We start from the raw sequence: 56412 nt of genomic DNA, 5'->3' as shown, positions 1-56412 counted from the left end.
CGGTCGGATCCTTCGGCGCCGAGCGGCGCAGCACCGCCTTGACGCGCTCGACCAGCAGGCGCTGCGAGAACGGTTTGCGGATGAAGTCGTCGGCGCCCATCTTGAGGCCGAACAGCTCGTCGATCTCTTCGTCCTTGGAGGTCAGGAAGATCACCGGCAGATCGGATTTCTGCCGCAGCCGGCGCAACGTCTCCATGCCGTCCATGCGCGGCATCTTGATGTCGAGGATGGCAAGATCGGGCTGGGTGGTGCGGAAACCGTCGAGCGCGGAGGCGCCGTCGGTATAGGTCATGATGCGGTAGCCTTCGGCCTCCAGCGCGATCGAGACGGATGTGAGAATGTTGCGGTCGTCGTCGACCAAAGCGATTGTGGGCATGAGCCTCTGCTTTCTGCTTTCCGTTTGGGTCGTGGCTTGAAAACGGCGAGCAATCCACTGATGCGCCGCATACATGGGTGCCGATGTTGGCATTCGAACCTTGTCACCGAGCAATGCAAGCTAGGCTGAAGTGTGACCAAGTTCCACGAAACACGGCAGATTCGCCGCATCTCGACCCATAACCGGGCCCCGGTTTACCCGAAAAAAGGCCCTCCATGCAACCACCTGACCCGAGAAAGCCGATGCAACCGACCTCCGATTTCGACCCCGGAAAGCTCGCCAAATCGCTGCTGCGGCGGTCACGGCAGGGGGCCCTGGCGACATTGATGGCCGGCAGCGGCGATCCCTATTGTTCCCTGGTCAATCTGGCGAGCCATCCGGATGGCTCTCCGATCCTGCTGATCTCAGGATTGGCCGTGCACACCAGGAACATCCTGGCCGACAGCAGGGTGTCCCTGATGCTGGATGAGCGGGCGGCGGGCGATCCGCTGGAAGGTGCCCGAATCATGCTGTCCGGCCATGCCGAGCCGGCCGATGCGGACAAGGATCTGCTCCGGCGACGGTATCTCAATGCTCATCCCTCAGCGGAAGCCTTTGTTTCGTTTAAGGATTTTTCTTTCTTTCGGATCCGACCTACGGGAACCCATCTGGTCGCCGGCTTCGGCCGGATCGTCGATCTCAAGCCGGAGCAATTCCTGACGGACCTCACGGGGGCCGAGGACTTGCTGGCGGCGGAGCAGGGCGCGGTAGAGCACATGAATGCCCACCACCGCGAGGCCATGGGCCTCTATGCAACAAAACTGCTGGGCGCTGCCGCGGGCGACTGGCGCTGCACCGGCTGCGATCCGGAGGGCCTCGACATGCAGGACGGCCAGACCGCCTTGCGGCTGGACTTCCCGGAGCGGGTTACTGATGGCACCTTGCTGCGCAAGATGCTGGTTCGCCTCGTCGGCGAAGCGCGCACCAGGATGGACCAGAGCGCAAAAGGTTGAACGCTGCTGCCCATCGCCGCGACCCAAGACCATAATTGGTCAGAAGGCGGCGGCGAGAGCGTCATGGCAGAATGGAATAGACTGACGCTGGTTGCGGGTTTGACGCTCGCGATCACCGCATCGTTTGTCACGCCCAGCCTTGCCCAGACAAGCCTTGCTCAGAAAGGTCTCGCCGCGGAGGGCGAGCGGATCAACGCACTCATGAGCGCCGGCAGATATTCGGAAGCACTGCCGTTGGCGCAAGGCATGGTCGCGAGCCTGGAGAAGAGCGACACCGGTCGCGACCTCGCCGCCGCGCTGAACAACCTCGGCCAGGTTCATGCCGGTCAGGGCCACGACGATCTGGCGGAGCCGCTCTACAAGCGCGCCATCATGCTGATGGAAAAGTCGCTCGGTCTCGAAACCCCGTTGATTGGAGCCGAACTGAGCAATCTCGCCGCGCTTTACCAGCGGCAGAGCCGCTACGCCGAGGCCGAGCCGCTGTTCAGGCGAGCGCTCGCCGTTCGCGAGAAGGGGCTGTCGCGCGAGCATCCCGATGTCGGGCAGTCGCTCAATAATCTCGCCACGCTCTATGTGAAGCAGCAGCACTATGCAGACGCCGAACCGTTGTTTCAGCGGGCGCTCGCGATCTATCAGAAGGCCGGCGGCCCCGAGCATCCGGCGGTGGCGACGGTCCTGAACAATCTCGGCCAGGTCTATCGCGATCTCAACCGCGATGCCGACGCGGAAGCGCCGATCAAGCGCTCGCTCGCGATCCGCGAGAAGGTGCTGGGACCGGATCATCCCGACGTCGCCCGCTCGCTGAACAATCTCGCAGGCCTCTACGAGCACCAGCAGCGCTACGGCGACGCCGAGCCGCTCTATCGCCGCGCGCTGCTCATCCGCGAACGCGCGCTTGGGCCTGATCATCCCGAGGTCATGACCTCGACCAGCAATCTCGCTTATTTCCTCTACGTGGCCGGGCGCACCGCGGACGCATTGCCGTTCGCGGAAAGGACGCTTCGGGGCGATCGCGCCCAGTTGCGCGTCGTGTTGCCGGTCCTGTTTGCCGCACGCCAACAAGATCTGCTGCCCGGCGACAAGGCGCTGGACGAGGCCCTCGCCGCGATCCAGCGCGGCACACAATCCTCCGCCGCATCCGCCGTGAACAAGCTCGCGGTTCGGCTTGCCGCCGGCAGCGACCGGCTCGCCGAGCTGGTTCGCCGGGACCAGGATCTTGCGGCTGAATCCGAGGCACTCGACAAGGCGATCGTCACCGCAGTGTCGAAGCAATCCGCGCAGCGCGATCTCGCAACCGAGCAGCGCAGCCGCGCGCGGATTGCAACGATTGCCAACGAGCGTGCGGGCTTGCAGAAGACGCTCGCGGTCGAGTTTCCCGACTACGCGTCGCTCTCCAATCCCCAGCCCTTGACGGCAAAGGACATCCAGCTGCTGCTATCAGCCGACGAAGCGATGGTGCTCTACTCCGTCGTCGACAAGCAGAGCTATGTCATCGCGATCACGCGCGAGGGCGTCGACTGGATGGCCATCCCACTCGGCGCGGATGCGCTGACGCAGAAGGTGACGGCATTCCGCAAGGGACTCGACGTCGGCAAGGCGCGCGATGCCTCCGGCAAATCCGGATTGTTCGATCTCGCGCTCGCCAACGAACTCCATGTCGCGCTGCTCGGTCCGGTCGATGCGTTGACAAAGGACAAGCGCAGCCTGCTGGTGGTGCCGTCGGCTGCGCTGACCGCATTACCGTTTCATCTGCTCGTCACCGAGAAGCCGCAGGCTGCGATCCCCGACACGCTCGAAGGCTATCGCAGCGCTGCCTGGCTGCTGCGGCGTCAGGCCGTCTCGGTGCTGCCGTCGGTGGTCAGTCTGAAATCGTTGCGGGCCTTTGCGCGTCGGGACCAAAGCGTGAAGCCGATGACCGGCTTCGGCGATCCCGTGTTCAATCCTGCACTGGAAGCGCCCGCCGAGCGGCGCGCCGCGAACGGCAAGGTCGCCGCGCGCAGCATCGCGACCATTGCCTATAGCGATTTCTGGCGCGGTGCCGGCGTCGATCGCGCGCGGCTTGCGCAGGCGTTGCCGCAACTGCCCGACACCGCCGACGAGTTGAACGCGGTGGCCAGGGATGTCGGCGCTGCCGAGGCCGATATTCATCTCGGCCGCGACGCCAGCGAGACGACGCTCAAGCGTGCAGCGCTTGCTCAATACGGCATCATCTACTTTGCCACCCACGGCCTCGTTGCCGGCGACATCAAGGGACTGGGTGAGCCCTCGCTCGCGCTCTCCATTCCCGATCAGCCGACAGAGCTCGACGACGGTCTCCTCACTGCAAGTGAAGTCGCTCAGCTCAAGCTCAATGCGGATTGGGTTGTGCTGTCGGCCTGCAATACCATTGCAGGCGACAAGCCGGGCGCCGAGGCTCTGTCGGGACTGGCGCGCTCGTTCTTCTACGCCGGTGCGCGCGCACTCCTGGTCTCGCATTGGGCCGTGGATTCGGAAGCTGCCACCCGCCTGACCACGATGACTTTCGAGCTGCTCAAAAACGAACCAAAAATGGGGCGTGCCGAAGCCTTGCGCCGCGCGATGTTAACCTACGTTGACGACACCTCGTCACCGCGCAACGCCTATCCTGCGATGTGGGGGCCCTTCGCGCTCATCGGCGAAGGCGCGGTAAGATAGGGTGGGCTTGGAATTTTCGCTGCGACTGTCTTCGGAATTGTGCGTCGCAACAACCTTGGGAAACGCCGAAGCGCGCATTTGGTTGCGCGATCATTGTCGATTTTTTGACGCACCTGCTCAGAGCTGACATGCGCGACGTTTGGCGCGGTCCTTGAATAAACCAAATCCTAAGGGATCAGCTTGGCAACGCCTGCGTTCATCAGTATTAGGTCGTTCCAACCGAGGCCGAACGGCCTGTAATCACGGTGACCGCGGCGGCGCCAAGCATGATCGCGCTGAGTGGGTTCTAGGAGGATTTTTCGTGCAAGAGACGGGCGTGCGCAACGGTGCCTTCGGCGCCGACAAATTCGGCTTAAAGAATCTCAAGCAGGTTCACTGGAACCTCGGTGCGCCGCAACTCTATCAATACTCGCTCTCCGCGGGCGAGGCGGTGCTGTCGGCCGATGGCGCGCTCTGCGCCGACACAGGCGAGTTCACCGGCCGCAGCCCCAAGGACAAATTCACGGTGCGTGATGCCACCACCGACAAGAAGATGTGGTGGGCCGGCAACCAGTCGATCACCGCAGAGCAGTTCGAGACGCTCTACCAGGACTTCCTCAAGCACGCCGAAGGCAAGTCGCTGTTCGCGCAGGACCTCTACGGCGGCGCCGATCCGGCATATCGCATCAAGACCCGCGTCTTCACCGAGCTCGCCTGGCATTCGCTGTTCATTCGCACGCTGCTGATCCGCCCCGAGGCGGTCGAGTTATCGAGCTTCACGCCAGAGCTCACCATCATCGACATGCCGAGCTTCCGCGCCGATCCGAAGCGCCATGGCTGCAAGTCGGAGAACGTCGTCGCGATCGATTTCGCCCGCAAGATCGTGCTGATCGGCGGGTCTTATTATGCCGGCGAGATGAAGAAGTCGGTCTTCACCACACTGAACTACTATTTGCCCGAGCGCGGCGTGATGCCGATGCATTGCTCGGCCAATGTCGGCGCCAAGGGCGACGCCGCGATCTTCTTCGGCCTGTCCGGCACCGGCAAGACCACGCTGTCAGCCGATCCGAACCGCACGCTGATCGGCGATGACGAGCACGGCTGGGGCCCGAACGGCGTCTTCAATTTCGAAGGCGGCTGCTATGCCAAGTGCATCAAGCTGTCGCAGGAAGCCGAGCCCGAGATCTATGCCGCCTCGACCCGCTTCGGCGCAGTGCTCGAGAATTGCGTGCTCGACGAAGACACCCGCGTGGTCGACTTCGACGACGGCTCAAAAACCGAGAACACGCGCTCGGCCTATCCGCTCGAATTCATCCCGAACGCCTCGCGCACCGGCCGCGCGCCGCAGCCGAAGAACGTGGTGATGCTCGCCGCCGACGCCTTCGGCGTGCTGCCGCCGATCGCCAAGCTCTCGCCGGCGCAGGCGATGTATCACTTCCTGTCGGGCTACACCGCCAAGGTCGCGGGCACCGAGCGCGGTCTTGGCAACGAGCCGCAGCCGGAATTCTCGACCTGCTTCGGTTCGCCCTTCCTGCCGCTCGACCCCAGCGTCTACGGCAACATGCTGCGCGACCTGATCGCCCAGCACAATGTCGACTGCTGGCTGGTCAACACGGGGTGGACCGGCGGCAAATACGGCACGGGCTCGCGCATGCCGATCAAGGTGACGCGCGCGCTGCTCACCGCTGCGCTCGACGGCTCGCTTCGCAACGTCCAATTCCGCACCGACAAATATTTCGGCTTCGCGGTCCCGACCGCGCTGCCGGGCGTGCCGAGCGAGATCCTCAATCCGGTCAACACCTGGAAGGACAAGGACGAGTTCGACAAGACCGCCCGCGCGCTGGTCGGGATGTTCCAGAAGAACTTTGCGAAGTTCGAAGCCCAGGTCGACGCCGAAGTCCGCGCCGCAGCGCCGGACGTGAAGCTCGCGGCGGAGTAAGATCGCCGCGCTTGAAATCGAAAAGGGCGGCCGCGAGGCCGCCCATTTTTATCTTTCCTTCTCCCCTTGCGGGAGAAGGTGGCGCGAAGCGCCGGATGAGGGGTTCTCTCCGCGCGTTCAACCGCAAGAGAAGCGCTCGCGGAGAGAACCCTTCACCCGTCTCGTCGCTTCGCGACGAGCCACCCTCTCCCGCAAGGGGAGAGGGGAAGCAGCTACGCTTTGAAATACGCGATCTGCGTACTCGTCGCGAGCAGCCTTCCGTTCGGCGACCACAGCTCGGCGTTCTGGTCGGCGTAGCTCTTGTGCATGATTTTTGAATCTGCGGTCGCCAGCACGCGCGTGATGTCCTCGGCCGCGAGCTCTTCGCTGTCGGTGTGGAAATACGTCGTTAGCGACACCGTGCCGAACGGCACCAGCTCGCGCCGCGCGTGGAAGATGCGGCCGAAGAAGGCGTCCGACATCGACATCAGCGACGGCATGTCGAGCTTGCGCCGCTCGCGATCACTGATCCAGAGCTTTGAGTAAGTGCTGGCGAGCTCGGCCCGCGGCGGGCCGATCCGCATCTCGCCCTCGACGAAGCGGAATTCATACTGGTTGGCCCAGGACGCCGCGATCTTCGGGAACGGCATCGTCTGTTCGAACGGCTTTGCATCGGGATATTGCGCCACCCTGTGCTCCCAGGACGGCCGGCGTTCGGCGAATACGGCGGTGGCGAGCGTTGCGACCTCGCCGCCGCCTTGCGACAGTTCGACGCTCCAGTGCTGGCTGGAGCGGTTGGCCTTCACCAGCCGCACGTCGAGATCGAACGGTCCCTTCGCGATCGGCGCGCAGTAATTCACGGTGAGCGCCAGCGGATCGCCGGCACGTTCCGGATGCTCGATCAGCGCACGCAAAATGGTCGCAGCAGTGGCGCCGCCGAACGGGCCGACAAAGGCCCAATAGTCGTCGCTGGTGTGTCCCTGCCAGCTCGAGTCACCGGCGGTGACGCGGGTGGCGTCGTCGAAAGGGTGCGGGAGCTTGGCGTGCATCGTTTGATCCGGCGTTCAATGACGGACGTCATATCACGCCCGCCGCCGGCTTGTGCAATTATCTCGCGGGTAACCGATTTCACGCAGCGGAAAATCAGCCCGCGACGTCGCGCAGGGTCGGCAGCAGCGGTGTGGTCGGATTCACCGGCACGTTCCAGATCTCCTCGGCGTATTCGCGGATGGTGCGGTCGGAGGAGAACCATGCCATGCGCGCGACGTTGAGGATCGAGGCGCGGGTCCAGGCCGGCGCCACCTGCCAACGCGCATCGACGCTGCGCTGCGCCTCGTAATAGGAATCGAAGTCCGCGCTGACCATGTAATGGTCGAGATAACGCAGCGCGTGCGCGATCGATTCGAAGCGGCCGGGATCGCCGGGCGAGAACTCGCCGGCGCCGATCGCGTTGATGGCGCGCTGGAGCTTTGGCGAATTGCGGATCACGTCGGAAGCGTCCAGCCCCTGCTTGCGCCGGATCATGACGTCGCCGGCTTCCATGCCGAAGATCGCGATGTTCTCCGCGCCGACATGGTCGCGGATCTCGATGTTGGCGCCGTCGAGCGTGCCGATGGTGAGGGCGCCGTTCAGCGACAGCTTCATGTTGCCGGTGCCGGAGGCTTCCATGCCGGCCGTCGAGATCTGCTCGGACAGGTCGGCTGCGGGAATGATCACCTCGGCAAGGCTGACATTGTAGTCGGGCAGGAAGACGACCTTGAGCTTGCCGCCGATCGCGGGATCGTTGTTGACGGCTTCCGCAACGTCGTTGATCAGCTTGATGATCAGCTTGGCGTAACGGTAGCTCGCCGCAGCCTTGCCCGCAAAGATCTTCACCCGCGGCACCCAATTGCCGTTGGGATCGTCCTTGATCGCCTGGTAGAGCGCGACGGTCTCGATGACGTTGAGGAGCTGGCGCTTGTATTCGTGGATGCGCTTGATCTGCACGTCGAACAGCGCGGTCGGATCGACCTTGATGCCGAGCCGCTCGCCGATCAGGCGCGCCAGCGCGGTCTTGTTGTGATGTTTGACGGCGCGGAACTTCTTCTGGAATTCGACGTCGCTGGCGCGGGCCTCGATCAGGCTGAGCTGCGTCGGATCGTCGAGCACGGCATCGCCGCAGGTCTCGCGCAACAGATCGGTCAGCTTCGGGTTCGCCAACATCAGCCAGCGGCGGAAGGTGATGCCGTTGGTCTTGTTGGTGATGCGGCCGGGATAGAGATGGTTGAGATCGTGGAACACGGTCTCTCGCATCAGGTCCGAATGCATCGCCGAGACGCCGTTGATGCGGTGCGAGCCGACGAAGGCGAGCTGGCCCATGCGCACGCGCCGCCCGCTCCGCTCGTCGATCAGCGAGACCGAGGCGCGGAAGTCGATGTCGCCGGGGGCGCGCGCCTCTGCGAGCGCGAGATGCTGCACGTTGATGCGGTAGATGATCTCGAGATGCCGCGGCAACAGCCGTTCGAACAGCTCGACCGGCCAGGTCTCCAGCGCTTCGGGCAGCAGCGTGTGGTTGGTGTAGGACAGCGTGGCGACCGTGATCTTCCAGGCCTCGTCCCAACGGAAATTGTGGTCGTCGATCAGGATCCGCATCAGCTCGGTGACGGCGAGGCTCGGATGGGTGTCGTTGAGCTGCACCGCGACCTTGCTCGACAGGCTGCGGAGTTGGCCGTCCGACGCAAGATGCCGCTTGATTAGGTCCTGCAGCGAAGCCGAGACGAAGAAATATTCCTGGCGCAGGCGCAGCTCGCGGCCCGCCGGGCTCTCGTCGTTCGGATAGAGGAATTTACAAATGGCTTCCGCGCGCGACTGCTCGGCGCTGGCGCTGACATAGTCGCCGGTGTTGAAGGCGTCGAGCTTCAACGGATCGGGCGAACGTGCCGACCACAGCCGCAGCGCGTTGACGTGCTGGCCGCGCCAGCCGACGATCGGCGTGTCATAGGCCATCGCCTGCACGGTCTCGGACGGATGCCAGATCGCGCGATCCCGGCCCTTGTCTTCGACGTGCTCGACACCGCCGCCGAAGCGAATGTCATAGATCACTTCGGGCCGCTGCAATTCCCAGGGGTTGCCGAAGCCGAGCCATTCGTCCGGGTATTCCTGCTGCCAGCCCTGATTGATGATCTGGCGGAACAGGCCGTAATCATAACGGATGCCGTAGCCGATCGCGGGGATCGACAGCGTCGCCATGCTTTCCATGAAGCAGGCGGCGAGACGGCCCAGGCCGCCGTTGCCGAGCGCCGCGTCCGGCTCGCATTTGCGCAGCTCAGGCAAGGAGACGCCGAGATCGCCGAGCGCGACCTCGAAGATCTTCAGCAGCCCCATATTGTTCAGCGCGTCGCTGAAGAGGCGGCCGATCAGGAATTCGAGCGAGAGATAGTAGACGCGCTTGCGTCCCGCATCGTAGCTGTGCTTCTCGGCCGTGAGCCAGCGATGCACGATGCGGTCGCGCAGCGCCAGCGCGGCGGCCTGGTACCAGTCGTGCTTGGTCGCCATGCCCGCATCCTTGCCGATGGCAAGGCGCAGCTTCGCCAGGATCGCGCCCTTGATCTCAGCCAGGGCGAGCTCGTCGATGGGCTGGTTGGCGGCGGGAAAATTGGGCTGGAACGATGAATCTTGCAAAGTCGTCACTTCCTGGTCGCGAGAACACTACTGACCCTACGCATCTTGCCTCTGTACCGGAACCATTGCTGGTGCGACCGTGCACTGCGCTGGCGTAAAATTATGCAAGGAACGGGCCGATTTGGGAACCCGGACGCATACGGGGAAACGTGGATTTGGTGCTAGAATGGCGGCCAATTCAGCCATCAGTGTGGAGGAGACATCCATGAAAGCTCTGATGAGACCTGTGATGCGACGGCTGATCGAAATCGCAGCGGCCACCTTCCTCGTCGTCTGCATCACCGCCTCCAGCGCCGCCTTGGCCGCCGGCAAGATGGGCCGCAGCGCCGACGGCCTGAGCTGCGCCGTCACGCTTCCGCAAAGCGCATCCCCCGCCGCCCGCTGCGCCGCCATCAAGCGCCAATGCGGCGGCAAGTTTTATGCGAGCGCGTGTGGGGATAAGCTGATATCGGCGGCGAATTGAGGAGGGCCTCGCGACAAAATTGGCGTCGTCCTGGCGAAAGCCAGGACCCATTACCCCGACTGTGTGATGAGGCCCGACCGGTCATTCCAATCGGGATTTTCTTCTTCGATCAGTTTGATCTTCCAATCCCGCTTCCAGAATTTGAGCTGCTTCTCGCGCGCGATCGCCTCCTGCGGAGTTGCGAAGGCTTCGACATGAACGAGGCCGAATATCTTGTATTTGTGCACGAACTTCGAGCCGCGACCCGAACGATGTAGCTCAAGCCGCGCGCGGATGTCATTGGTCACGCCGGTAGATCGTGCCGTGGTGGCGGCTTGCCAAGATGTAGACGTAGTAGCTGCTTGCGCTCATGGCCTCAGCTCGCAAGGGCAACGCTGACCGGGGTAATGGGTCCTGGCTTTCGCCAGGACGACGCTCTCCAACAATCGCGCCTAGCGTCAGAACAAATTAAGAACACTTTAGCAAGTCTTTGATATATCATTGTGATTCGGCGCGTTGCCGACACAATATCTAGCGTCCGCCAGACTTCGCGAGGACTACATGTCCACCATTGCCTTCGACCAGTTTGCCCTCACCAGGATCGCCGATTTCGCGCGCTCGCTGTCGCGGCTGCATCAGGCGGCGCGGCGCTACGCGGTCGATGACGACCAGTTCGACCGCGAGTTCAATGCGGTGTGCCAGTCGATCTGGGGCTACACCATCGACGACGTCAGCGACGATCTGTTTTCTGCCGAGGACCATCTGTTCCTCGACACGCTGGACGAAGCGCAAGCGCGCATCTTCGCCGCCGAGCAGGGTTATGACCTCGTCGACGATCAGGGCATGCTCACCGACTGGTGGGGGTTTTGCTGGATGATCCTGGCCGAGAAGCGCGGCCTGCTCACGGCAGACAACCGCGCCGCCGCGCGCGCGGCGATCGAGGAGAAATATCTGGCGGCGCCGAACGTGATCGGCGTGATCATCGGACGTTGACGGTCTCAACCCTCATCCTGAGGAGCTTGCGCAGCAAGCGTCTCGAAGGATGAAGGCCGAGCCGTAGCAGCCGGGCCTTCATGGTTCGAGACGCGCGTTCCGCGCTCCTCACCATGAGGATTTCAGTCCAGCCCCGCCCGCTTCGCTGGCTTTTGCGTTTTCGGCACCGTCACGTCGGGCAGCGTCTCGCGCACGATCTCCGTGGCGGGGCCATCCGCCGCCACCGTGTCGGCGCGCACCGGCGCCACCTTCATCTCGCCGAGCCGTGCGCGGACCTGCGCGGTGAGACCGGGATAGGAGGCGACCGGCGTGAAGTCCGCGGCCTGGTCGTTGCCGACGCGAATGCCGGTATAGGCGACGAGGCCGTCGCTGGTGGCGATCACGTCGCCGGGTTTTAGCGACGAATCCAGCGCCAGATCGACCGGAGCAAGTCCGACCGGCTCGCGGCCGTTGCAGGTGCAGTCGGCGCGCAGCGCCTTGCGATAGGCGAACGCGTTCTCGCTATCGGCGTAGCGCTCGCCGGTCTGCGACGCCGCGCCGTCGATCGAGGAGCCGAAATAGATCTTTGTCGCGCTCGCAGGACAGAAGGCCTGACACATCTGCGCGGGCGAGGTGAGACCGCGCATCAGCGGAAAATATTTGCCGTCGCAGCTGCGCACGCAGAACGCCGGTCCCGAGCCGCCGGCTGCGGCCGAACGTGTCGGCGGCACGTATTGCGGGCTCGCGGCATTCTGCTGGCCGGTGAAGGGATCGGCGTAAGAGCTCGCCTGCTGCGGCACCTCACGCTGGGGCCGTTGCTGCTGCTGCTGCTGCATTCCGCCGAAGAAGAAATCGAACAGGCCTTCGGCCGAAACCGGGGCCGGAGCTGCAAGCAGCGGTGCTGCCAGTGTCGCGGCTACGAGCATCGCGCGATTCCGGCGCGCATGGGACATGACTGTACGCAAACGCTTACTCCACCCGACGCTACCCAACCGGCCGGGACCATCAGGTCTCAGCACATGATTCACCATAGAGCGGGATGGTAAATGAGCGGTTGAGGGGGGAGCGGTGTCGCCGGACGGGGGTGGACCTCGTCATGGCCGGGCTTGTCCCGGCCATCCACGATCTCTGGTGCGGCAAAGACGTGGATGCCCGGGTACGACGGCGGAGAAAGTCTAGCCGCTCAAGCCTTCAAGAACTCCGACGCCTTGTACAGCGAGCGGAATGGCAGCCCGGCCGCGCCAAAAGTGTCGTCGGCGCCTTCCTCGCGGTCGACCATGGTCAGCACCAGCACCACCTCGGCGCCGGTCTCGCGCACCGCTTCCACTGCCTTCATCGCCGAGCCGCCGGTGGTGGTGACATCCTCGACTATCACGACGCGCTTGCCCTCCAGCGTCTCGCCCCTGGGCAGCCCCTCGATCGCGAGCTTGGCGCCGTGCTCCTTCGGCTTCTTGCGCACGAAGAACGCCGCGATCGGATGGCCCTTGATCCAGGAAATCTGCGCCAGCGCGCCGGCCAGCGGCACCGCGCCCATCTCGAGCCCGCCGATGAAATCGAGATTGTCGTCCTTCAGCGCCTCATAGGTCAGCTCGGCCAGCAGGGTCGCGCCCTCCGGGTCCAACATGGTCGGCTTGAGGTTGAAGTAGAAGTCGCTCTTGCGGCCCGACGCGAGCGTCACCTCGCCGCGGCCGAAGGAGCGCCGGCGGATGATCTCGAACAGGCGGGCGCGGGAGGCTGATTTAGACACGGCGGGCCCTCGGGAGCATTTTTGGAAGTGGCGGAATTTATCCGCGACGGCCCCGACATTCCAGAGGGGGCTTCCCCCGTCAACAGGGATCGGCCATCCCGGCCCGCCGGTTGTGGGGGTGCAACCTTCTGGAGTAGGTGGATGCCGGATATCTTGGGCAAGAAAACCGGCAAGAAGGCTGGGCAAGGACACGCGAAAATGACCATCGAGCTGCACACCTGGAATACGCCGAATGGCCGCAAGATCTCGGTCGCGCTGGAGGAGATGGGGCTGCCCTACAGGGTGATCCCGGTGAATATCAGCAAGGGCGAACAAATGGCGCCGCAGTTCCTGAAGCTCTCGCCCAACAACAAGATCCCCGCGATCCTCGATCCTGATGGCCCGGACGGCAAGCCCGTCAGCATCTTCGAGTCGGGCGCGATCCTGCTTTATCTCGGCGAGAAGACCGGCAAATTCCTGCCGAAATCGCTTTCAGGCCGCATCCCCGTCTATGAATGGCTGATGTGGCAGATGGGCGGTTTCGGGCCGATGCCGGGCCAGGTGCACCATTTCATCGCGCTCGAGAACGAGCAGGACCGCGCCTACGGCCTCAAGCGCTACATGGCGGAGACGCGACGGCTCTACGGCGTCCTCGATCGCCGGCTAGAGGCCCGCGATTTCGTCGCCGGCGAGCTCTCGGTTGCCGATTTTGCCATCCTGGGCTGGGCCTGGCGTCACCCTCGCCACAAGGTTGACCTGGCCGACTTCCCCCACGTGAAGCGCTGGTACGAGGCCCTGATGGCACGCCCGGCGGTGAAGCGGGGCATGGAGGCGAAGCTGGATTGAACTGACGGTGTCATCGCCCGCGAAGGCGGGCGATCCAGTATTCCAGAGGCGGTGGTGATTTACCGAGAGGCCGCGGCGTACTGGATGCCCCGCCTTCGCGGGGCATGACAGCGTTGCGCCTCACACCTTCCGCGCTTCCACCGCCATCCGCACCGCAAGCCCGGCCAGCACCGTGCCCATCAGCCAGCGCTGGACCAGCATCCAGCTTGGCCGGCTTGCGAGAAACAGCGCGATCGATCCGGCCGCGAGCGCGATCATCGCATTCACGCTGACACTGATCGCGATCTGGATCGCGCCGAGCACCACCGACTGCGCCAGCACGCTGCCGGCGGTGGGATCGATGAACTGCGGCAGCAGCGCGAGATAAAGCATCGCGATCTTCGGGTTGAGCAGATTGGTGACGAACCCCATTGCGAACAATTTGCGCGGGCTGTCGATCGCAAGCTGCTTCACCTGGAACGGCGAGCGACCGCCCGGCTTCACCGCCTGCCAGGCCAGCCACAACAGATAACCGGCGCCGGCAAAGCGCAGCGCGTCGTAGGCGAAGGGAACGGCGAGCAGCAGCGCCGTGATGCCGAACGCCGCGCACAGCATGTAGAACACGAAGCCGAGCGCCACGCCGCCGAGCGAAACGATGCCCACTGCCGGCCCTTGCGTGATCGAACGCGAGATCAGGTAGATCATGTTCGGCCCCGGCGTGAGCACGAGGCCGAGGCAGACGAGGGCGAAGCCGAGCAGGGCGGAGGTGTGGGGCATGGCTGAACCGGTGCGGGAGACGGCACGGTTCTAATATGGGTGGCGCGGTCGGGCCATCGCGCAATTGCACGGAGGACAATTCAACCCGACCGGCCGGTGGTGAACGCGAACCAGACCGCTATCGCGACCAGTGCCAGGGCGAACAAGCGCCGCACCACGTTGCGGTTGTTCGCGACGTCGATGGTCGATTGCAGCGAGCCCGCCAGCGCGACGATCGCCGCATGGATCAGCGTGGCGATTGTCACGTAGATGACGCTGAGCATCAGCGTCTGCCGGACCACGGAGCCGGCATCGGCGCGCACGAACTCCGGCAACACCGCCACGTAGAACATCGCGGCTTTCGGGTTGAGCAGGTTGGTGATCAGGCCGCGCCGGAACGCCGGCCACGGCCGCGCGTCGGCACCGACCGTCCTGCCCGGCGAAGCGTCCTCCTTGCCCGACCACGCGTCCCAGGCAAGCCACAGCAGATAGGCGACGCCACCCCATCGCAGCAGGCCATAAAGCCACGGCGAATGGTCGATCGCCGCGGCGAGGCCGAAGGCCGCGATCACGCCATAAGTCATCAGCCCGAGCGCGATGCCGGCCACCGCGGCAAAGCCCGTGCGCATGCCGCGCGAGAGCGACAGCGCGGCGAGATAGGTCATGTTGGGACCGGGCGTGATCTCGATGACGAGCGCCGTCAGCGCGAAGGCGAGCAGCGGGCTGAGATCACTCACGCAGTTCGCCTCTGGACTCGATCACGGTGACGGATCAGTGCGCCTCGTCCCAATTGTTCGCCGCGCGTGCATCGACATGCAAAGGCACCGAGAGCAGCACGGCCGGGAACGGCGCGTCCTGCATCACGTGCTGCACGACGGGGAGCGTGGCCTCGACCTCCGCGTCGGGCACCTCGAAGATCAATTCGTCATGCACCTGGAGCAGCATCTGCGCCGACAGCTTCTTCTCGGCCAGCGCGTCCTCCATCCGCGTCATGGCGCGGCGGATGATGTCGGCGGCGGTGCCCTGGAGCCGGGCGTTGATCGCGGCGCGCTCGTTGAAGGCGCGCACCGAGGCGTTCGAGGCCTTGATGTCGGGATAGTACATCTTCCGTCCGAACAGCGTGGTGACGTAGCCGTGGCTGCGGCAAAAGTCGCGCGTCTCGTCCATGTAGGCGCGGATGCCGGGGAAGCGCTCGAAGTACTTCTTGATGTAGGCGGAGGCTTCCTCGCGCGCGATGCCGAGCTGGTTGGCGAGGCCGAACGCCGAAATGCCGTAGATGATGCCGAAATTGATCGCCTTGGCGCGGCGCCGGATTTCGCTCGGCATGCCCTGGATCGGCACGCCGAACATTTCCGATGCCGTCATGGCGTGAATGTCGAGACCGTCGCGGAACGCCTGCTGCAGCACGGGAATGTCGGCGATCTCGGCGAGCAGCCGCAGCTCGATCTGCGAATAGTCGGCGGAGACCAGCTTGTGCCCTGGCGTTGCGATGAAGGCGCGGCGGATTTTTCTGCCGTCCTCAGTACGTACCGGAATGTTCTGCAAGTTCGGCTCGTTCGACGACAGCCGGCCCGTCGTGGTCGCGGCCAGCGCGTAGGTCGTGTGGACGCGGTGGGTCTGGGGATTGACGTAGGTCGGCAGCGCGTCGGTGTAGGTCGATTTCAGCTTCGAGACCTGGCGCCACTCCAGAATCTTCTTCGGGAGGTCGTGGCCCTGCTCGGCGAGCTCGTCGAGCACCTGCGCGGTGGTGGACCATGCGCCGGTCTTGGTCTTGGTGCCGCCGGACAGTCCCATCTTGCCGAACAGGATGTCGCCGATCTGCTTCGGGCTGCCGACATTGACGGGCTCGCCCGCGATCTGCTGGATCTCGGCCTCGACGCGCGCCGCGGTCTGGGCGAAATCGCCGGAGAGACGCGACAGCACCTGGCGGTCGATCGAGATGCCGCGCCGCTCCATGCGTGCGAGCACTGCGACCAACGGGCGTTCCAGCGTCTCGTAGACCGTGGTCATGTGCTCGGCGACAAGGCGCGGCTTCAGCACGCGCCAGACCCGCAAGGTCACGTCGGCGCCCTCCGCCGACAGCGACGCGGCCTTGTCGATCGGCACCTGGTCGAACGTGATCTTGCCCTTGCCGCTGCCGAGCAGCTCGTTCTCCTTGAGCATGGCGTGACCGAACCAGCGCTCGGACAGCTGCTCCAGCGCATGCGAGCCGCGACCGGCATCGAGCACGTACGAGATCAGCTGCGCATCGTCGGTGTTGCGCAGTGTGATGCCGTGCTGCGCCAGCATCACCGCGGTGAATTTGACGTCGAAGCCGATCTTGAGAATGCCTGACGATTCCAGCACCGGCCGCAACGCCTCGACCGCCTCGGCATGCTTGACCTGATCGGGCGCGAGGCCCGCGTCGAACAGGCCGGCGCCGCCGCCGGACTGCTTGTGCGCCAGCGGGACGTAGCAGGCTTCGTTCGGCGCCAGTGCGAGCGCGATACCGCAGAGATCGGCCTGCATCGGGTCGATCGAGTTTGCCCGGATCTCGACCGCGACATGGCCGGCATCATGGATGCGCGCGATGAAGGCGTTCAATTCCGCGAGGCTCTTGATCGCCTGGTACTTGCTGCGGTCAACCGGAAGCTTGCGCAAAGCCTCTTCGCGCGCCGCGGCGAGAGAGATCGGCGCGCCCTTCGGGCTCGCGGCCTTGTCCTCCTTGGTCGCCGATGCGTTGCGCTGGCCCGCCGGAACTTGCGGCGCGCCGGTTCCCGGGGCCGGCACGACGTCCGAAGGCGGCAGCGGCGAGAACACGCTGGCGCCGCTGGAATAGCCTGGATCGGCATCGACGTTGGTCGGATCGATCTGCGAGAACTCGGCGACGCGGCGCGTCAGCGTGGAAAATTCCATCGCCTTCAGGAACGCGATCAGCTTGCGCGCATCGGGCTCGTGGACGGCGAGATCGTCCAGCGGGACTTCGAGGTCGACGTTGTCGTCGAGCAATACGAGCTGCCGCGAGATGCGCGCCTTCTCCGCGTGCTCGATCAGGGCCTCGCGCCGCTTCGGCTGCTTGATTTCGGTGGCGCGGAACAGCAGCTGCTCGAGATCGCCATATTCGACGATCAGCTGCGCCGCGGTCTTGATGCCGATGCCGGGCACGCCCGGAACGTTGTCGGTGGAATCGCCGGCCAGTGCCTGCACTTCCACCACTTTCTCCGGCGGCACGCCAAACTTCTCGATCACCTCGGGGATGCCGATGCGGCGGTCCTTCATGGTGTCGTACATGGTGACGCAATCGGTGACGAGTTGCATCAGGTCCTTGTCGGAGGACACGATCGTCGCGCTGGCGCCGCGCTCGCAGGCTTGCCGCACATAGGTCGCAATCAGATCGTCGGCCTCGAAGCCGACCTGTTCCAGGCAAGGCAGGTCGAAGGCGCGTACCGCTTCGCGGATCAGCGAAAATTGCGGGATCAGATCGTCCGGCGCCGGCGCCCGGTGCGCCTTGTACTCAGGATAGATCTTGTTGCGGAAGGTGATTTCCGACTTGTCGAAGATGATCGCCAGATGCGTCGGCCGGTTGTCCTCGGGCATCTCGCGCAAAAGCTTCCACAGCATGTTGCAGAAGCCGAGCACGGCATTGACCTGCAAGCCGTCGGACTTGCGGTTCATCGGCGGCAGCGCGTGATAGGCGCGGAAGATGTAGCCGGAACCGTCGACCAGGAAGACATGGTCGCCCTTGCCGGCGGCCTTGGCGGCGACGGGCTTGGCAGCAGCTGTCGCGGCAGCGGGCTTCGTTTCGGCGGCCTTGGGCGCGGCCTTGGTGTCAGCTTGGGCGGTGGTCTTTGGGGAGCTCTTGGGCATGGCCGCAATGTATGAATTTTTGCGGGATTTGACAGCCTCGGGAGGTGGATTTTTGGCTTGCGGATGCCGCTATCCCCACTGTCGTTTCCCGCATCCCCCGCTGTCATTCCCCGCGAGGGCGGGGAATCGAGTACGCTGCGGCTTATCCGTATACGACTGCTGCCTCTGGAATACTGGATCCCCGCCTTCGCGGGGATGACAACAGAGCATCACTCCGCCGCCTGCAATCGCGCCTCTGTCTTCTTCGGCGCGATGCAGAACGCATCGGGCCGCTCGAACAGGAAATTGCCGCCAAGCCGCAGAGCGATCTGCCAGATCGCGAGCGAGCCGATCACGCCAACGATGGTCACGATCAGCGACACCGCACCGATGTCGGGAATGATGCCCGTGCGCAAGAGCAGCGTCCGTGTCGCCGCCATCGGCAGGAAGAAGGCGAGATAGATCACGATCGAATGCTCGCCGCAGAAGCGGAAGACATTCAGCCATTGCGCGCGCGCGAGCAGCGTGCCCATCGTGATGATGGCGCAGGCCCCGGCGAAGCCGAGCACGAGCGATACGATTTTCCATTCGCTGGCCCCGAGCGCAACGAGGCCGGCATTGACCAGCGCCCATGTCGCGAGCGCTGCCAGCGCCCATGCAGGATGATTGCGCGCGCGGTCCGACAGCGCGAACACGAAGGGCGCGAACAGATAGCCCGAATAGAAATAGACGAAACGCGCGCAGAACTCGTCGATCGCGGTCCAGCCGGTTGCGACACGTGCCGTCTCCAGTGCGGCCGCGATGAGCCAGATCGCGGGCGACGGGACTCGCCGTGTCAGTTTTGTGACGACGAAGAAGATCGGCAGGAGGTAGATGAACCATAGCGTGCCGAACGGCTCGACGAAGGATTCCAGATACAGCAAGCCGGCGTCGCGCCAGCTCGTTTCCGCCGCGAATGCGGGGGCCTTGAAGCCGAACTGGATTGTCACCCAGACGACATAGAAATAGGCGAAATGCACCACCTTGCGGTCGAGATAGGTTCGCCAGTCCCGGTCGATCACCAGTGGCAGGAACAGGCCCGAAATCAGGAAGAAATCCGGCATCCGGAACGGCTTTGCGAAGGCGACCAAAACATGCATGAAACCGGTCTCACCGGCAGCAAGCTCGACCCCGAGCACCGAATGCATCATCACGACCATGACGATGCAGATGCCTTTGGCGTAATCGACCCAATCGACACGCGCAGCAGCCGGGGCCTTGAGTCCCCCGCTCGCGGCGATTGTGCCTGATGGTGCCATGGTGTCTCTTTTTGAGGCGTGTTCCGCCAGGATCTGCGTGAACGCGGGGCAGTTTGCCGCCTTGCGGCTTACGATTTCTTTACCGGTACAAGTGCTGTGCCGTTTTTTGTACGCGGGCTGTTCCCTCACCCCGGGAAAATGCTAAACCGCCTTGGAATAGGGGTTTTGTTAACCAAGCCAAACAGGGTTTTTCATGCGCATTGCTATGATCGGCACGGGCTATGTGGGACTGGTGTCCGGGGCCTGCTTTGCGGATTTCGGTCACGACGTCATCTGCGTCGACAAGGACGAGAAGAAGATCGCGGCCCTTCATCGCGGCGAGATCCCGATCTACGAGCCCGGGCTTGACGAACTGGTCGCGACGAATGTGAAGGCCAAGCGGCTGGAGTTCACCACCGATTTGTCCAGGCCGGTCGCGGATGCCGATGCTGTCTTCATCGCGGTCGGCACGCCGTCGCGCCGCGGTGACGGCCACGCCGATCTGTCCTACGTTTATGCCGCCGCGAAAGAGATCGCGCAGTCGCTGTCCGGCTTCACCGTCGTCGTGACCAAATCGACTGTCCCGGTCGGCACCGGCGACGAGGTCGAGCGCATCATCCGCGAGACCAATCCCAAGGCCGACGTGGTCGTCGCCTCGAATCCCGAATTCCTGCGCGAGGGCGCGGCGATCCGCGACTTCAAATTCCCCGACCGCATCGTCGTCGGCACCTCCGACGAGCGCGGCCGCAAGGTGATGAGCGACATCTACCGTCCGCTGTCGCTGAATCAGGCGCCGCTGATGTTCACGGAACGCCGCACCGCCGAGATGATCAAATACGCCGCCAACGCGTTCCTCGCGACCAAGATCACCTTCATCAACGAGATCGCCGACCTCTCCGAAAAGGCCGGCGCCAACGTGCAGGAGGTCGCGCGCGGCATTGGCCTGGACAACCGCATCGGCACCAAATTCCTGCATGCCGGTCCGGGCTTCGGCGGCTCGTGCTTTCCGAAGGACACCAAGGCGCTGATCAAGATCGCGCAGGACTACGACGTGAGCCTTCGCATCGTCGAGTCCGTGCTGGCGGTCAACGAGAACCGCAAGCGCGCGATGGCGCGAAAAGTGAGCCAGGCGCTCGGCGGCTCGCTGCGCGGCAAGACCATCGCCGTGCTCGGCCTCACCTTCAAGCCCGACACCGACGATATGCGCGATGCGCCGTCGATCCCGCTGGTTACGGGCTTGATCGACATGGGCGCGAAGGTGAAGGCCTTCGATCCCGTCGGCATGGAGCAGGCAAAGAGTGAGCTGCCCAGCATCACTTATTGCGAGGACGCCTATTCTTGCGCGGAAGGCGCCGATGCGATCGTCATCGTCACCGAATGGGTTCAGTTCCGGGCGCTCGACCTCGACCGGCTGAAGGCAACCATGGCCCAGCCCGTCATCGTCGATCTGCGCAACATCTACCGTCCCGAGGAGATGGCTGCGGCCGGTTTCATCTATGAGAGCATTGGCCGGCCGCCGGTGCAGGGCTGATAGCCACATATGATTGTCATACCCCGCGAAGGCGGGGTATCCAGCAATCCGCGATCTTCGTAATAGCCGGGATCCGAGTTTACTGGATCACCCGCACCGGTGCGCAAGGGCGCACAAGGCGGGTGATGACGGAAGCGAGATATTTGCCCCGCAGTTTCGACACGCCCCTCCCGATCGATGCCGTGCTCGACGACCTCTCGCGCACGCTGGAGGCGCATAATGCCGCCGTGCTGGTGGCGCCCCCGGGCGCCGGCAAGACAACGCGCGTGCCCCTGGCGCTGCTCGATGCCCCCTGGGCCAAAGGCAAGAAGATCATCGTGCTGGAGCCGCGGCGCATCGCGGCGCGCGCCAGCGCCGACCGCATGGCCAAATCGCTCGGCGAGCGCGCTGGCGAGACTGTCGGCTATCGCGTCCGCTTCGGCTCGAAAATCTCGCGCGCGACCCGCATCGAGGTGGTGACGGAGGGCATCTTTACCCGCCAGATCCTCGACGATCCCGAGCTGTCGGGCATCGCCGCCGTCCTGTTCGACGAATTCCACGAGCGCTCGCTCGATGCCGACATGGGCCTCGCGCTGGCGCGCGATGCGCAAACCGGCCTGCGTGAGGATTTACGCATCCTCGTGATGTCGGCAACGCTCGATGGCGCCCGCGTGGCAAGATTGCTCGGCGAAGCGCCCGTCGTCGAAAGCGAGGGCCGCGCCTTTCCGGTCGAGACGCGCTATCTCGGCCGCAAGGCGGACGCGCCGGTGGAGCGGCAGATGGCGGATGCGATCGCCTCGGCGCTGCGGGCCGATGCCGGCTCGGTGCTGGCGTTCCTGCCGGGCGCCGCCGAAATCCGCCGCACCCAGAATTTCCTCGCCGAGCGCGTGCAGGACGCTTCGATCGAAATCGTGCCGCTGTTCGGCGCACTCGACGCCGCCGTGCAGGATCGTGCCATCTCGCCGGCGCCCAAGGGCACGCGCAAGGTGGTGCTGGCGACCTCGATCGCGGAAACCTCGCTCACCATCGAGGGCGTGCGCATCGTGGTCGATTCCGGCCTTGCCCGCGTGCCGCGCTACGAGCCCGACATCGGCCTGACCCGGCTCGAGACCGTGCGCGTCTCGCGCGCGGCGGCTGACCAGCGCCGCGGCCGCGCCGGCCGCACCGAGCCGGGCGTGTGCTACCGGCTCTGGGACGAACCTCAGACAGCCTCGCTCGCGCCCTACTCCCAGCCCGAGATCCTCAGCGCCGATCTGTCCTCGCTGGTGCTCGATCTCGCGCAATGGGGCGTCGCCGACCCCGCCGCGCTGTCGTTTCTCGACCCGCCGCCGCAGCCGGCCTGGAAGGAAGCAAAAAGCCTGCTCGCCGAGCTCAATGCGCTCGATGGCGATGGCCGCATCACCGCGGAGGGCAAGAGCCTGCGCGCGCTGGCGCTGCCGCCGCGGCTCGCCCGCATGATCGTGGATTCGCATCGTGCCGGCGAGGGCGAGGCCGCCGCAGAGATCGCCGCCATCATCACCGAGCGCGGGCTTGGCGGCGACAGCGTCGATCTCGAGCACCGGCGCGATCAGTTCCGCCGCGACCGTTCCCCGCGTGCCGCAAGCGCGCGCGACCTCGCGCGGCGCTGGGCCTCGCAGGTGGCGGCGTCGGAGAAGGCGGCGACCGGCGAAGACGGCCTCTCGACCGGCCTGATGCTCGCCTACGCCTTCCCGGATCGCGTTGCGCGCAACCGCGGCAATGGCAGCTTCGTGCTCGCCAACGGCCGGGGTGCTGCCGTGGATCAAACCTCCTCGCTCGCCCGTGCACCCTATATCGCGATCGGCGAGATGACCGGCACGGCGGCGAGCGGGCGCATTCTGCTCGCCGCGCAAATCTCGCAGGACGAGATCGAACGGCATTTCGCCGAGCACATCGAATCCGCCGAGGAGATATCGTTCGATCGCGGCGCGATGGCGTTGCGGGCGCGGCGCAAGCGCGCGCTGCACGCGATCACGCTCTCCGAGGCGACGCTTGCCGTATCGCCCTCGGAGGACACTGCGCGCATCTTCGCGGACGGGCTGATCGCCGCCGGCCTCGACCGGCTGCCCTGGTCGAAGGCAGCCAAACAATGGCGCGATCGCGTGATGTTTTTGCGCAAGGCCGAGGGCGACAGCTGGCCTGATCTCTCGGACGACGGATTGATCGCGCGGCGCGACGATTGGCTGGTGCCGGCGCTCTACGACAAGATCGCGCTGAAGGATATCTCCGCCGGCGAACTCTCCGACGCGCTGATGACATTGTTGCCGTGGGAGATGCGCGCGCGGCTCGACCGCGAGGCGCCGACGCATTTCGAGGCGCCGACCGGCAGCGTGCTCGCGATCGACTATGAAGCCGAGCAGGGGCCGACCATCGCGGTGCGGCTGCAGGAATTGTTCGGCCTCAACACCCATCCCTCGATCGCCGCCGGCAAGGTGCCGTTGGTGCTGGAGCTGCTGTCGCCGGCGCAGCGCCCGGTGCAGGTGACGCGCGATCTCCCCGGTTTCTGGCGCGGCAGCTACAGCGCCGTGCGCTCCGATTTGCGCGGCCGCTACCCGCGCCATCCCTGGCCGGAAGATCCGGCGAATGCGCTGCCGACCCGGCGGGTCAAGCCGCGCGGCACGTGAGGCGCAAGAAGACCCTCATGGCGAGGAGCGCGGAACGCGCGTCTCGAACCATGTAGGCCCGCCTTTCACCCGCGGCCATCCTTCGAGACGCCTGCTTCGCGGGCTCCTCAGGATGAGGATATGCCGTATCTGCGACACCGGCGCATTAACCGTCCGCTCATCCTTTTCGTCAAAATAGCACAGCTCTGGCCGCAGCGTCGCTCGCGGACAGGCCTGCCGCGTGGTGAAATCGAGGCTTCCGGCTCGGAACTGGTGTGATGCGTAACATAATGATCTTCGCGGCGATCATGATCGGCCTCGGCACCTTCATGGCGCAGATGGCGGACAGGATGAGCTCCGCCTCGGCGACGTCGGTGCCGCGCACGGTAGCAGTCGCGTCCATCGCGCCGGCCGGCGGCCGCAGCCTCAACATCCCTCGCGACGGCCGCGGCCACTTCCAGACTGAAGGCCGGATCGAAGGCCAGCGCATCGGCTTCATGGTCGACACCGGCGCCTCCGTGGTTGCGCTGAACGAGACCTCGGCCGCCCGCTTCGGCCTGCGCCCCTCGCGCAGCGATTACAACGCCACCGTCTCCACCGCCAACGGCACCATCAAGGCCGCGCGCACCCGCATCGCCATGCTCGATATCGGCGGCCTAATCGTGCGCGATGTCGATGCCATGGTGCTGCCCGACGAGGCGCTGTCCGAGAACCTGCTCGGCCTCTCCTTCCTCTCCCGCCTCAGGCGTTTTGAGTACGCCAACGGTCAGATGGTGCTGGAGCAGTAAGGGTCTCCCAAAGGCTCCAGCGACCACATATTTCAAGAAAATCTCTATTTTGACCGCTCTCGCGGCCAGATTTCCCCGTTACCAAACTGCCGCAATTATCATCCATAAGCTGCCATTCCCGCCTTCCGCTGCAGCCCGGCATTCGCTAAGGCTGCATCAAATCTGGCTCTTTTTCACGAGACCGTCTCCATGTTCCCCAAGCCGAAATCCGTGTTGCTGCCCAACACCTATGCCTTCGAATCCGAGCCGATGGTGAAGGCCACGGGCTTTCGCGAATACGACGCGCGCTGGCTGTTCCAGAAGGAAATCAACCTGATGGGAATCCAGGCGCTCGGCATGGGGCTGGGCGCGCTGATCGCGGAGCTCGGCGTCAGCCAGGAGATCGTCACGGGTCATGATTTCCGCGGCTATTCGGCCTCGATCAAATATGCGCTGATCTCCGGCCTGATGGCGGCAGGCTGCAAGGTGCACGACATCGGGCTCGCGGTGACGCCGATGGCCTATTTCGCGCAGTTCGACCTCGACGTGCCCTGCTGCGCCATGGTCACGGCCTCGCACAACGACAATGGCTGGACCGGCGTGAAGATGGGCGCCAACCGCCCGCTGACCTTCGGCCCCGACGAGATGACGCGGCTGAAGGAAATCGTGCTCGGTGCCGAGTTCAAGAACAAGGCTGGCGGCTCCTATCAATTCCATGAGAATTATCCGGCGCGCTACATCGCCGACCTCACCAGCCGTCCGAAGCTGAAGCGCAAGCTCAAGGTGGTCGCGGCCTGCGGCAACGGCACCGCGGGCGCGTTCGCGCCGCAGGTGCTGGAGGCGATCGGCTGCGAGGTGATCCCGCTCGACACCGAGCTCGACCACACCTTCCCGAAATACAATCCGAACCCCGAAGACATGGAGATGCTGCATGCGATCCGCGACGCGGTGCTGCAGCACAAGGCGGATGTGGGCCTCGGCTTCGACGGCGACGGCGATCGCTGCGGCGTCGTCGACAACACCGGCGAGGAGATCTTTGCCGACAAGGTCGGCGTGATGCTGGCGCGCGACATGTCCGCGATCCACAAGGACGCGCAGTTCATCGTCGACGTGAAGTCGACCGGCCTGTTCATCACCGATCCGGTGCTGCAGAAGCAGGGTGCAAAAACCACCTACTGGAAGACCGGGCATTCCTACATGAAGCGCCGCACCCATGAGACGGGTGCGCTCGCCGGCTTCGAGAAGTCCGGCCATTTCTTCTTCAACAAGCCCTATGGACGCGGCTACGACGACGGTCTCGTCTCGGCGCTCGCGATCTGCGACATGCTCGATCGTGCCCCCGGCAAGTCGATGGCCGATCTCAAGAACGCGCTGCCGAAGACCTGGTCGTCGCCGACGATGTCGCCGCATTGCGGCGACGAGGTGAAGTACGGCGTCATCGACAAGGTGGTGAAGCACTTCGAGGGCTTGCAGGCCAAGGGCGCCAAGATCGGCGACCAATCGATCCGCGATCTCGTCACCGTCAACGGCGTCCGCGTCACGGTGGAGGACGGCAGCTGGGGTCTGGTGCGGGCCTCCTCCAACAAGCCCGAGCTCGTCGTCGTGGTCGAGAGCCCGGTCTCCGAGCAGCGCATGCACGACATGTTCGAGATGGTGAACAGCGTGCTGCGCACCCATCCCGAAGTCGGCGAGTACAATCAGAAGATTTGAGGTGCGAGGCTAGCCTCACTTGCTGTCATGCCCCGGCTTGACCGGGGCATCCAGTACGCCGCGGCTCATCCGTACCCCATCGTCGTCTCTGGAATACTGGATCGCCCGGTCAAGCCGGCGATGACAGTTTGCGTGTGGTGAGCCTTAACCCGCCACCACAGCCGGGATCGGCAGCGCGGTGACTGACTTGATCTTCTCCATCGCGAAGCGCGAGGTGACGTTCTTCAGCGGCACGGCGCTGATCAGCTTCTTGTAGAACACGTCATAGGCCTGCATGTCGGCGACGACGACGCGCAGCATGTAGTCGACGTCGCCGGCCATGCGATAGAACTCCATCACCTCGGGCATGGCGCTGACGGCTTCGGCGAACTTCTTGAGCCAGGCGTCGGAATGGTCGGAGCTCTCGACCGACACGAACACCGAGATGCCGAGCCCGATCTTGTTCTGGTCGACCAGCGCCACCCGCTTGGTGATCACGCCGTCGGCTTCCAGGCGCTGGATGCGCTTCCAGCAGGGGGTCGAGGACAGGCCGACGCGGTCGCCGATCTCGGCGACGGAGAGGGAGGCATCATCCTGCAGCACCATCAGAATCTTGCGGTCGATGGCGTCGAGGCGGCGGCTGGTCTCGGGGAGCGGGACGGCGAGATCGGTCATTTGAAGAACTTTGTTCCATATCAAGGGTCGTTTTTCCTGATATAGAGAAAATCCTTCTATAGCAAGTCTATAATCTCGGCATCCGTCCGAGCGTCGTCCCGCGCGGCATGTTCAAAAGCTCTTCAACTTCAACGCGTTGCGGAGCGGCCAGGCCGCCGCCGTGACGGGTGCATTTCAGCGCCGCGGCGGCCGCGGCGAATTGCAGCGCCTGCCGCACGCCGCCGCCTTCGGCAAGGCGAAGCGTGAAGGCGCCATGGAAGACGTCGCCGGCGCCGAGCGTATCGACGGCCTGAACCGGAACCGCCGGCGTCTGCTCCAGTTCGCCGCTCTCGTTCAGCCAGATCGTGCCACGCGGGCCGCGGGTGGCAGCGAGGAAGGCGGGCGTGAGTCCGGCCAGGCGCTGCAACGCCTCGCCGTCGTCAGGGATGCCGGCTGTCTCCTGTACCTGTTCGCTGGCGAACAGCAGGTGCGAGGCGGCCGTGAGCAGTCCGTCCTGCAACGATATCGCGCGGTCGACGCCGACGATGACGGCAATGCCGCGCCGGCGTGCCTCAGTGCAGAGATCCGTGCAGAACGATGCGCAGCGGCTCTCGACGAGGACCGCCTGACAATCGGCGAGCAGCTTGTCGGCGTCGGGCAGCTCGACTGTCCACAGCGCCGGATCGCGATAGATCGTGAGCGTTCGCTCGCCCGTCGCATCAATGATGATGGCAGAGACGGGCGTGGTCGCATCAGGTATGCGCACGATATGGCTTGTGTCGATATTTTCGGATCTCATGCGCTCGAGAATGAAGCCGCTCGACGTCTCCTGCGCATCGCCCATGGGGCCGGCGAAGGAGACGCGGCCACCAAGCCGCGCGATGGCGATCGCGGCATTGAGCGCATTGCCGCCGCAGATCTCCGCAAGGTGCGTGGCGTTGGCCTTGCTGCCGCGCGCGGGCACTGCCTCGACACAAAAGGTCAGGTCGCGCACGGGAATGCCGATGCAGAGGATGCGCGGCGCGATGATAGAGTGCGCCATCGGCGGTCTCAGCTCTTGTCGTGCACCCAGCGGCCGAGCAAGTGATGGGCGATGGCGAACGGGTGCGGACCGGCGAGCCCGTCGGGATGGGTCCGCGTCAGCATCAGGGCGGCCTCCTCGCGCGTGAACCAGCGCGCATCCTCCAGCTCGGAATGATCGACGACGATGTCCTCGCTCACGGCCCGCGCGCTGCAGCCGATCATGAGCGACGACGGATAGGGCCAGGGCTGGGTCATGTAATACTGCACGTCGGTGCAGCGGATTCCGGATTCTTCGAGGATCTCGCGGCGTACCGCGTCCTCGATGGTTTCGGCGGCCTCGACGAAGCCGGCGAGGCACGAATACATGCCGGGCGGAAACTGCTTCTGGCGGCCGAGCAGGCACCTTTCGCCGGAGGCGACGTGCATGATCACGACGGGATCGGTGCGCGGGAAATGCTCGGCCTTGCAGCTCGGGCACTCCCGCTTCCAGCCGCCTTCCTTCATCGCGCTGCGCGTGCCGCAATTGGCGCAATAACCATGGCGCTGATGCCAGCTCACCATCGACTTCGCCATCGCGATCGCCGACAGCTCCTGCGGCGGCACCGCGCCCTGCATCGCCATGCCGCGCAGCTCACTGAGGGCGTAGTCTTCGCGCCCGATCAGCTTCTCGGACGCGGCCTGCGACAGGCCCATCCCGAACATCGCGGCGCCATCGCGCAAGCCTAAGAAGATCGTGCCGGGATTGGCGCCGCATTTCAACGCCTCGTCGATTCCGAGCAGCGCGCGCACCTTGTCGCCTTCGCGCTTCACCAGCAGCGAGTCGCGGTAGACCACATAGGCGCGCGAGGTCGGCTTCTGCTCCATCGCGAACAGCTTTTCGTCGTCGCGGCGCAGATGCGCGGCGCGGTCGAGAATGTTGGTGACGAAGGCCGGCTGCCCCAGCGGAAACGAGTCGAATGCTGACATCTATTGTTCTTTCAACCCAACCAGATCTTGCGGCGAAGCGCGCTGATGAAACTCTGCACCTCGGTGGCGTCGTGCGCCAAGGGCTGCATCACGCCCCAGACCGGCCGCGGCCAGGCGGCGTCACTGGTGCGGCGCGCGATGATGTGGACGTGAAGCTGGGGCACGAGGTTGCCCAGTGCCGCGATGTTGAGCTTGTCGCATTGGGTGATCTCCTTCAGCGCGCGCGAGACGCGGGAGATCTCGGTCATCAATTGCGCCTGCTGCACCTCGTCGAGGTCGATGATCTCGACCGTATCCGCGCGCCGCGGCACCAGCAGCAGCCAGGGATAATGCGCGTCCTTGATGACCAATACCTTGGACAGCGGCAAATCGCCGATGTCGATGGTGTCCTCTTTCAGGCGGGAGTGCAGCGACCAGGCGGGTTCGGGCATGAAGATTTCCGGATGGCCCGACGGGAATCGGGCATGGCGGGGCGGAACCCCTGAATATTTGCTCCGACCATACGACAGCGATTCCGATAGGGGAAGGATGGCGCTCCGCAGGGGCCGCATACGCGATCGTCGTCCTGGACAAGCGCAGCGCAGATCCAGGACCCATTACCACAGGATTGGGCTTGGCGAAGATTCGGGGTTTACCGACTTCGTGCCACAAACTTCTCCTTGGGGTAATGGGTCCTGGCTTTCGCCAGGACGACGGTGGGGGCGTGCTTTTACGCCTCCGCCAGCACCCGCGCATTGGCGCGGACCGAGGCTTCGCTGACGCGGATGCCGAGGCCCGGGCCGTCGGGCACCACGACGTGGCCGCCGCGATTGGCGACGCGCTCTTCCAGCACGTCCTCGGTCAGCACATGGTGCGGCATGTAGAATTCGCAACCGAGCGAGATTCCCGGCGTCGCCGCGATCAGCTGCGTGCCGGCGGCGAGCCCGATGCCGCCCTCCCACAGTGTGCCGCCGTAGCCGGGCAGGCCGGCGATGTCGGCGATCGCCATGATCGCCTGCGCCTCGAACAGGCCGCCGGCCTTCATCAGCTTGATCGAGACGGCATCAGCCGCCTCGCGGCGCACCACCTCCATCATGTCGCGGCGGTCGAAACAGCTTTCGTCGGCGAGCACGGGCGTCTCCAGCGCCGCGGTGAGCTGCGCCATCACGTCGAGATATTTGCGGGGTACCGGCTGTTCGATGAAGGTCGGCGCAAACTGCTCGACGTCGCGCAGGATCTTGACCGCGCCGAACGGCGCCAGCGCCTGGTTGTAATCGACGCGAAGATCGACCTTGTCGCCGAATTCTTTCCGGATCGCCGCAAGATGATCGAGATCCTCGCGATGCGACTTCACGCCGGTCTTGACCTTGTAGATGACGTTCCCGTCCGGAACCATCTTCCGCATGCGTTCGAGATCGGCAGTGAAATCCGGATCGGCGATGGAGAACGACAGCGGGATCGTGTCCCGCACGCGGCCGCCGAGCAGGTCAGCGACCGAAAGTCCCGAGGACTTGCCGACGATGTCGAGCAGCGCCATTTCGATCGCGACCTTGGCTTCGGCATGTCCGACCAAGGCACGATCGAGCTCGGCCATCAGCGCGCGGATGCGACGCACCGACTTGCCCATCACGATCGGCCGCAAATAGATGTCGAGCGCGGAGAAGGCTGCTTCCGGCGTTCCCGTGAACACTTCCCACGGTGCCGCCTCGCCCCAGCCGATCACGCCGTCGCTCGACGTCAGTTCGAGCAGCACGCGTTTCACCGTGCCCTTGACGTTGCCAACGCCCTGGAGGCGCGCCATCTTGATCGGGCTCTCGATCAGGAACAGCCTGAGACGTGCGACGGTCGCTTCGGTCATGTCAGGCCTCCATTGACGTGCCAGACCTGGCCGGTGACGTAGGATGCTTTCGGGGAGGCCAGAAAGGCGATGATCTCGGCCACTTCCTCCGGCCGCCCGCGGCGGTTCATCGGGATCAGTGCTTCGGTCGCCGCGATCTGCTCGGGTGACAGCCGGCTTTCGCTGGGCTTGTCCTTGATGATCAGGCCCGGCGCGACGGCGTTGACGGTGATGCCCTCCCCGGCGAGCTCGACTGCGGTGAGGCGCACCAGCGCTTCGAGCGCGGAGCGGCTCGCGGCCGTCGCTGCAAAGGGTGCGAACTCCGGCCGGATCGCGTGCGCCACGAACGACGACACTGCCACGATCCGCGCATCTCGTCCCGCACGCAGCAGCGGGAGCGCGGCGTCCACCAACCGCGTGAACGCCAGCGCCGATTCATCCATCGCCTTGCGGAACTGATCCGCCGGCGTACCGATGGCGCTGCCGCGGCGGGCATGGCCGCCGACCAGGATCAATCCGTCGAGCCGGCCGAAGGCGCTTTGCGTAGCGGCGAGGGCGTCGGTGACCGCGGCCTCCTCGGCGAGATCGCCGAGGCATTTTGCGACGATCGCACCTTGCGCTTCGGCTTCCGCGGCCGTGACGTCGAGACCCTCTGCGTTCGAGCGCGTGTGGAGCAGCAGCGCCGTGCCGGGCGTTGCGAGCAGTCTTGCGGTGGCGCGGCCGATGCCGCTGGCGGCGCCGGTGACGAGATAGACGCGGTTGATATCGGACATCACGATGCCGTTGTGGCCGGCGGCAATGCGCCGGTGCGGTGGAAATGGCTAAGGAAGGCGCGGGTCGCAGCTTCTCTTGGATTGTCGATCACCTGCCGCGCCGGGCCTTCCTCGATCACGACGCCGTCGCGCATGAAGATCAGACGGTCGGCGACTTCGCGGGCAAAGGCGATCTCGTGGGTCACGATCACCATGGTCATGCCCTCCGACGCCAGCTGCTGGATCACGGCGAGCACCTCGCCGACAAGCTCGGGATCGAGTGCGGAGGTGGCTTCGTCGAACAGCATCACGTCCGGCTCCATGGCAAGCGCCCGGGCAATCGCGACGCGCTGCTTCTGTCCGCCGGAGAGCGTTGCCGGATATTGGTCGGCCTTCTCTGCAAGGCCCACCTTGACGAGTTGCGCTCGTGCGAGTTTCTCGGCGTCCGCCCTGGCCATGCGCCGCACCGTGACCGGTCCCTCCATCACATTCTGGAGCGTCGTCATGTGCGGGAACAGGTTGAAATGCTGGAACACCATGCCGGTGGTGGCGCGGAATCCTGCCAGCGTCTTCACGTCGGGCAGCTTTGTGCCTTGTCCGAACGAAAAGCTCGTGTCGCCAACGCGGACGCTACCGCCGTCGGGCGTCACCAGGAGGTTGATGCAGCGGAGCAGCGTCGATTTGCCGGAGCCGGACGGGCCGATCAGCGCGACGACGCCGCCCTTGGGGACATCGAGGCTGATGTTCTTCAGGACTTCGTTGCTGCCAAAGCTCTTGCGCAGCGCCCGGATCTCGATCTTGGAAGAGGTGTCGCTCATTCGCCGACCGCCAGTCGCTTCTCGCCGCGCCGGACCATGATGGTGAGGGGAATCAGGATCGCCGCATAGGCAACCGCGACGGCGGTGTAGGTCTCCAGCGGACGGTAGCTGTCATGGGCGGCGACCTGGCTCTGATAGACCAGGTCGGGCACCGCCAGCACCGAGACCAGCGAGGTGTTCTTGAACTGGATGATCGACTGGTTCATCAGCGCCGGGATCATGCGCTTGATCGCCTGCGGCAGCACGATGCGCCGCATGCTCTGGCCTGGGGTCATGCCGAGCGCGGCGCCGGCTTCGGACTGGCCGCGATCGATCGAGATGATGCCGCCGCGGATGATCTCCGAATAGAACGAACCGCCATAGAGCGAGAGCGCCAGCGCCGAGGCCGTGATCGGCGTCATCTCGACGCCGGCCAGGATCGGCAGCGCGTAATAGAACCAGATCAGCTGCACCAGGATCGGCGTGCAGCGGAACGCCTCGATGAAGGTGAGCGCGAGAAGGCGCACCGCGCGAAAGCGCGACAGGGTCCCGAACGCGCCGAACAGGCCGAAGACGAGGCCGAGCACAACGATGACCAACGTGAAGCCAACGGTGACGCCGAGCCCGTTGAGAAAGAGCCAGCGATAGCTCCAGAGGATGCCGAAATCCCACTGATACATATTATCTTGGACCTCAGTCGCGCGCGAATTGAAGACAGTCGAGCCGCATGCTCGGTGCACCTCTCCCGCTTGCGGGAGAGGTCGGCGCGAAGCGACGGGTGAGGGTTCTATCCTCTTGGGGAGTCTCCCTAGAGGAGACACCCTCTCCCCAACCCTCTCCCGCAAGCGGGAGAGGGGGAGCACAGGCGCTCGGGGATCCAGCCCGATCCAAATTCAGCATACCTTACAACGACACGCCCGGCGGGATGTCCGCCTCGGTCACGCCCACCAGCTCCATATTGGTGATGATCGCGTTGCGGATGAAGCCGAGGCCCTTGTTGAAGTCGATCCAGGTGTTGACGTAGTCGCGCCAGGTCTTGTCGGTCTCGCGGCGGAAGCCGGCGTTCGACGTCGTCGCAAAGATCGGCGTCGGCAGCACGAACTGGCCGAGCGAGGGGTTCTTCTTCAATACCGTCAGCGACAGCATGGTGATCAGGCACTGCGCGTCGACGCGGCCGGTCTGCAGCGCGGCGGTGGCGTCATCGGCAGTCTTCAGCCGCGAGATCTGCGCCTTAGGCGTCAGGCGGCTGACGACCTGGTCGTGCGACGAGCCCTGGTCGACCGCGATCTTGACGTCGGGCGAGTTCAGCTCGGCCCAGCTCTTCGGCTTGAAGTCCTTCTTGCAGAGGATACCGAAGGCGTTGTTGAAGACCGGCACCGAGAAGTCGACCACCAGCGCACGCTTCGGAGTCGGGTTGAGGCCGAAGAAGATGTCGATCTTGTTGGACTGCAGGTCGAGCACCGAATTGCCCCAGGTGGTCTCGGTGATCTCGAGCTCGGCCTCCATGTCCTCGGCAAGCGCCTTGGCGATGTCGACGTAAAATCCCTTCCACTGGCCCGTCGAAAGATCCTTCATGTAATAGGGCGCGCCGCCGCCGACCGCGCCGATGCGCATCTTCTTGGTGCGGCGGATGCGGGCGAAGGTCGATTCATTGGAATCGGCGGTCTGCGCCACGGCCGGGGAGGCCAGCGTCGCCGCAGCCATCGCGCCAAGTCCGACAATCGATGCAACATCACGACGTGTAACCATTGGGATCAATCGCTTTTCTGTTGGAAGGGGTTCCGGCAGCGTTCTTACCAAGGCGCCTCCGGCAGTGAAAGCACAGCCTATCGGCTAGGCAGACCGGGAATTGCCCGGATGCTGGGCAAGCCACCACGAAGCCCAGCCTGTTCAAGCCGATACCCGCTTGCTTTCCGGTCCTTTTGGCCCCAAATAGGGACCGGGAGATTGGCGGTGGACGAGCCACTCGCCAACCGGGTCAGGTCCGGAAGGAAGCAGCCCTAACGAGGTCCGGATCGGGTCGCTCGTCAGTCTCCTACCTGTTTTTCCGAGCGAATTGCGCCGGCGGCTCGGGCCGCCAGCGCGCTCCTTTCCGCAAAGCCGGCCGAAAGACACTTCATTGCGGATCGACCGATGACCGACGCTGGCGCCCCTCCCAACCCTCACAGCGCCGGCCAGGCCAGCACGCCCTACCGGGTGCTGGCGCGGAAATACCGTCCTTCAAGCTTCGACGATCTGATCGGCCAGGAGGCCGTGGTCCGCACCGTCTCCAATGCGTTCGAGACCGGCCGCATTCCGCAGGCCTGGATTCTCACCGGCGTCCGCGGGGTCGGCAAGACCACCACCGCGCGCATCCTTGCCCGTGCGCTCAACTACGAGATGCCGGATGGCTCGGTGAAGGGCCCGACGGTCCAGATGCCGACGCTCGGCGTGCATTGTCAGGCGATCATGGAAAGCCGGCACATGGACGTGCTGGAGATGGACGCGGCCTCGCATACCGGCGTCGACGACGTTCGTCAGATCAATGACAGCGTCCGCTACGCGCCGGCCAGCGCCCGCTACAAGGTCTACATCATCGACGAAGTCCACATGCTGTCGACAGCGGCGTTCAACGCCTTCCTGAAGACGCTGGAGGAACCGCCGGAGCACGCCAAATTCGTGTTCGCCACGACGGAGATCCGCAAGGTTCCGGTGACCGTGCTGTCGCGCTGCCAGCGTTTTGACCTGCGCCGCGTCGAGGCCGACGTGCTGATGAAGCATCTCGCCAACATCGCGGCCAAGGAAAACGTCGAGATCGAGCCTGAAGCGCTCGGCATCATCGCGCGCGCCGCGGAAGGCTCGGTGCGCGATTCGCTCTCGCTGCTCGATCAGGCGATCGCGCATGCGGCGGGCACCGTGAAGGCCGATGCCGTCAGGCAGATGCTGGGGCTCGCCGACCGCACCCGTGTCATCGATCTTTTCGATTCTCTGGCGCGTGGCGACATCGCATCCGCGTTCAGGGAGTTCCGCGACCAATACGACGTCGGCGCCGATCCGATCGTCGTGCTCTCGGATCTCGCCGAATTCGTCAATTTCGTCACCCGCGTGAAGATCGTGCCGGCGACCGCCGACAACGTCGCCTATGGCGAGACCGAGCGTGTGCGCGCACGGGATTTCGCCTCGAAGATCTCGATGCGCGTGCTGTCGCGGATGTGGCAGATGCTGCTCAAGGGCATCACCGAGGTGCAGGCCGCGACGCGGCCCGCGGCTGCCGCCGAGATGGTGCTGGTGCGCATCGCCTATGTCGCCGACCTGCCGACGCCGGACGAAGCGATCAAGATGCTGGAGCAGAACGGCGGCGGTTCGCCGGTCGTGAGCGGCGGCGGTGCCACGCGCAGCGCGCCGGCCGGGCCGGTGGCGTCCGCGGCTCCAGTTCGCATTCCGACATCGTCGCCGTCCTCCTTCGGCGGCGGTGGTGCCCGTCCGCAGATGGCAACGCCCGCGCCGGATCCGCAAGCTGCCGCGCCCGTGTTGCGCGTCACGAGCTTCACCCAGCTCGTTGCGCTGGCCGGGCAGAAGCGCGACCTCCTGACCAAGGGCGCGCTCGAAGGCGACATGCGCCTCGTCCGTTTCGAGGAAGGCCGGCTGGAAGTCGCGCTCGAGCCCAACGCCTCCAAGACCATGATTTCCGATCTCGCGCGCAAATTCGAGCTCTGGACCGGACGCCGCTGGACCGTGATCGTCTCCAACGAGCCGGGCCAGCCCACGCTGCGCTCGGTGAACCAGGCGGCCAAGCAGGAACATGCGCGCACCGCCGAGGCCGATCCGCGCGTGCGCGAGGTGCTGTCGCGTTTTCCGGGTGCGAAGGTCGTCGAGGTCCGCAGGCTTGCCCCCGAGGCGCCGGAATCCGATATTAATGCCGACTATGGCAGTGACGATCCGCCCGACGGTTCCGACGGCGACGATCTCTAGAGCCGATTTTCAAGGACAGCACCGATGGTCGATATATTCGGCATGATGAAGCAGGCGCAGCAGCTGCAATCCAAGATGCAGGAGATGCAGGATCAGCTCGCCAACGTCGAGGTCGAGGGCATCTCCGGCGGCGGTCTCGTCGCTGTGCGCATGACCGCGAAGATGGACGTCAAGGGCGTCAAGATCGATCCTTCGCTGATGAAGGCGGAAGAGCGCGAAGTGCTCGAGGATCTGCTCGTCACCGCGTTCGGCGAGGCCCGCCGCAAGGCGGAAGCCGCTATGCAGGAGAAGATGCAGTCGCTCACCGGCGGGCTCGGCCTGCCGCCGGGGCTGTCGGGGCTGTTCGGCCAGTAGGATGGGCGCTGTTGCGGGTCCTGAAATCGAGCGGCTGGTCCAGCTTCTCGCGCGGCTGCCGGGCCTCGGCCCGCGCTCGGCGCGGCGCGCCGCGCTGCATCTGATCAAGAAGCGCGAAGCGCTGATGATGCCGCTGTCCTCGGCCATGCAGGTCGCGCTCGAGAAGGTCCAGGTCTGCAAGACCTGCGGCAACATCGACACGCAAAGTCCCTGTACGGTCTGCACCGATCCGAGGCGCGATCCCTCGATCATCGTCGTCGTCGCCGACGTTGCCGATCTCTGGGCGCTGGAGCGGGCCAATGCCACTCAAGGGCGCTATCACGTGCTGGGCGCGACATTGTCGCCGCTCGACGGCGTCGGTCCGCAGGACCTCACCATCGAAGCGCTGGTGGCGCGCGCGCATGAGGCGCAGGTGCACGAGGTCATCCTGGCGCTGAATGCCACGGTCGACGGCCAGACCACGGCCCATTACATCACCGACCTGCTTCAGGACGCCAACGTAAAAGTAACCCGGCTCGCCCATGGTGTGCCGGTCGGCGGCGAGCTTGATTATCTCGATGAAGGCACGCTATCGGCCGCGATGCGGCAGCGTACCCTGTTCTAGCCATCCAGACTCACGGAACGGACGACATGACGAAACTTTTCGCCACACGATGGGCTTTGGTCGCGACGATGGCGATGCTGGCGACGCCGGCCATCTCCGCGCAGCAGGACGATGGGGCTCCGCCGCCGTCGAAGCCCGGCAAGCCGATCAATGCCGGCGAGGTGCTGTCGGGCGAGCTGAACACGATGAAAGTGCGCGACGTCAAGAACGTCGGCAAGCGGGTTGCGATGTACCAGATCACCTCCGAGCCGCGCCGGCTGCCGCCGCCGAACGGGCTGTGCAACCTCGAGACCGGCCCCGAAACCTTCCAGCTCGTTCCCAGCGGCGACGCCCAGGCCGCGCAGTTGAAGACGTTCGCCGGCAAGGAGATCTCGGTCAAGGTCGACGAGATCGCCTGCGCCAGCGATCCCGGCCAGATGAGCGAGGCCGTGATCACGAAGTGGAGTTTGATCAAGAAGCAGTAGCGGGGTGGGCGCGCTACCCTCTCCGTTCGTCATTGCGAGGAGCTCTTGCGACGAAGCAATCCAGATCGTGTCCGCGGCGGCAGTCTGGATTGCTTCGCTTCGCTCGCAATGACGAGGAGAGAGGGCAGTGTCAAACCCTGACCGGCCCCAACGCATCGAAATGCCCGCGCTTCTGCAGCCAGGCCAGCAGCACCAGGCTCGGGATCGCCACCAGCATGCAGATCACGAAGAACAGCGGCCAGCCGGTGGTATCAGCCACGAAGCCGGCGCCTGACGAGAGATAGGTCCGCCCCACCGCGGCAAGCGCGGTGAGCAGCGCATATTGCGTCGCCGTGTGCAGCGGGTTCTGGCAGAGCGCCGAGAGATAGGCGACGAAGATCACCGTGCCGATGGCGCTGGTGAAGTTCTCACAAGTGATGGCGAAGGCGAGCGCCCATTGGCTGGTGCCGACGAAGGCGAGCCAGGAGAAGGAGAGGTTCGCGAGCGCCTGCACCACGCCGCCGATCCAGAGGCTGCTCGCGAGCGAATAGCGCCGGGCGACGAAGCCGCCGGCAAAGCCGCCGATCAGCGTCGCAGCGAGGCCCACACCCTTCACGATCGCGGCATAGTCGTTGCGGGAGAAGCCGAGGTCGATCACGAACGGCGCGGTCATCGTGCCGGAGAAGGCGTCGGTGAACTTGAACAGCACGACGAAGGCGAGTGCCGCAAGCGCGTCCTTGCGCGTCAGGAATTCCGAGAAGGCGCCGATCGCCGCGTGCAGCACGCGCGCGAACGCGGTTTGCGTCTGCGTCGCAGCTTCCGCCCGCACCGACTGCTCGGGTTCGGTCGCGATCAGCGCCGTGATCGTCCCGATCAGCACCATCGCCGCCATCACCACATAACCCCACATCCAGGCGGATGTGCGGGTGATGCCGGTGCTCTCGAAGCCCGACACAATGAACAGCGCGCCGGCGGTCGAGACCAGCATGCCGATGCGATAGGCCGCGACATAGGATGCCATGCCGGCGGCCTGCTCGCTTTCCGGCAGGCTCTCGACGCGGAAGGCATCGACCACGATGTCCTGCGTCGACGAGGCCGTCGCCACCAGCAATGCGCCGAGCGCGACATAGAACGGCGAGCGCGCGGGATCGGTCAGCGCCAGCAGCAGGATCGCGACGATCAGCAGCAATTGCGAGAACAGCAGCCAACCGCGTCGTCGCCCGAGCGCACGCGTGAACAGTGGCACATGCATCGCATCGACCAGCGGCGCCCACAGGAATTTCAGCGTGTAGGGCGTGCCGACCAGCGCAAACAGCCCGATGGTCTTGAGATCGACGCCCGACTCCCGCATCCACACCAACAGCGTCGAGCCCGACAGCGCCAGCGGCAGCCCGGACGAGAAGCCGAGGAACAGCACGATCAGCACCCGCCGTTGCAGGTAAACGGCAAGGCTGTCACGCCAGGAGGTGGGGGTCGTATCGGGCCTGGCGGGGGAGGTCGCGTCGGGTGCGGTCATGGGGTGGTGTTAGCAGATTCTGGCCGCCACAAGTGAGGTGTCGCTCCTGCCGGCCAAAGAGGAGGTGTCGTCGCCCGGCTTGACCGGGCGACCCAGTATTCCAGAGGCCGGCATTATGGGGGCCAGCAATCCCCGAATAGAGATCGTTCCAATCCGGATTGTCTTTCTCGATCAACGCGATCTTCCAATCGCGCTTCCACTTCTTCAGCCGCTTCTCCCGTTCGATCGCATTCTCGGGGTCGTCGATCTGCTCGAAGTAAACGAGCTTCACGACATCGTAGTCTTTCGTGAAGCTCTCGATCAGTTTCAACTTGTGCTCTGCCACCCGGCGGATGAGATCGTTCGTTACGCCAATATAAAGCGTGCCACCCATCTTGCTGGCGAGAATGTAGACGTAGTAGCAGCGAGCGCCCATCTGCCGCCTCTGGGATACTGGGTCGCCCGGTCAAGCCGGGCGGCGACAGCGAGATTGAGGCGGCAGGTTACCGCATCTCAGCGTAGAATCACTCCCCCGCCTGGAGCTTCCTCGGGAACAGCTCGGCAGCGCCGGTCGCCACCAGATGCGGGGCTTCGGGCGCATCGGTCTTGCTGAAATCGAGCTCTTCGATGCGCCCGGCGCGCTTCTCGATCTTGTCGGCGGAGATCAGGATCTGGCGGACGTCTTCGTTGGCGTCGGCAAAGTGTTTCTGCAATTTCAGCACGCGCTCGCGCAGGCGGCCGAGATCGTCGCCGAGCTTGATCACCTCGGTCTGGATCTGGTCGGCGGCATCGCGCATGCGCGCGTCCTTCATGATCTGCTGCATCACCTGGATCGCGAGCATCAAGAGCGACGGCGACACCAGCACGACGCGGGCGCGATACGCCTTCTGGATCACGTCGTCGAAACCGTCGTGAATTTCGGCGTAGACCGATTCCGACGGCACGAACATCAGCGCCATTTCCTGGGTCTCGCCGGCGACGAGATATTTTTCGGCGATGTCGCTGACGTGCTTCATCACGTCGCCGCGCAGCCGCTGCGTGGCGATCCGCTTTTCCTCATCGGTGCGCGCATCATGCAGCGCGGTCATCGCTTCCAGCGGAAATTTCGCGTCGATGCAGAGCGGCCGCTGGTCGGGCAGGAACACGACGCAGTCCGGACGCTTGCCGGTCGAGAGCGTGAACTGGAACTCGTAGGCGCCCTTCGGCAGACCGTCCTGGACGATCGCCTCCATTCGCGCCTGACCGAAGGCGCCGCGCGACTGCTTGTTGGCGAGCACGTCGCGCAGGGTCGTCACCTGCGTGGTGAGGTCGGTGAGGTTCTTGTGCGCGCTGTCGATGATGCCGAGCCGCTCGTGCAGCGCGCGCAGGCTCTCCATGGTGTTGCGGGTGGTGTGCTCCATGGATTGACCGACCCGGTGGGTCACCGAATCCAGCCGCTCGTTGACCGCGCGTGCCATGTCTGCCTGGCGGCCGGCCAGCGTCTGGGTCATGGCATCGACCCGCCCCGAAGCCTCGCTCTGGGCATGCAGCATCTGGCTGATGCGCTCCTCGAGTTCGTCGGCGCGGATCGCGTTGGCCATCGCGAGTTCCGCGCCGCGCCGCCCCGAGCGTGCAATCACCACGGCGATGACCGCCAGCAGGATGAGGACCAGCGCGCCGAAGCCGATCAGCGCGTCCACCGTGCGCACCGGCCAGTCGCCAGCCGTGAAAATGATCTCGTTCATGCCTGCCCTTCTAGCCGATTCGCACTGTGGCACGAACGAATAGCGAACATTTCGAGGTAATGCCCTGTTAATTTTGATGGTTAACGAAACCCGAAGTTTTATGGTTAGCGGAGGGTTAACGGGTTCCCGGCCGCATTGACCGCATCGAACGCGCGGCTTAAATCGCGGCCATGGCCCTCAGAGAAATCATCATCCTGCCCGACAAGCAGCTGCGTCTGGTCTCCAAGCCGATCGAGAAGGTCACGCCGGAGATCCGCAAGCTTGCCGACGACATGTTCGAGACCATGTACGACGCGCCCGGCATCGGGCTCGCGGCGATCCAGATCGCGCAGCCGTTGCGGCTGATCACCATGGACCTCGCCAAGCCCGACCAGGACGGCGAGACCAAGCCCGAGCCGCGCGTCTTCATCAATCCGGAAATCATCGCCTCCTCGGAGGACCTGTCGGTCTACGAGGAAGGCTGCCTGTCGATCCCCGAATATTACGAGGAGGTCGAGCGTCCCGCGAAGGTGCGGGTGCGCTACATCGATCTGGACGGCAAGGTGCATGAGGAGGACGCCGAAGGCCTCTACGCCACCTGCATCCAGCACGAGATCGACCATCTCAACGGCGTGCTGTTCGTCGACTATCTGTCGAAGCTCAAGCGCGACCGCGTGCTGAAGAAATTCGAGAAAGCCGCCAAGCGCGGCGAGTGAGTAAGGTTTAGTGCTGCCTCACACTCCCCTGCGCTCCCTCCCCCCTTGTGGGGGAGGGCGGGGGAGAGGGGTAGCCCAGACGGAAGTCTCTCCGTCATCTGAATCAGGTGCGTGCCGCGAAACCTCAAACCGAGAGAGCGCGTCGTGTGGCACCCCTCTCCCTAACCCTCCCCCACAAGGGGGGAGGGAACGTACCGAGTCCTTGTCATGCCCCTCCGCCTGATCTTCATGGGCACGCCCGATTTCTCCGTGCCGACGCTGCTCGAGCTCGTCGCGCACGGCCACGAGATCGCGGCCGTGTATACGCGCGCGCCGAAGCCCGGCGGACGGCGTGGCCTGCAATTGCAGCCGACCCCGGTGGAAGAGGCCGCGCGAAAGCTCGGCGTGCCCGTGCTGACGCCGAAGACGTTGAAGACGCCGGAGGCGCGGGAAGAATTCCGCGCCTTCGACGCCGATGCGGCCGTCGTCGTCGCCTATGGCATGATCCTGCCGCAGGCGATCCTCGATGCGCCAAAGCTCGGCTGCTACAATCTGCACGCTTCGCTGCTGCCACGCTGGCGCGGTGCTGCTCCCATCAATCGCGCGATCATGGCCGGCGATGCCGAGAGCGGCGTGATGGTGATGAAGATGGATGTTGGCCTCGACACCGGCGACGTCGCCATGGCGGAACGGCTCGCGATCACGGACAATATGACCGCGCTCGATCTGCACGATCGTCTGGCCCGGCTCGGTGCCGATCTGATGGTGCGCGCCATGGCCGCGCTCGACCGCGGCGGACTTCAGCTCAAGCAGCAGAGCGAGGATGGCGTCACCTACGCCGCCAAGATCGACAAGGCCGAAGCGCGGATCGACTGGACCAGGCCCGCGCGCGAGGTGCTGCGCCATATCCACGGCCTGTCGCCGTTTCCCGGCGCCTGGGCCGAGCTCACCGGCGTGAGCGAGAACGCGCGCGTAAAAATCCTGCGTTGCGAACTGGCGATAGGCGCGGGCGCACCCGGCGAGGTGCTCGACGATCACCTCACCATTGCCTGCGGCGAAGGCGCAATCCGCCTGATCGAGCTCCAGCGCGAAGGCAAGGCACGCATGCAGGCCGCGGATTTCCTGCGTGGCGTGCCGTTGAAGCCCGGCGCCAAATTCACCTGACGCTGTCATACCCCGCGAAGGCGGGGTATCCAGTACGCCGAGGCTTCTCGGTCGAACGGATAGGCTGCGGAGTACTGGATCGCCCGGTCGAGCCGGGCGATGACAGCGAAACTGGACAAGATGCCCCGCTACAAGCTCATCATCGAATATGACGGCGCGCCGTTCTTCGGCTGGCAGGTGCAGGAGACGCTGCCCTCGGTGCAGGGCGCGCTGGAAGCGGCGGTGAAGGCGATGACCGGCGCGGATGCACGCGTGCACGGCGCCGGGCGCACCGATGCCGGCGTGCATGCGCGCGGCCAGGTCGCGCATGTCGATATCGACAAGCAGTTTCCGCAGGGCCGTTTTCGCGACGGCTTGAATGCGCATTTGCGCCCGCATCCCATCGCCGTGCTCGAAGCCGATATCGTGCCGGAGACTTTCGAGGCGCGCTTCTCGGCCATCAAGCGCCACTATCGCTACCGCATCGTCAACACCCGCGCCAATCTCGCGCTCGATGCCGGCCACGCCTGGCGTGTGCCGCGCCGGCTCGATGCCGATGCGATGCATGCGGCGGCACAACGCCTGCTCGGCAAGCACGATTTCACCACCTTCCGCGACACCGAGTGCCAGGCCAGGTCGCCGGAGAAGACGCTCGATCAACTCGACGTGCTGCGCGACGGGCGCGAGATCACGATTCTCACCTCGGCGCGCTCGTTCCTGCACAGCCAGGTGCGCTCGATGGTGGGGTCGCTGATGTGGGTCGGCGAAGGCCGCTGGACCGCCGAAGATCTCTCCGCAGCGCTCGCTGCACGCAACCGCGCCGCCTGCGGCATCGTCGCCCCGCCGGACGGGCTGTATCTGATGCAGGTGGATTACTGATTGGGGTGAGGGCGCGCGCTCTCGCTACATCCACCACTGTCATGCCCCGGCTTGACCGGGGCATCCAGTACGCCGCGGCCTCTCGGCTCAGTCACTGCCGTCTCTGGAATACTGGATCGCCCGGTCAAGCCGGGCGATGACAGCGGAGTTTGGGCGGGCAGAAGAGCCTACCCAAAATACCGCGTCAAAATCCCGCGATACACCTTGGTCAGCTGCTCCAGGTCCCTGACCGGCACGCGCTCGTCGACCTGGTGCATGGTCTGGCCGACCAGGCCGAACTCGATCACCGGGCAATAGCTCGAGATGAAGCGCGCATCCGAGGTGCCGCCTGAGGTCGACAGCTCCGGCTTGCGGCCCGTCACTTCCTCGATCGCGGACACCGCGAGTTCGGTGAACGGGCCAGGCTTGGTCACGAACACGTTCGAGTTCGAGGGCTCCCAGACGATGCGGGCGCGGATCCGGTTGCCGCAGGCTTTGGTCAGCCGCGTCTCGACCAGCTCGCGCAGGCTCGCCTGGGTGTGATTGTCGTTGTAGCGGATGTTGAATTTTGCGCGGGCCTGGCCCGGGATGACGTTGTTGGCGGTGTTGCCGACGTCGACCGAGGTGAATTCGAGATTGGAGGCCTGGAACTGCGCGCTGCCATGGTCGAGCGGCTCATCCGAGATCGCCACGATCAGCCGCGAGATATCAGGCACCGGATTGGCGGCGCGGTGCGGATAAGCGACGTGGCCCTGCACGCCGTCGACATACAGCGTGCCGGATTGCGAGCCGCGGCGGCCGACCTTGATGGTGTCGCCGAGGGTCTCGACATTGGAGGGCTCGCCCAGCACGCAATGGTCGAATTTCTCGCCGCGCTCCGCCGCCCACTTCAGCAGCTTGATGGTACCGTTGATGGAGACGTCTTCCTCGTCGCCGGTGATCAGGAACGAGATCGAACCCGAGCCCGATTTTTGGCCGTCGCTGCGTGGCTTGCCGCCGTTCGCGGCGAGATGCTCCAGCACCGCGGCGACCGAGCAGGCGATGCCACCCTTCATGTCGACCGCGCCGCGGCCGTGCAGAAAGCCGTCCTTCACCTCGCCGGAGAATGCACCGACGCTCCAGGCGCTCTCGTCGCCCGGCGGCACCACGTCGGTGTGGCCGGCAAAGGTGATGTGCGGCCCGTCAGTGCCGATCCGCGCATAGAGATTGTCGACGTCGGCGGTGCCGGGCTCGCTGAAGGTGACGCGGTGGCATGTGAAGCCGGCCGCGTTGAGGACTTGTTCGAGCACGCCCAGCGCACCGGCATCGGCCGGAGTTACCGAGGGACAGCGGATGAGATCGCGGGCAATCGAGAGAGCATCGGTCATGCGCGCCCCAATCAATCCCGCAGCAGCTCGTTGATGCTGGTCTTGGAGCGCGTGCGCTCGTCGACGCGTTTGACGATGACGGCGCAGGCGGTGCTCGGGCCGATCTGGCCGTTCTTCATGGGCTTGCCGGGCAGCGCGCCGGGAACGACGACCGAATACTCAGGCACTTCGCCGATGAAGATCTCGCCAGTGTCGCGGTCGACGATCTTGGTCGAGGCACCCAGGAATACGCCCATCGACAGCACCGCGCCCTTGCGCACGATCACGCCTTCGGCGACCTCGGAGCGCGCGCCGATGAAGCAATCGTCCTCGATGATCACGGGCTCGGCCTGCAGCGGCTCGAGCACGCCGCCGATGCCGACGCCGCCGGAGATGTGCACGCGCTTGCCGATCTGCGCGCAGGAGCCGACCGTCGACCAGGTGTCGATCATGGTGGATTCATCGACATAGGCGCCGAGATTGACGAAAGACGGCATCAGCACGACGTTGCGGGCGATGAAGGCCGAGCGGCGCACGATGGCGCCGGGGACGGCGCGGAAACCGGCGTCGCGAAAACGGTTCTCACCCCAGCCGTCGAACTTCGAGGGCACCTTGTCCCACCAGGTCGCCTTGCCGGGGCCGCCGGGAATGGCGCCCATGTCGTTGAGGCGGAACGAGAGCAGCACCGCCTTCTTCAGCCATTGATTGACCTTCCACTTGCCGTCGGTGCCGCGCTCGGCAACGCGGGCCTCGCCCTTGTCCAGAATCTCCAGCGCGTGATCCACGGCCTCGCGGACCTCGCCCTTGGTCGAGGTCGAGACGCCGTCGCGCGCCTCGAAGGCGCCGTTGATGGTGGATTCGAGGGCGGACAGGGACATCGGGATTTCCTCAAAGGCGGGCGGGAATTTGCGGTGATTTGGAGCGCTTTTTCGGGATTTGGGAGGACGGAGTCAAGGCAAACTCAGTGTCGTCCTCCATCGTCGTCCTGGACAAGCGAACAACGTGAGCGCCGACCCAGGACCCATTACCCCTGGGAGGTGTTTGGCGAAGGCTGGTAGTTATCAGCTCGCGCCAAATTCCACCCCGGGATAATGGGTCCTGGCTTTCGCCAGGACGACAGCGGTTATTTGGGAGACAGCCTGCCCAAAAAACCCGCGAGATCATCCGTGACATGGTCGACATGGGCGGCATCACGGCCCGCCAATTCCCAGTCCTCGCGCACGACCTCTTTCGTCCCATCCGGTATCACCAGCACGGTGGTCATGCCGAGTTCGTGCGGGACGGTGAGGTTGCGGGCGAGGTCTTCGAACATCGCGGCGCGGGTCGGATCGACCGAATGGTCGGCGAGAAACTTGCGGTAGGTCTGCGGCGCCGGCTTCGGCTCGAAGTCGGCGGCGATGATGTCGAACACGCCGTCGAAATGCGTGGCAAAGCCGAGCCGCGCCAGCACCGCATCGACATGATCGACCGAACCGTTGGTCAGGATCAGCTTTCGTCCCGGCAGTTTTGCGATGGCCTCGCCCAGCGCCGGGTTCGGCTCTAGCGGAGAGTGGTCGATCTTGTGGACATAGGCGAGATAGTCGTCGGCGCGGACGCCATGCAGGGTCATCATGCCGCGCATGGTGGTGCCGAAGCGCTGGTAATAATCCTTCTGGATCTTGCGCGCTTCCACCGCTGTCAGATCGAGCCAATTGCAAACGAACTCGGTGATCCGCGCATCGACCTGTTGCCACAGATTGACGTGGTGCGGATAGAGCGTGTTGTCGAGGTCGAACACCCAGGTGTCGATATGGCCGAAGGCACGGGGGGATTTCATTTTCACTCTCTATCCGTTGACCGCGGCGGCGCCCCACCCTCAATCGTCGTCCTGGCGAAAGCCAGGACCCATACTCCGTGACCGATCATTGGGGCACGCTAGTCGTCGTTCTTCGCCAAACGCGATCCTGGGGTCATGGGTCCTGGCTTTCGCCAGGACGACAGCGGAGTGCATGGCACCGGTACGATCACAAAAGCAATCACGGCATCGCAAACCGCAGCGTCTTGCCGCCGCTCGACATGTCCACCGCGCCAAAACCCGTCGCCGCGAAGCCGCGCGCGCCGCAGTCGGTCTGCTCGTTGGTCTCGAACTTGGTCTCGCGCGTGCAAAGCTGCTTGTCGCCGCCCCAGTTCAGCGGCTTGTCCTTTAGCTTGACGATTCGGTTGTCGGCGTCGATGGCTTCCGCGAAGCTGAAGATCTGCTTCGGCTGGCCGCTCACATCGGGGTGCAGGCAGGTCTTGGGGTCGATGCGATACCAGCCGCGGCTGGTCACCGCCTTGCCGTCGTCGGTGGCAACCGCCGCCATTACCTTGTGCGTGGTGTCGTTGCACCAGGTGAGGCCGGTCGCAGACGGCGTCTGCACGGCATCGACCATGGTCTTGAAGAAGTTCGGCGACGACAGGATGTCGGACGACAATCCGCGGCTCTTCAGGAAAGCGGCCAGCGCGCCTTGCGTCTTCGGCCCGTCGACGCCGTCGATTGGCGCGGCGTCGTAGCCTGCGATCACCAAAAGCCGCTGGATGCCGGCGAGGCGAGCCTGCTCGTCGTCATATTCGGAGTCCTCGGCGAGATAGGCGACGAAATTGCCGTCCGCGCCTTGCGTCGGCGTGATCTGGGTGAAGGCGGCCTGGGTCTGGCCACTGCGGCACTGCCGCGCGGCCGCGATGACGAAATTGTCCTGCGCGACGCACAGCGTGTCGCTGCCGTTCTGCGGGATCGGGGAGGCGCCGTAGACGCCAAGCGCGCGGGCGTTGAGCAGGATGCGGTCGGCGGAGAGCGTGCCTTGCACCACCACGCGGCAGGTGGCGGGGTCGATCCTGAACCAGCCACGCGTCGCGGTCGCCGCCTTGTCGTCGATGCCGATCGCGGCCTCGACGACATAGGACATGCGGTTGCAGATTTTCAAGTCGGCGAACGCCGGTGCGGAGGAGAACACGAACGAGATGGCTGCGGCAGGGAGCGTCATCAAGAAACGGCTCAAGGTCGAGCGGCGATGCCGCCGAGTCCTCAACTCGTCATGCCCGGGCTTGTCCCGGGCATCCACGTTCTTGGCGCGGGACGAAAGGTCGTGGATGGCCGGGACATCTTCGCGAAGACGCGCTTCGCGCTGTTGCCCGGCCATGACGGCTTTCATGCGTGGCGCCTCTCGCATCACTTGTGGATCAGCGTGCCCGTGCCGGTGTTGGTGAAGAGCTCGAGCAGCACCGCGTGCTGCATCTTGCCGTCGATGATGACGACACCCTCCACGCCCTGTTCGAGCGCATAGATGCAGGTCTCGACCTTGGGGATCATGCCGCCGGAAATGGTGCCGTCGGCGATCAGCTTTCGTGCGTCCTTCACCGAGAGCTGCGGGATCAGCTTCTTGGATTTGTCGAGCACGCCCGGCACGTCGGTGAGCAGCAGCAGCCGCTTCGCTTTCAGCGCGCCGGCCACAGCGCCGGCGAAAGTGTCGGCGTTGACGTTCAGCGTCTGGCCCTCTTTCGAGGTCGCGAGCGGTGCCAGCACCGGGATCAGCTCGTAGCCGATCAGCTGGTTGAGCAGCGTGAGATCGACTTTCTCGGGATCGCCGACGAAGCCGAGATCGACCGCCTTCTCGATGTGCGAGTCCGGATCCATGATGGTGCGCGTCGTCTTGGACGCCTTCACCATATTGGCGTCCTTGCCTGATAGCCCCACGGCCTTGCCGCCGGCCTCGTTGATGTAGCCGACGATCTGCTTGTTGACGGAGCCGGCGAGCACCATCTCGACGATCTCGATGGTCGCGGCATCGGTGATGCGCAGGCCGGCTGCGAATTCCGAGACGATGCCGAGGCGCTTCAGCATGGTCGCGATCTGCGGGCCGCCGCCATGCACCACCACCGGATTGATCGCGGTCTGCTCGAGCAGCACGATGTCGCGGGCGAAATTCTTCGCGGTCTCCTCGTCGCCCATGGCATGGCCGCCATACTTGATGACGATGGTTTCCTCGTCATACTGCTGCATGTGCGGCAGCGCTTCGGACAGGATGCGGGCCTGGTCGAGCGGGGAGATTTCGGTCATGAGGCGGATCTCGCTGGCGGGATACTCGGGCCGCGTTCTATCCGATTGGCGGGCGGGGCGCAAAGTGGTCTTCGTCCCCCACACGCAGCCGCGTAGCCCGGATGGAGCGCAGCGTAATCCGGGAATCTACCCGCGCAAGCTCTCCCGGATTGCGCGGAGCCTGTCATCGGGCGGCGCTTCGCGCCGACCCGTTGGCTCCATCCGGGCTACGGACTGCGCTTCACCACCACCGCGGCGAGCGTCACCGCCAGCCAGCTCAAGATCATCACCGATCCACCGGTCGGCGCTGCATAGGGAAACAGCGAATGGCCGGCATATTGCCGCAACGTGAGGTCGCCCGCGAACAGCGCGGCGCCGGCTGCGAAGCCGGACGCGGCGATGATGCCAATTCCGTCGTGCAGAAGGCCGCGCCCGAGCAGGGCGACGGCCGCGAGTATGGCGGTTGCATGAAACAGCAGCATGGCACTTGCGGCGGCGAGCCGGCTCGCATCGCCGCCATGCGCGGAAGCCGCGGCCAGCGCGACGCCGGCGGCGCCCATCACGCCGGCAAGCCCGATCAGCAGGCGGAATGCCGTCATTACGAGGTTCGCTCTTCCAGCAACTTTGCGATCGCTGCGCGCAGCTCGGCCATGCCGGTCGCGCTCCGCGACGAGGTCGCGAGCACGTTGGGGAACGCCGCCGGACGCTTGGCGAGCGCGGCCTCGGTCTCGATGATGCGCGATTGGAGCTCGGTGGCCTTGATCTGGTCGGCCTTGGTCAGCACGATCTGGTAGCTGACCGCGGAGCGATCGAGTGTCTTCAGGACTTCGAGATCGACGTCCTTGAGGCCGTGCCGCGCGTCCACCAGCACGTAGACACGCGCGAGGCTGGCGCGTCCGAGCAGGAATTTGTGGATCAGCTCGGTCCAGGACGCGACCTGGCTCTTCGGCGCTTTGGCGTAGCCATAGCCGGGCATGTCGACGAGGCGCAGTTCACTTTTCCCGGGGACCTCGAAGAAGATCAGCTCCTGGGTGCGGCCCGGGGTATGCGAGGTGCGCGCGAGCGCGTTGCGCCCGGTCAGCGCGTTGATCAGGCTGGACTTGCCGACATTGGAGCGGCCGGCAAAGGCGATCTCCAGCCCCGCCATCGGCGGCAGCGTTTCAGTCGAGGGCGAGGCCCAGATGAACTGCCAGTCGCGCGTGAACAGCTTCCGCCCGACCTCGATCAGCTTCGCATCCTTGTCGTCATTCATGCGAAGGCTTTCTGTTTGTCCGCGTCATTGCGAGCGAAGCGAAGCAATCCAGAAATGCGTCCGCGGAGGGACTCTGGATTGCTTCGTCGCTCGCTCCTCGCAATGACGACCGCTACGTCGCCTTCTTCGCGAACGTTGCCTTGAGATTGTCGAACAGCTCCACCTTCACGCCGTTGCGGCGCATGATGAAGCTCTGCTGCAGCACCGAGAGCGTGTTGTTCCAGGCCCAGTAGATCACGAGGCCTGCCGGGAAGCCCGCCAGCATGAAGGTGAAGATCAGCGGCATCCAGTTGAAGATCATCTGCTGCGTCGGATCCGGCGGCGTCGGATTCAACTTCATCTGGAACCACATCGTGATGCCCATGATGATCGGCCAGATGCCGAGCGCGAGGTAGTGGCCGAACACCGGGATAGTGGTCGGATCGAACGGGATCAACCCGAACAGAGTGAACAGGTTGGTCGGGTCCGGCGCGGAAAGATCCTTGATCCAGCCGAAGAACGGCGCGTGCCGCATCTCGATGGTGACGAACAGCACCTTGTACAGCGAGAAGAACACCGGGATCTGGATCACCACGGGAAGACAGCCGGCGACCGGATTGATCTTCTCCTTGCGGTAGATCTCCATCATCTCCTGCTGCTGCTTCACCTTGTCGTCAGGGTAGCGCTCCTTCAGCGCCTGAAGCTGCGGTTGGACCGACTTCATCTTCGCCATCGAGGCGTAGGACTTGTTCGCCAGCGGGAAGAACAGGAGCTTCACGATCACGGTCACGAGCAGGATCGAGATGCCGAAATTGCCGAAGAAGCGGTAGAAGAAGTCGAGGCCGAGGAACATCGGCTTGGTGATGAAGTAGAACCAGCCCCAGTCGATCAACAGATCGAAATGGTTGAGGCCGAGTTCCTTGTTGTAGCCGCCATGGCCGGCGAGCGGGAAGTTGATGCCGACGACGCTGGCTTCCTTGGCGCCGGCGAACAGCCGCGCGTTCGCGGTCGCGGAGCCGCCGATCGCGACAGTGACGGGATCGAGCAAATAATCGGTCTGGTAGGTGTGGACGTTGCCGCTCGGGTTCGACGAGAAGCGCGCCTGAATTTGCGCACTGGTGTCCGGCAGCAGCGCCGAGGCCCAGTACTTGTCGGTCATGCCGAGCCAGCCATTGGTGGCCTTGAAGTTCACCGTCCGGGCTTCGTCGATTTTCTTGTAGGCGTATTCCTGCAAGCCATCGAGATAGCCGATCAGGCCTTCATGCAGGATGTAGTAGCCGGAGACCTGCGGCGTGCCGTGGCGCGAGATCAGCGCGAACGGATAGAGCGTGACCGGCGCGTTGCCGACATTGCTCACCTCGTCCTTGACGGTGAAGAGGTAGTGGTCGTCGACCGCGATGGTGCGGCGGAAGCTGAGGCCTTCGCCATTGTCCCATTTCAGCACCACCGGCGTGGTCGGCGTCAGGCTGCCGCTGCCGTCCTGCTTCCAGACGGTCTGCGCGTCCGGCAGTTTCGCCGTCACGCCCGTCGCCGGCACCCAGCCGAACTCGGCGTAATAGGGCTCCGCGGTACCCGAGGGCGAATACAGAATGATCGGCGGTGATTTCGGATCGACCGTTTCGCGGAATTGCACCAGCGCGACATCGTCGATGCGGCCGCCCTTGAGCGAGATGCTGCCGGCGATCCGCGGCGTCTCGATCTTCACGCGCGGGCTCGCTGCAATCGCGCTGTCACGGCTTTGGACCGGCTGGGCTTGCTGGTTCGCGCTCGGCGTCGCCGGCTGGGCCGTGCTGCCGGCCTGCGGCGTGGCGCCCGGCGTCGCGGAAGCCGTTGGCTGCGGCGTGCCCTTCTGCAGTTCGGCCTGCGCCTGTTGCTGGGCGCGCTGCTTCTCCATCGCCGGCATGTTGTAGAAATACTGCCAGGCGATCAGCACGAAGCCCGACAGAATGACGGCGAGGATGGTATTGCGGTTGTCGGTCATCATTCTCTCGTCATCAATCCGGTTTGCGGCTGGTCGCAGGAGCGGGGCCGGGCTTTGAGCCGTCGGTTGTTGGGCTGCTTTTTGAGCCGCGTCCCTTGCGCGTATGCCGTGCGGGCTTCGCGAACGCTATGCGCAGATCATCGAGCATGGTGGCGAAGTCGCGCGAGAGCGCGTCCCTTCGGCCGACCAGCACATAATCATGATGGGGCTGCATCGACACCGGATTGAGCCGCTTCACCAGTTCGCGAAGCCGGCGCCGGATGCGATTGCGCTCGGGAGCGTTGCCGTTCTTTTTGGTGACGGTGAAGCCGATCCGGACCGGGCCGCTGTCGTCTCGGCCAAGGTTTTGGCGGTCAAGGCTTCGGCGGTCAAGGCTTTGCAGGACGAACGCGGGACTACTCACCCGCGCGCCATTGGCAACGGCGAGGAAATCCGCTCGCTGCCTCAGCCGATCCATGATGAAATCCCAAAAAGGGGGTCCGGCTCAGGCGCTCAGACGCTTGCGGCCGCGGGCGCGGCGGGCGGCGAGCACCTTTCGGCCGCCGGCCGTGGCGAGACGGGCACGGAAGCCGTGACGGCGCTTGCGCACCAGTTTGCTGGGTTGATAAGTCCGCTTCACGGGTTTTTCTCCGCTGACCGGGCAATTTGCCTGTAGAATTGATGATAAAGTCCGGAAGATGCTGCCCAAAACGGGCCTTTTTCGGCCCCAAGAGAGCCGCTCCCGGCGGTCACACCGGGTCATCGCGGACAATTGGCCGGCTTATATGCGAGCGCCTTCTTTTCGTCAACGCCGCACAAGAGCTCAATTCGGGCGAATATCGCTGTCCGTGCGGGGTTTTTAACCCTTGAGGTAGCGACTCGCCAGATCTGCGCTTACATCCGACCTTGGCAGATTGACGATCTGTAATTTGACCGCGCTGGGGGCGGGCCGCATCTTGATACGCGCCAAAACCCTTCACCCGGCGATATCTTTCATCCGGTAAAGGCAGCGAGGGCGAATTTCGTGGCAGCGACAGACCTCCAGCCGATCCAGGATGGGGATCAGCGGGACCCGCCGGCGGCGCTGCCGCGCGGGACGCGCGGGCTTGGGCTGTCCGGCAAGCTGCTGCTGCTCACCGTTCCCCTGGTGATGATCGCGGCCATCCTGCTCTACGTGCCGGCCATCGCCAACTTCTGGGTCAACCGGCTCAACGACCGCGTCGCCGCGGCCAACACGGCGGCGCTGGTGCTCGATGCGGCGCCGCTCGGCATGGTCCCCGATTCGCTCTCGCGCGAGATCCTGAAGAGCATCAATGCGCGCGCCGTCGCCATCAAGATGGGCCAGCAGCGCCGTCTGCTCGCCAGCGACAATCTGCCCGCGGCGATCGAGCATGACATCGACCTGCGCGACATGACGGCGTGGGAGGCGATCACCGGCTCGTTCCGGATGATGCTGGAGACCGGCAACCAGGCCATCCGGATCGTCGGGCCCGGAGTCGGCAACGCCCAGTTCATGGAGATTGTCACCGACGAGCTGCCGCTGCGGCAGTCGATGTACCGCTTCTCCCGCAACGTCGTGGTGGTCGCGCTGATCATCGCGGTGCTGACCGCCGGCCTCGTCTATCTCGCCATGCATTATCTCTTCGTGCGCCCGATGCGGCGGCTGACTGCGAGCCTGGTCGGCTTCCACGAAAATCCCGAGAGTTCGGCGGGGATCATCGTGCCGAGCCAGCGCAGCGACGAGATCGGCGTTGCCGAGCGCGAATTGTCGGACATGCAGCGCGACCTGATGTCGATGCTGCACCAGAAGAGCCGGCTCGCCGCCCTCGGCCTCGCCGTCTCCAAGATCAATCACGATTTGCGCAATCTGCTGGCCTCGGCGCAGCTCCTGTCGGACCAGCTCGCCAGCGTGCCGGATCCGCGGGTGCAGCGCTTTGCGCCAAAACTCGTGCGCTCGCTCGAGCGCGCCATCGCCTTCTGCCAGTCGACCTTGTCTTACGGCCGCGCTCAGGAAGCCGCGCCCGACCGGCGCATGATCATGATCGAGCCTGTGGTGCTGGAGGTGCGCGAGACCGCCGGCCTTGCCTCCGACGCCTCGATCGCCTGGGTCGCCGCGATTGAGCGCGGGCTCGCGGTCGACGCCGATCCCGACCAGCTGTTTCGCGTGCTGCTCAACCTCGTCCGCAACGCCGCCCAGGCGCTGGAAAGCCATGCGTCCGCCGAGGGCGGCGCGCAGCAGATCCGGATCACGGGAAAACGCGAGGGCGCGGTCGCCATCATCGAGGTCTCCGACACCGGCCCTGGCGTGCCGCAGAAGACCCGCGATCACCTGTTCGAGGCGTTCCAGACCTCCGGCCGCCCCGGCGGCAGCGGCCTCGGCCTTGCCATCGCCGCCGAGCTGGTCCGCGCCCATGGCGGCGACATCCATCTGGTCGAAGGCACCATCGGCGCCACCTTCCGGATCGTCATCCCCGACCGCCCCGTGGAACTGCTCTCCGTCCGCAACGAGCGGGCGCGGGCGTAGGTCGGCCGGCGGCCGAGCGCGGAAACCGTCATGTCCCCTGCAAAATCTCCCCAATCCGGACCTTGCCAATTGGGGCAAGAGCGGTTAGTCAGAGCGCTCTTTCGCACCCCTCCGGCGTCGCCGGGGGCTGCCTGCGGGCCACGCCCGCACTGTCAGCGAAAAACGCGCCCGTAGCTCAGCTGGATAGAGCATCAGACTACGAATCTGAGGGTCGGACGTTCGAATCGTTCCGGGCGCGCCATTTCGGTACCGACTGTCGCCTGGTCACGCGGATCGAAGCCCCCTTCAGCGGCCCAGCGCAGCGGTCATTGCCCGGTTCGTTCACTCCCTCCGCTCACTGAGACCCAACTCTGTCCATAGCCACGCGAAATTGTAGCTGGCCATCGGATTATCTGGATCGGCGTGCTTCGCCGTCCGGTTCTCCATGAGCTTGAGCCACTCGACGACCTTCATCCGTCCGCCCTCCGTCTTCACCGCGGTCCGCGGCGTTTGCCCGTCGAGCGCGGGAACCGGTTGATCGAGCACGTCACGGTAATGCCGGTCCATGTAATCATGGACAATGGCGCGCTGCTGCTCCTCAGGGATATCGAGCTGATTTGGCATGGCAGACTCTCGCGACACCATGACCTGCTCGATCGATTCCGTCTTGACCGAGGGCTGGCGCAGGCGTCCGCCGAGCGCGTCGGACAGCAGTGCGCATCCGCGGCTGCAGCGCTGTTCGGAGTTGGTATTGAGCACCAACGTCTTGCTCTCCAGCCGTATATCGCCCAGCACGAGCCTGTCCTCGTCGGACCATGTTTCGAAGGTCAGCTGTTTCCGCGATGATCCGTCGTGCCCTGGTGCGGCGGCGGGCTTGGCTGCGCTTCTGTTTTCGCCAACCCAGCTCCATGACTTCGAGCTCGTGGCGCGAAACTCCGGACGTGCTTCCAACGCCGCTCGGATGTCACGCCCCGTGGCGCGGGCGGCGAGCGGGAAGCGCGCCTCGCACAGCATCACCTCGTCCCCTTCCGCGTTCCGCAAATCGGGAATTCTCGGTGACTGAATTCGGTCGATCGCGTCGACAAGCCAGAACGTGGTGAACATGGGCGTGATTGCGCGGAGCCTGTCGGTGGGAGAAAGATCCGAGAATCGGTCCTCGTCGAACTCGTATCCGTTCGCTTCCGCCAATTCTCGCTCTTCCTCGCTGCTCAGCGACTCCAGCTTCCGAACGGCCGCAACCAAGAGTTCCGATGTCTCGTGGTCGAATACCAGCAAGCCGCCACCGATCTGCGACCGCGAACCGACATCAACCACGCGCGCGGCAATGCGGTCCCATGGCTTGAGGCTTCGGGTCGCGCTCCGCTCGCTGACCAGGACCGGTTCGGTGTCGCGAAGCAGGTCGCGCGCCAGGAACGAAGTGTCGGGGACGATGTCGCTGACCTCATAGAGGCTCATCGTCGATTTCCGCAGCGCGGCCATGTAATTGCGAATCGATGCGGATTCTTTCCAGCCGCGGCGCTTGAGATAGTCATCCGTCGCGTTCTCGCCGTCGAATTCACGGGTCAGGAAGTCCTCGAAAGCGCAGGCCCACACGGTGCTCATGAACAGGTCTTCGCCGATGGTCGAAGCGATCTGCTCGATCTCGATGCCGGTTTCCTCGCAGGTGGGGACAAGGTGACCTTCAAGGACCCAGTCGAACCGATCGGCCCATCGATCGCGCGTAGACCACCTTATCAACCCTTCGAGCACGTGCTTGCTGGCCATGTTCCTGCTCGCACCCCGGAATTCCCGGTCGCCGCGTAAGCGCGGCCATGCCGGAGTTTAGCAGGCCCGCGCGACCTGTTCGATCCGGAACTGGATTTTTCGAAACGACGATCAACGAATTTCTTTGGCACCCGAACTGGCCCGGCGACGCAAGGGCCGCGTGCGCGCCGACGATGCCTGCTCGCACCGCTCACCGAAGCCGCTGCAGTTGATTGCACCGGTTCCAAGCCTACGCGTAACAAAGCCCGCTTTAGCGCCGCCCAACTTCCTGCGCCGCCGGATCCGAACCGAG

The 56412-nt window shown here is 64.7% G+C and carries 50 protein-coding genes, 1 tRNA gene, 1 other RNA gene and 2 pseudogenes (2 of these 54 only partly in view); 20 read left to right on the top strand and 34 right to left on the bottom strand.

The window, feature by feature from the left end; translation table 11 throughout:
- A protein-coding gene (locus ABIB80_RS01970) for a response regulator transcription factor (RefSeq protein WP_007597749.1) crosses the window boundary here: on the bottom strand, nt 1-376 show its 5' portion. Its footprint begins 326 nt before the window's first position; 376 of the gene's 702 nt are visible here — the first part of the coding sequence; the start codon lies at nt 374-376; the stop codon falls past the left edge of the window.
- A 242-nt stretch (nt 377-618) separates the two neighbouring features.
- Between ABIB80_RS01970 and ABIB80_RS01965 the strand changes: the two genes are divergently transcribed.
- The 3 genes from ABIB80_RS01965 to ABIB80_RS01955 all read left to right on the top strand — a co-directional run bounded on the left by ABIB80_RS01965 (nt 619) and on the right by ABIB80_RS01955 (nt 5959).
- Nucleotides 619-1368, top strand: coding sequence for a HugZ family pyridoxamine 5'-phosphate oxidase (locus ABIB80_RS01965; protein ID WP_354126975.1), 750 nt, complete (start codon nt 619-621; stop codon nt 1366-1368).
- A gap of 63 nt (nt 1369-1431) precedes the next feature.
- Nucleotides 1432-4041, top strand: a complete 2610-nt coding sequence (locus ABIB80_RS01960) for a CHAT domain-containing protein (RefSeq protein ID WP_354126974.1) — start codon at nt 1432-1434, stop codon at nt 4039-4041.
- 301 nt (nt 4042-4342) lie between these two features.
- Nucleotides 4343-5959, top strand: coding sequence for a phosphoenolpyruvate carboxykinase (locus ABIB80_RS01955; protein WP_007597743.1), 1617 nt, complete (start codon nt 4343-4345; stop codon nt 5957-5959).
- Between the two features lie 212 nt (nt 5960-6171).
- Here ABIB80_RS01955 and ABIB80_RS01950 read toward each other — a convergent pair whose 3' ends face one another.
- Together ABIB80_RS01950 and ABIB80_RS01945 are read right to left on the bottom strand one after the other, a co-directional pair.
- On the bottom strand, nt 6172-6987 hold the full coding sequence (locus tag ABIB80_RS01950; RefSeq protein ID WP_354126973.1) for an acyl-CoA thioesterase: 816 nt from the start codon (nt 6985-6987) through the stop codon (nt 6172-6174).
- Nucleotides 6988-7081: 94 nt separating this feature from the next.
- Nucleotides 7082-9598 carry a glycogen/starch/alpha-glucan phosphorylase gene (locus tag ABIB80_RS01945; protein ID WP_007597739.1) on the bottom strand — a complete coding sequence of 839 codons (2517 nt, stop codon included), beginning with the start codon at nt 9596-9598 and terminating at the stop codon, nt 7082-7084.
- Nucleotides 9599-9764: 166 nt separating this feature from the next.
- Between ABIB80_RS01945 and ABIB80_RS01940 the strand changes: the two genes are divergently transcribed.
- Nucleotides 9765-10061, top strand: a complete 297-nt coding sequence (locus ABIB80_RS01940) for a hypothetical protein (RefSeq protein ID WP_354126972.1) — start codon at nt 9765-9767, stop codon at nt 10059-10061.
- 50 nt (nt 10062-10111) lie between these two features.
- Here ABIB80_RS01940 and ABIB80_RS01935 read toward each other — a convergent pair.
- Nucleotides 10112-10412 (bottom strand): annotated as a pseudogene (locus ABIB80_RS01935) (GIY-YIG nuclease family protein).
- Nucleotides 10413-10601: 189 nt separating this feature from the next.
- Here ABIB80_RS01935 and ABIB80_RS01930 point away from each other — a divergent pair.
- Nucleotides 10602-11033 carry a hypothetical protein gene (locus ABIB80_RS01930; RefSeq protein ID WP_007597734.1) on the top strand — a complete coding sequence of 144 codons (432 nt, stop codon included), beginning with the start codon at nt 10602-10604 and terminating at the stop codon, nt 11031-11033.
- A 122-nt stretch (nt 11034-11155) separates the two neighbouring features.
- Here ABIB80_RS01930 and ABIB80_RS01925 read toward each other — a convergent pair whose 3' ends face one another.
- Together ABIB80_RS01925 and pyrE are read right to left on the bottom strand one after the other, a co-directional pair.
- The gene (locus ABIB80_RS01925) at nt 11156-11938 is read right to left on the bottom strand and encodes a DUF2865 domain-containing protein (protein WP_354126971.1); all 783 of its coding nucleotides are present in this window, start codon (nt 11936-11938) and stop codon (nt 11156-11158) included.
- Between the two features lie 257 nt (nt 11939-12195).
- Nucleotides 12196-12759: an orotate phosphoribosyltransferase gene (pyrE, locus tag ABIB80_RS01920; RefSeq protein WP_007597730.1), complete on the bottom strand. Its 564-nt coding sequence runs from the start codon at nt 12757-12759 to the stop codon at nt 12196-12198.
- Nucleotides 12760-12957: 198 nt separating this feature from the next.
- Between pyrE and ABIB80_RS01915 the strand changes: the two genes are divergently transcribed.
- Entirely contained in the window at nt 12958-13584 is a 627-nt protein-coding gene (locus tag ABIB80_RS01915; protein WP_035995324.1) for a glutathione S-transferase family protein, read from the top strand.
- A gap of 120 nt (nt 13585-13704) precedes the next feature.
- Here the strand turns inward: ABIB80_RS01915 and ABIB80_RS01910 are convergent, their stop codons facing one another.
- The 4 genes from ABIB80_RS01910 to ABIB80_RS01895 form a co-directional block, all read right to left on the bottom strand.
- On the bottom strand, nt 13705-14340 hold the full coding sequence (locus ABIB80_RS01910; protein WP_354126970.1) for a LysE family translocator: 636 nt from the start codon (nt 14338-14340) through the stop codon (nt 13705-13707).
- Between the two features lie 80 nt (nt 14341-14420).
- Entirely contained in the window at nt 14421-15056 is a 636-nt protein-coding gene (locus tag ABIB80_RS01905; RefSeq protein ID WP_007597727.1) for a LysE family translocator, read from the bottom strand.
- Nucleotides 15057-15090: 34 nt separating this feature from the next.
- Nucleotides 15091-18165 carry a DNA polymerase I gene (gene polA / locus ABIB80_RS01900; RefSeq protein WP_219683000.1) on the bottom strand — a complete coding sequence of 1025 codons (3075 nt, stop codon included), beginning with the start codon at nt 18163-18165 and terminating at the stop codon, nt 15091-15093.
- A 209-nt stretch (nt 18166-18374) separates the two neighbouring features.
- Nucleotides 18375-19442 carry an acyltransferase family protein gene (locus tag ABIB80_RS01895; protein ID WP_219682999.1) on the bottom strand — a complete coding sequence of 356 codons (1068 nt, stop codon included), beginning with the start codon at nt 19440-19442 and terminating at the stop codon, nt 18375-18377.
- 193 nt (nt 19443-19635) lie between these two features.
- Here ABIB80_RS01895 and ABIB80_RS01890 point away from each other — a divergent pair, with 193 nt between their 5' ends.
- The 4 genes from ABIB80_RS01890 to ABIB80_RS01875 all read left to right on the top strand — a co-directional run bounded on the left by ABIB80_RS01890 (nt 19636) and on the right by ABIB80_RS01875 (nt 26029).
- Complete coding sequence (locus ABIB80_RS01890; protein ID WP_354126969.1) at nt 19636-20952, top strand: UDP-glucose dehydrogenase family protein; 1317 nt, start codon at nt 19636-19638, stop codon at nt 20950-20952.
- Between the two features lie 143 nt (nt 20953-21095).
- Nucleotides 21096-23573, top strand: coding sequence for an ATP-dependent helicase HrpB (hrpB, locus tag ABIB80_RS01885; RefSeq protein ID WP_354127107.1), 2478 nt, complete (start codon nt 21096-21098; stop codon nt 23571-23573).
- A gap of 257 nt (nt 23574-23830) precedes the next feature.
- Nucleotides 23831-24340: a TIGR02281 family clan AA aspartic protease gene (locus ABIB80_RS01880; protein WP_219682997.1), complete on the top strand. Its 510-nt coding sequence runs from the start codon at nt 23831-23833 to the stop codon at nt 24338-24340.
- A gap of 189 nt (nt 24341-24529) precedes the next feature.
- On the top strand, nt 24530-26029 hold the full coding sequence (locus tag ABIB80_RS01875) for a phosphomannomutase/phosphoglucomutase (protein WP_219682996.1): 1500 nt from the start codon (nt 24530-24532) through the stop codon (nt 26027-26029).
- Between the two features lie 144 nt (nt 26030-26173).
- Here the strand turns inward: ABIB80_RS01875 and ABIB80_RS01870 are convergent, their stop codons facing one another.
- The 9 genes from ABIB80_RS01870 to ABIB80_RS01830 form a co-directional block, all read right to left on the bottom strand.
- Nucleotides 26174-26683, bottom strand: a complete 510-nt coding sequence (locus tag ABIB80_RS01870; protein ID WP_354126968.1) for an Lrp/AsnC family transcriptional regulator — start codon at nt 26681-26683, stop codon at nt 26174-26176.
- A 67-nt stretch (nt 26684-26750) separates the two neighbouring features.
- Nucleotides 26751-27704 (bottom strand): sugar kinase, encoded by a 954-nt coding sequence (locus tag ABIB80_RS01865; protein WP_354126967.1) that lies wholly within the window; start codon nt 27702-27704, stop codon nt 26751-26753.
- Nucleotides 27705-27712: 8 nt separating this feature from the next.
- Nucleotides 27713-28651, bottom strand: coding sequence for an NAD(+) diphosphatase (gene nudC, locus ABIB80_RS01860; RefSeq protein WP_354126966.1), 939 nt, complete (start codon nt 28649-28651; stop codon nt 27713-27715).
- An 11-nt stretch (nt 28652-28662) separates the two neighbouring features.
- Nucleotides 28663-29082, bottom strand: coding sequence for an HIT domain-containing protein (locus ABIB80_RS01855; protein WP_007597711.1), 420 nt, complete (start codon nt 29080-29082; stop codon nt 28663-28665).
- Nucleotides 29083-29360: 278 nt separating this feature from the next.
- Nucleotides 29361-30488, bottom strand: a complete 1128-nt coding sequence (locus ABIB80_RS01850) for a muconate cycloisomerase family protein (RefSeq protein WP_354126965.1) — start codon at nt 30486-30488, stop codon at nt 29361-29363.
- Nucleotides 30485-31240 (bottom strand): SDR family NAD(P)-dependent oxidoreductase, encoded by a 756-nt coding sequence (locus ABIB80_RS01845; protein ID WP_007597709.1) that lies wholly within the window; start codon nt 31238-31240, stop codon nt 30485-30487. Before ABIB80_RS01845 ends, ABIB80_RS01850 begins: the two co-directional genes overlap by 4 nt.
- The gene (locus ABIB80_RS01840) at nt 31240-32037 is read right to left on the bottom strand and encodes an amino acid ABC transporter ATP-binding protein (protein ID WP_354126964.1); all 798 of its coding nucleotides are present in this window, start codon (nt 32035-32037) and stop codon (nt 31240-31242) included. The genes ABIB80_RS01845 and ABIB80_RS01840 overlap by 1 nt, the downstream gene beginning before the upstream one ends.
- The gene (locus ABIB80_RS01835; protein ID WP_354126963.1) at nt 32034-32696 is read right to left on the bottom strand and encodes an amino acid ABC transporter permease; all 663 of its coding nucleotides are present in this window, start codon (nt 32694-32696) and stop codon (nt 32034-32036) included. Before ABIB80_RS01835 ends, ABIB80_RS01840 begins: the two co-directional genes overlap by 4 nt.
- Nucleotides 32697-32919: 223 nt before the next feature.
- A complete protein-coding gene (locus tag ABIB80_RS01830; protein ID WP_035993754.1) occupies nt 32920-33765 on the bottom strand; it encodes a transporter substrate-binding domain-containing protein in 846 nt (281 codons plus the stop codon).
- Nucleotides 33766-33958: 193 nt separating this feature from the next.
- Between ABIB80_RS01830 and ffs the strand changes: the two genes are divergently transcribed.
- The 5 genes from ffs (at nt 33959) to ABIB80_RS01805 (ending at nt 37389) form a co-directional block, all read left to right on the top strand.
- Nucleotides 33959-34055, top strand: an RNA gene (gene ffs / locus ABIB80_RS01825) — signal recognition particle sRNA small type.
- Nucleotides 34056-34149: 94 nt separating this feature from the next.
- A complete protein-coding gene (locus ABIB80_RS01820) occupies nt 34150-35967 on the top strand; it encodes a DNA polymerase III subunit gamma/tau (protein ID WP_007597705.1) in 1818 nt (605 codons plus the stop codon).
- Nucleotides 35968-35991: 24 nt separating this feature from the next.
- Nucleotides 35992-36321 carry a YbaB/EbfC family nucleoid-associated protein gene (locus ABIB80_RS01815; RefSeq protein WP_007597704.1) on the top strand — a complete coding sequence of 110 codons (330 nt, stop codon included), beginning with the start codon at nt 35992-35994 and terminating at the stop codon, nt 36319-36321.
- Nucleotide 36322: 1 nt separating this feature from the next.
- Nucleotides 36323-36925, top strand: a complete 603-nt coding sequence (recR, locus tag ABIB80_RS01810) for a recombination mediator RecR (RefSeq protein ID WP_007604678.1) — start codon at nt 36323-36325, stop codon at nt 36923-36925.
- 26 nt (nt 36926-36951) lie between these two features.
- Nucleotides 36952-37389, top strand: coding sequence for a hypothetical protein (locus tag ABIB80_RS01805; protein WP_354126962.1), 438 nt, complete (start codon nt 36952-36954; stop codon nt 37387-37389).
- Between the two features lie 130 nt (nt 37390-37519).
- Here ABIB80_RS01805 and ABIB80_RS01800 read toward each other — a convergent pair whose 3' ends face one another.
- The 3 genes and pseudogenes from ABIB80_RS01800 to ABIB80_RS01790 form a co-directional block, all read right to left on the bottom strand.
- On the bottom strand, nt 37520-38884 hold the full coding sequence (locus ABIB80_RS01800) for an AmpG family muropeptide MFS transporter (RefSeq protein ID WP_354126961.1): 1365 nt from the start codon (nt 38882-38884) through the stop codon (nt 37520-37522).
- Between the two features lie 118 nt (nt 38885-39002).
- A pseudogene (locus ABIB80_RS01795) lies at nt 39003-39299 on the bottom strand (GIY-YIG nuclease family protein); the annotation flags it as partial.
- A gap of 88 nt (nt 39300-39387) precedes the next feature.
- Complete coding sequence (locus ABIB80_RS01790) at nt 39388-40587, bottom strand: DNA recombination protein RmuC (RefSeq protein WP_354126960.1); 1200 nt, start codon at nt 40585-40587, stop codon at nt 39388-39390.
- A 170-nt stretch (nt 40588-40757) separates the two neighbouring features.
- Here ABIB80_RS01790 and def point away from each other — a divergent pair, with 170 nt between their 5' ends.
- The 3 genes from def (at nt 40758) to truA (ending at nt 43283) form a co-directional block, all read left to right on the top strand.
- Complete coding sequence (gene def / locus ABIB80_RS01785) at nt 40758-41282, top strand: peptide deformylase (protein WP_219682519.1); 525 nt, start codon at nt 40758-40760, stop codon at nt 41280-41282.
- A gap of 207 nt (nt 41283-41489) precedes the next feature.
- Nucleotides 41490-42425, top strand: a complete 936-nt coding sequence (fmt, locus tag ABIB80_RS01780) for a methionyl-tRNA formyltransferase (RefSeq protein ID WP_354126959.1) — start codon at nt 41490-41492, stop codon at nt 42423-42425.
- 120 nt (nt 42426-42545) lie between these two features.
- Nucleotides 42546-43283: a tRNA pseudouridine(38-40) synthase TruA gene (truA, locus tag ABIB80_RS01775; protein ID WP_219682528.1), complete on the top strand. Its 738-nt coding sequence runs from the start codon at nt 42546-42548 to the stop codon at nt 43281-43283.
- Nucleotides 43284-43450: 167 nt separating this feature from the next.
- Here the strand turns inward: truA and dapE are convergent, their stop codons facing one another.
- The 10 genes from dapE to rpmH form a co-directional block, all read right to left on the bottom strand.
- Nucleotides 43451-44629 carry a succinyl-diaminopimelate desuccinylase gene (gene dapE / locus ABIB80_RS01770; RefSeq protein ID WP_354126958.1) on the bottom strand — a complete coding sequence of 393 codons (1179 nt, stop codon included), beginning with the start codon at nt 44627-44629 and terminating at the stop codon, nt 43451-43453.
- Nucleotides 44630-44640: 11 nt separating this feature from the next.
- Nucleotides 44641-45486, bottom strand: a complete 846-nt coding sequence (gene dapD / locus ABIB80_RS01765) for a 2,3,4,5-tetrahydropyridine-2,6-dicarboxylate N-succinyltransferase (RefSeq protein WP_354126957.1) — start codon at nt 45484-45486, stop codon at nt 44641-44643.
- Nucleotides 45487-45731: 245 nt separating this feature from the next.
- Nucleotides 45732-46424, bottom strand: coding sequence for a pyrimidine 5'-nucleotidase (locus ABIB80_RS01760; RefSeq protein WP_354126956.1), 693 nt, complete (start codon nt 46422-46424; stop codon nt 45732-45734).
- A gap of 199 nt (nt 46425-46623) precedes the next feature.
- Nucleotides 46624-47610, bottom strand: coding sequence for a DUF1036 domain-containing protein (locus ABIB80_RS01755; protein ID WP_354127106.1), 987 nt, complete (start codon nt 47608-47610; stop codon nt 46624-46626).
- Nucleotides 47611-47795: 185 nt separating this feature from the next.
- Nucleotides 47796-48683: an acetylglutamate kinase gene (argB, locus tag ABIB80_RS01750; RefSeq protein ID WP_007597683.1), complete on the bottom strand. Its 888-nt coding sequence runs from the start codon at nt 48681-48683 to the stop codon at nt 47796-47798.
- A gap of 206 nt (nt 48684-48889) precedes the next feature.
- Complete coding sequence (locus ABIB80_RS01745; protein WP_007597682.1) at nt 48890-49261, bottom strand: DUF423 domain-containing protein; 372 nt, start codon at nt 49259-49261, stop codon at nt 48890-48892.
- Entirely contained in the window at nt 49261-49914 is a 654-nt protein-coding gene (gene yihA / locus ABIB80_RS01740; RefSeq protein ID WP_007597680.1) for a ribosome biogenesis GTP-binding protein YihA/YsxC, read from the bottom strand. Before yihA ends, ABIB80_RS01745 begins: the two co-directional genes overlap by 1 nt.
- A 112-nt stretch (nt 49915-50026) precedes the next feature.
- Nucleotides 50027-51874 (bottom strand): membrane protein insertase YidC, encoded by a 1848-nt coding sequence (yidC, locus tag ABIB80_RS01735; protein WP_354127105.1) that lies wholly within the window; start codon nt 51872-51874, stop codon nt 50027-50029.
- Between the two features lie 13 nt (nt 51875-51887).
- Nucleotides 51888-52331 (bottom strand): ribonuclease P protein component, encoded by a 444-nt coding sequence (rnpA, locus tag ABIB80_RS01730; RefSeq protein ID WP_354126955.1) that lies wholly within the window; start codon nt 52329-52331, stop codon nt 51888-51890.
- 27 nt (nt 52332-52358) lie between these two features.
- Nucleotides 52359-52493, bottom strand: a complete 135-nt coding sequence (gene rpmH, locus ABIB80_RS01725; protein ID WP_008542748.1) for a 50S ribosomal protein L34 — start codon at nt 52491-52493, stop codon at nt 52359-52361.
- Nucleotides 52494-52877: 384 nt separating this feature from the next.
- Between rpmH and ABIB80_RS01720 the strand changes: the two genes are divergently transcribed.
- Entirely contained in the window at nt 52878-54377 is a 1500-nt protein-coding gene (locus ABIB80_RS01720) for an ATP-binding protein (RefSeq protein ID WP_219682512.1), read from the top strand.
- Nucleotides 54378-54541: 164 nt separating this feature from the next.
- A tRNA-Arg gene (locus ABIB80_RS01715) sits at nt 54542-54618 on the top strand.
- Between the two features lie 80 nt (nt 54619-54698).
- On the opposite strand, the gene ABIB80_RS01710 is transcribed toward ABIB80_RS01715, so the two are convergent.
- On the bottom strand, nt 54699-56120 hold the full coding sequence (locus ABIB80_RS01710; protein WP_354126954.1) for a DUF7986 domain-containing protein: 1422 nt from the start codon (nt 56118-56120) through the stop codon (nt 54699-54701).
- A 250-nt stretch (nt 56121-56370) separates the two neighbouring features.
- Nucleotides 56371-56412 carry the final stretch of a hypothetical protein gene (locus ABIB80_RS01705; RefSeq protein WP_354126953.1) on the bottom strand. The gene runs 183 nt beyond the window's last position, so only the last 42 of its 225 coding nucleotides appear in the window; its start codon lies off the right edge, out of view; it ends in the stop codon at nt 56371-56373.

The organism is Bradyrhizobium sp. i1.15.2, assembly GCF_040548425.1.
Classification (GTDB): Bacteria; Pseudomonadota; Alphaproteobacteria; order Rhizobiales; family Xanthobacteraceae; genus Bradyrhizobium; species Bradyrhizobium canariense.
Note: the sequence above shows the minus strand (reverse complement) of the source record. Positions and strands in the feature narration are given on the sequence as shown.

Excerpts from the sequence above, each read along its gene's own strand:
- ABIB80_RS01865 (WP_354126967.1), bottom strand. The coding sequence starts at position 27,704 with ATGGCGCACTCTATCATCGCGCCGCGCATCCTCTGCATCGGCATTCCC.
- ABIB80_RS01915 (WP_035995324.1), top strand. The coding sequence starts at position 12,958 with ATGACCATCGAGCTGCACACCTGGAATACGCCGAATGGCCGCAAGATC.
- ABIB80_RS01755 (WP_354127106.1), bottom strand. The coding sequence starts at position 47,610 with ATGACGCTCCCTGCCGCAGCCATCTCGTTCGTGTTCTCCTCCGCACCG.
- ABIB80_RS01790 (WP_354126960.1), bottom strand. The coding sequence starts at position 40,587 with ATGAACGAGATCATTTTCACGGCTGGCGACTGGCCGGTGCGCACGGTG.
- ABIB80_RS01845 (WP_007597709.1), bottom strand. The coding sequence starts at position 31,240 with ATGTCCGATATCAACCGCGTCTATCTCGTCACCGGCGCCGCCAGCGGC.
- ABIB80_RS01960 (WP_354126974.1), top strand. The coding sequence starts at position 1,432 with ATGGCAGAATGGAATAGACTGACGCTGGTTGCGGGTTTGACGCTCGCG.
- dapE (WP_354126958.1), bottom strand. The coding sequence starts at position 44,629 with ATGACCGATGCTCTCTCGATTGCCCGCGATCTCATCCGCTGTCCCTCG.
- fmt (WP_354126959.1), top strand. The coding sequence starts at position 41,490 with ATGCCCCTCCGCCTGATCTTCATGGGCACGCCCGATTTCTCCGTGCCG.
- ABIB80_RS01745 (WP_007597682.1), bottom strand. The coding sequence starts at position 49,261 with ATGACGGCATTCCGCCTGCTGATCGGGCTTGCCGGCGTGATGGGCGCC.
- ABIB80_RS01710 (WP_354126954.1), bottom strand. The coding sequence starts at position 56,120 with ATGGCCAGCAAGCACGTGCTCGAAGGGTTGATAAGGTGGTCTACGCGC.
- nudC (WP_354126966.1), bottom strand. The coding sequence starts at position 28,651 with ATGTCAGCATTCGACTCGTTTCCGCTGGGGCAGCCGGCCTTCGTCACC.
- ABIB80_RS01870 (WP_354126968.1), bottom strand. The coding sequence starts at position 26,683 with ATGACCGATCTCGCCGTCCCGCTCCCCGAGACCAGCCGCCGCCTCGAC.
- recR (WP_007604678.1), top strand. The coding sequence starts at position 36,323 with ATGGGCGCTGTTGCGGGTCCTGAAATCGAGCGGCTGGTCCAGCTTCTC.
- ABIB80_RS01930 (WP_007597734.1), top strand. The coding sequence starts at position 10,602 with ATGTCCACCATTGCCTTCGACCAGTTTGCCCTCACCAGGATCGCCGAT.
- ABIB80_RS01940 (WP_354126972.1), top strand. The coding sequence starts at position 9,765 with ATGGCGGCCAATTCAGCCATCAGTGTGGAGGAGACATCCATGAAAGCT.
- ABIB80_RS01815 (WP_007597704.1), top strand. The coding sequence starts at position 35,992 with ATGGTCGATATATTCGGCATGATGAAGCAGGCGCAGCAGCTGCAATCC.
- ABIB80_RS01925 (WP_354126971.1), bottom strand. The coding sequence starts at position 11,938 with ATGCTCGTAGCCGCGACACTGGCAGCACCGCTGCTTGCAGCTCCGGCC.
- ABIB80_RS01880 (WP_219682997.1), top strand. The coding sequence starts at position 23,831 with ATGCGTAACATAATGATCTTCGCGGCGATCATGATCGGCCTCGGCACC.
- dapD (WP_354126957.1), bottom strand. The coding sequence starts at position 45,486 with ATGTCCCTGTCCGCCCTCGAATCCACCATCAACGGCGCCTTCGAGGCG.
- yidC (WP_354127105.1), bottom strand. The coding sequence starts at position 51,874 with ATGACCGACAACCGCAATACCATCCTCGCCGTCATTCTGTCGGGCTTC.
- truA (WP_219682528.1), top strand. The coding sequence starts at position 42,546 with ATGCCCCGCTACAAGCTCATCATCGAATATGACGGCGCGCCGTTCTTC.
- ABIB80_RS01895 (WP_219682999.1), bottom strand. The coding sequence starts at position 19,442 with ATGGCACCATCAGGCACAATCGCCGCGAGCGGGGGACTCAAGGCCCCG.
- rnpA (WP_354126955.1), bottom strand. The coding sequence starts at position 52,331 with ATGGATCGGCTGAGGCAGCGAGCGGATTTCCTCGCCGTTGCCAATGGC.
- ABIB80_RS01850 (WP_354126965.1), bottom strand. The coding sequence starts at position 30,488 with ATGACCGAAGCGACCGTCGCACGTCTCAGGCTGTTCCTGATCGAGAGC.
- ABIB80_RS01855 (WP_007597711.1), bottom strand. The coding sequence starts at position 29,082 with ATGCCCGAACCCGCCTGGTCGCTGCACTCCCGCCTGAAAGAGGACACC.
- ABIB80_RS01830 (WP_035993754.1), bottom strand. The coding sequence starts at position 33,765 with ATGGTTACACGTCGTGATGTTGCATCGATTGTCGGACTTGGCGCGATG.
- ABIB80_RS01890 (WP_354126969.1), top strand. The coding sequence starts at position 19,636 with ATGCGCATTGCTATGATCGGCACGGGCTATGTGGGACTGGTGTCCGGG.
- polA (WP_219683000.1), bottom strand. The coding sequence starts at position 18,165 with ATGCCCAAGAGCTCCCCAAAGACCACCGCCCAAGCTGACACCAAGGCC.
- ABIB80_RS01950 (WP_354126973.1), bottom strand. The coding sequence starts at position 6,987 with ATGCACGCCAAGCTCCCGCACCCTTTCGACGACGCCACCCGCGTCACC.
- ABIB80_RS01875 (WP_219682996.1), top strand. The coding sequence starts at position 24,530 with ATGTTCCCCAAGCCGAAATCCGTGTTGCTGCCCAACACCTATGCCTTC.
- ABIB80_RS01805 (WP_354126962.1), top strand. The coding sequence starts at position 36,952 with ATGACGAAACTTTTCGCCACACGATGGGCTTTGGTCGCGACGATGGCG.
- yihA (WP_007597680.1), bottom strand. The coding sequence starts at position 49,914 with ATGAATGACGACAAGGATGCGAAGCTGATCGAGGTCGGGCGGAAGCTG.
- ABIB80_RS01820 (WP_007597705.1), top strand. The coding sequence starts at position 34,150 with ATGACCGACGCTGGCGCCCCTCCCAACCCTCACAGCGCCGGCCAGGCC.
- ABIB80_RS01760 (WP_354126956.1), bottom strand. The coding sequence starts at position 46,424 with ATGAAATCCCCCCGTGCCTTCGGCCATATCGACACCTGGGTGTTCGAC.
- def (WP_219682519.1), top strand. The coding sequence starts at position 40,758 with ATGGCCCTCAGAGAAATCATCATCCTGCCCGACAAGCAGCTGCGTCTG.
- argB (WP_007597683.1), bottom strand. The coding sequence starts at position 48,683 with ATGACCGAAATCTCCCCGCTCGACCAGGCCCGCATCCTGTCCGAAGCG.
- ABIB80_RS01965 (WP_354126975.1), top strand. The coding sequence starts at position 619 with ATGCAACCGACCTCCGATTTCGACCCCGGAAAGCTCGCCAAATCGCTG.
- ABIB80_RS01840 (WP_354126964.1), bottom strand. The coding sequence starts at position 32,037 with ATGAGCGACACCTCTTCCAAGATCGAGATCCGGGCGCTGCGCAAGAGC.
- ABIB80_RS01910 (WP_354126970.1), bottom strand. The coding sequence starts at position 14,340 with ATGCCCCACACCTCCGCCCTGCTCGGCTTCGCCCTCGTCTGCCTCGGC.
- ABIB80_RS01800 (WP_354126961.1), bottom strand. The coding sequence starts at position 38,884 with ATGACCGCACCCGACGCGACCTCCCCCGCCAGGCCCGATACGACCCCC.
- ABIB80_RS01835 (WP_354126963.1), bottom strand. The coding sequence starts at position 32,696 with ATGTATCAGTGGGATTTCGGCATCCTCTGGAGCTATCGCTGGCTCTTT.